57 protein-coding genes (2 of these 57 only partly in view) are annotated in these 54,651 nt (G+C 62.2%); 17 read left to right on the forward strand and 40 right to left on the reverse strand.

What is annotated here, in order from left to right; translation table 11 throughout:
- Positions 1 to 189: the 5' portion of a flagellar basal body rod protein FlgB gene (gene flgB / locus ACK4FJ_RS01435; protein ID WP_409762919.1), read on the reverse strand. It extends 228 nt beyond the left edge of the window; the window shows 189 of its 417 coding nt (coding positions 1-189); it begins with the start codon at positions 187 to 189; its stop codon lies beyond the left edge, outside the window.
- Positions 190 to 342: 153 nt separating this feature from the next.
- Here flgB and ACK4FJ_RS01440 point away from each other — a divergent pair, with 153 nt between their 5' ends.
- The 3 genes from ACK4FJ_RS01440 to fliP all read left to right on the forward strand — a co-directional run bounded on the left by ACK4FJ_RS01440 (position 343) and on the right by fliP (position 1,845).
- Positions 343 to 648, forward strand: a complete 306-nt coding sequence (locus tag ACK4FJ_RS01440) for an EscU/YscU/HrcU family type III secretion system export apparatus switch protein (protein WP_409762922.1) — start codon at positions 343 to 345, stop codon at positions 646 to 648.
- Between the two features lie 80 nt (positions 649 to 728).
- On the forward strand, positions 729 to 1,088 hold the full coding sequence (locus ACK4FJ_RS01445; RefSeq protein ID WP_409762925.1) for a hypothetical protein: 360 nt from the start codon (positions 729 to 731) through the stop codon (positions 1,086 to 1,088).
- On the forward strand, positions 1,081 to 1,845 hold the full coding sequence (gene fliP / locus ACK4FJ_RS01450) for a flagellar type III secretion system pore protein FliP (protein WP_409762928.1): 765 nt from the start codon (positions 1,081 to 1,083) through the stop codon (positions 1,843 to 1,845). Before ACK4FJ_RS01445 ends, fliP begins: the two co-directional genes overlap by 8 nt.
- 27 nt (positions 1,846 to 1,872) lie before the next feature.
- Here fliP and ACK4FJ_RS01455 read toward each other — a convergent pair whose 3' ends face one another.
- The 7 genes from ACK4FJ_RS01455 to ACK4FJ_RS01485 form a co-directional block, all read right to left on the reverse strand.
- Complete coding sequence (locus ACK4FJ_RS01455; protein ID WP_409762931.1) at positions 1,873 to 5,112, reverse strand: hypothetical protein; 3,240 nt, start codon at positions 5,110 to 5,112, stop codon at positions 1,873 to 1,875.
- A 207-nt stretch (positions 5,113 to 5,319) separates the two neighbouring features.
- On the reverse strand, positions 5,320 to 5,703 hold the full coding sequence (locus ACK4FJ_RS01460) for a response regulator (protein WP_409762934.1): 384 nt from the start codon (positions 5,701 to 5,703) through the stop codon (positions 5,320 to 5,322).
- Positions 5,704 to 5,735: 32 nt separating this feature from the next.
- On the reverse strand, positions 5,736 to 7,178 hold the full coding sequence (locus ACK4FJ_RS01465) for a DUF1217 domain-containing protein (protein ID WP_409762937.1): 1,443 nt from the start codon (positions 7,176 to 7,178) through the stop codon (positions 5,736 to 5,738).
- Positions 7,179 to 7,332: 154 nt separating this feature from the next.
- The gene (locus ACK4FJ_RS01470) at positions 7,333 to 8,247 is read right to left on the reverse strand and encodes a MotE family protein (RefSeq protein ID WP_409762940.1); all 915 of its coding nucleotides are present in this window, start codon (positions 8,245 to 8,247) and stop codon (positions 7,333 to 7,335) included.
- Positions 8,244 to 8,777 (reverse strand): DUF6468 domain-containing protein, encoded by a 534-nt coding sequence (locus ACK4FJ_RS01475; RefSeq protein WP_409762943.1) that lies wholly within the window; start codon positions 8,775 to 8,777, stop codon positions 8,244 to 8,246. The genes ACK4FJ_RS01470 and ACK4FJ_RS01475 overlap by 4 nt, the downstream gene beginning before the upstream one ends.
- Positions 8,774 to 9,799: a flagellar motor switch protein FliM gene (fliM, locus tag ACK4FJ_RS01480; RefSeq protein WP_409762946.1), complete on the reverse strand. Its 1,026-nt coding sequence runs from the start codon at positions 9,797 to 9,799 to the stop codon at positions 8,774 to 8,776. Before fliM ends, ACK4FJ_RS01475 begins: the two co-directional genes overlap by 4 nt.
- Before the next feature lie 15 nt (positions 9,800 to 9,814).
- On the reverse strand, positions 9,815 to 10,309 hold the full coding sequence (locus ACK4FJ_RS01485; protein ID WP_409762949.1) for a flagellar basal body-associated FliL family protein: 495 nt from the start codon (positions 10,307 to 10,309) through the stop codon (positions 9,815 to 9,817).
- A 234-nt stretch (positions 10,310 to 10,543) separates the two neighbouring features.
- Here ACK4FJ_RS01485 and flgF point away from each other — a divergent pair, with 234 nt between their 5' ends.
- From flgF to flgH, 4 genes are read left to right on the forward strand one after another with little or no spacing between them, the layout of a single operon-like run.
- A complete protein-coding gene (flgF, locus tag ACK4FJ_RS01490) occupies positions 10,544 to 11,269 on the forward strand; it encodes a flagellar basal-body rod protein FlgF (protein WP_409762952.1) in 726 nt (241 codons plus the stop codon).
- A 25-nt stretch (positions 11,270 to 11,294) separates the two neighbouring features.
- Complete coding sequence (flgG, locus tag ACK4FJ_RS01495; protein WP_409762955.1) at positions 11,295 to 12,080, forward strand: flagellar basal-body rod protein FlgG; 786 nt, start codon at positions 11,295 to 11,297, stop codon at positions 12,078 to 12,080.
- Between the two features lie 29 nt (positions 12,081 to 12,109).
- Positions 12,110 to 12,883: a flagellar basal body P-ring formation chaperone FlgA gene (flgA, locus tag ACK4FJ_RS01500; protein WP_409762958.1), complete on the forward strand. Its 774-nt coding sequence runs from the start codon at positions 12,110 to 12,112 to the stop codon at positions 12,881 to 12,883.
- A gap of 28 nt (positions 12,884 to 12,911) precedes the next feature.
- Entirely contained in the window at positions 12,912 to 13,688 is a 777-nt protein-coding gene (gene flgH / locus ACK4FJ_RS01505) for a flagellar basal body L-ring protein FlgH (protein ID WP_409762961.1), read from the forward strand.
- 149 nt (positions 13,689 to 13,837) lie between these two features.
- On the opposite strand, the gene dksA is transcribed toward flgH, so the two are convergent.
- Positions 13,838 to 14,257: an RNA polymerase-binding protein DksA gene (dksA, locus tag ACK4FJ_RS01510; RefSeq protein ID WP_409762964.1), complete on the reverse strand. Its 420-nt coding sequence runs from the start codon at positions 14,255 to 14,257 to the stop codon at positions 13,838 to 13,840.
- A 158-nt stretch (positions 14,258 to 14,415) separates the two neighbouring features.
- Complete coding sequence (locus ACK4FJ_RS01515) at positions 14,416 to 14,847, reverse strand: flagellar assembly protein FliX (RefSeq protein ID WP_409762967.1); 432 nt, start codon at positions 14,845 to 14,847, stop codon at positions 14,416 to 14,418.
- Between the two features lie 194 nt (positions 14,848 to 15,041).
- On the opposite strand from ACK4FJ_RS01515, the gene ACK4FJ_RS01520 reads away from it, so the two are divergent.
- From ACK4FJ_RS01520 to ACK4FJ_RS01530, 3 genes are read left to right on the forward strand one after another with little or no spacing between them, the layout of a single operon-like run.
- Positions 15,042 to 16,376 (forward strand): flagellar basal body P-ring protein FlgI, encoded by a 1,335-nt coding sequence (locus ACK4FJ_RS01520; protein ID WP_409762970.1) that lies wholly within the window; start codon positions 15,042 to 15,044, stop codon positions 16,374 to 16,376.
- Complete coding sequence (locus tag ACK4FJ_RS01525; RefSeq protein ID WP_409762973.1) at positions 16,376 to 16,705, forward strand: rod-binding protein; 330 nt, start codon at positions 16,376 to 16,378, stop codon at positions 16,703 to 16,705. Before ACK4FJ_RS01520 ends, ACK4FJ_RS01525 begins: the two co-directional genes overlap by 1 nt.
- On the forward strand, positions 16,702 to 17,256 hold the full coding sequence (locus ACK4FJ_RS01530) for a hypothetical protein (RefSeq protein ID WP_409762976.1): 555 nt from the start codon (positions 16,702 to 16,704) through the stop codon (positions 17,254 to 17,256). Before ACK4FJ_RS01525 ends, ACK4FJ_RS01530 begins: the two co-directional genes overlap by 4 nt.
- An 82-nt stretch (positions 17,257 to 17,338) precedes the next feature.
- On the opposite strand, the gene ACK4FJ_RS01535 is transcribed toward ACK4FJ_RS01530, so the two are convergent.
- The 9 genes from ACK4FJ_RS01535 to ccoN form a co-directional block, all read right to left on the reverse strand.
- Positions 17,339 to 17,536 carry a hypothetical protein gene (locus ACK4FJ_RS01535; RefSeq protein WP_409762979.1) on the reverse strand — a complete coding sequence of 66 codons (198 nt, stop codon included), beginning with the start codon at positions 17,534 to 17,536 and terminating at the stop codon, positions 17,339 to 17,341.
- A complete protein-coding gene (ccoS, locus tag ACK4FJ_RS01540; protein WP_409762982.1) occupies positions 17,533 to 17,703 on the reverse strand; it encodes a cbb3-type cytochrome oxidase assembly protein CcoS in 171 nt (56 codons plus the stop codon). Before ccoS ends, ACK4FJ_RS01535 begins: the two co-directional genes overlap by 4 nt.
- Positions 17,700 to 20,093, reverse strand: coding sequence for a heavy metal translocating P-type ATPase (locus tag ACK4FJ_RS01545; protein ID WP_409762985.1), 2,394 nt, complete (start codon positions 20,091 to 20,093; stop codon positions 17,700 to 17,702). Before ACK4FJ_RS01545 ends, ccoS begins: the two co-directional genes overlap by 4 nt.
- 7 nt (positions 20,094 to 20,100) lie before the next feature.
- Positions 20,101 to 20,586, reverse strand: a complete 486-nt coding sequence (locus ACK4FJ_RS01550; RefSeq protein WP_409762988.1) for a FixH family protein — start codon at positions 20,584 to 20,586, stop codon at positions 20,101 to 20,103.
- A 40-nt stretch (positions 20,587 to 20,626) separates the two neighbouring features.
- Complete coding sequence (gene ccoG, locus ACK4FJ_RS01555; RefSeq protein ID WP_409764860.1) at positions 20,627 to 22,090, reverse strand: cytochrome c oxidase accessory protein CcoG; 1,464 nt, start codon at positions 22,088 to 22,090, stop codon at positions 20,627 to 20,629.
- A 167-nt stretch (positions 22,091 to 22,257) separates the two neighbouring features.
- A complete protein-coding gene (gene ccoP / locus ACK4FJ_RS01560; protein ID WP_409762991.1) occupies positions 22,258 to 23,121 on the reverse strand; it encodes a cytochrome-c oxidase, cbb3-type subunit III in 864 nt (287 codons plus the stop codon).
- A gap of 4 nt (positions 23,122 to 23,125) precedes the next feature.
- On the reverse strand, positions 23,126 to 23,299 hold the full coding sequence (locus ACK4FJ_RS01565; RefSeq protein ID WP_409762994.1) for a cbb3-type cytochrome oxidase subunit 3: 174 nt from the start codon (positions 23,297 to 23,299) through the stop codon (positions 23,126 to 23,128).
- Between the two features lie 10 nt (positions 23,300 to 23,309).
- On the reverse strand, positions 23,310 to 24,035 hold the full coding sequence (ccoO, locus tag ACK4FJ_RS01570) for a cytochrome-c oxidase, cbb3-type subunit II (RefSeq protein ID WP_409762997.1): 726 nt from the start codon (positions 24,033 to 24,035) through the stop codon (positions 23,310 to 23,312).
- Positions 24,036 to 24,047: 12 nt separating this feature from the next.
- Positions 24,048 to 25,538, reverse strand: a complete 1,491-nt coding sequence (gene ccoN, locus ACK4FJ_RS01575; protein WP_409763000.1) for a cytochrome-c oxidase, cbb3-type subunit I — start codon at positions 25,536 to 25,538, stop codon at positions 24,048 to 24,050.
- Positions 25,539 to 25,724: 186 nt separating this feature from the next.
- Here ccoN and ACK4FJ_RS01580 point away from each other — a divergent pair, with 186 nt between their 5' ends.
- The gene (locus ACK4FJ_RS01580) at positions 25,725 to 26,495 is read left to right on the forward strand and encodes a DUF2189 domain-containing protein (protein WP_409763003.1); all 771 of its coding nucleotides are present in this window, start codon (positions 25,725 to 25,727) and stop codon (positions 26,493 to 26,495) included.
- Between the two features lie 13 nt (positions 26,496 to 26,508).
- On the opposite strand, the gene ACK4FJ_RS01585 is transcribed toward ACK4FJ_RS01580, so the two are convergent.
- Positions 26,509 to 27,381: a sulfite exporter TauE/SafE family protein gene (locus tag ACK4FJ_RS01585; RefSeq protein ID WP_409763006.1), complete on the reverse strand. Its 873-nt coding sequence runs from the start codon at positions 27,379 to 27,381 to the stop codon at positions 26,509 to 26,511.
- Between the two features lie 81 nt (positions 27,382 to 27,462).
- On the opposite strand from ACK4FJ_RS01585, the gene ACK4FJ_RS01590 reads away from it, so the two are divergent.
- Together ACK4FJ_RS01590 and ACK4FJ_RS01595 are read left to right on the forward strand one after the other, a co-directional pair.
- The gene (locus ACK4FJ_RS01590; protein ID WP_409763009.1) at positions 27,463 to 27,924 is read left to right on the forward strand and encodes a hemerythrin domain-containing protein; all 462 of its coding nucleotides are present in this window, start codon (positions 27,463 to 27,465) and stop codon (positions 27,922 to 27,924) included.
- Positions 27,925 to 27,993: 69 nt separating this feature from the next.
- Positions 27,994 to 28,743, forward strand: a complete 750-nt coding sequence (locus tag ACK4FJ_RS01595) for a Crp/Fnr family transcriptional regulator (RefSeq protein WP_409763012.1) — start codon at positions 27,994 to 27,996, stop codon at positions 28,741 to 28,743.
- 16 nt (positions 28,744 to 28,759) lie between these two features.
- On the opposite strand, the gene ACK4FJ_RS01600 is transcribed toward ACK4FJ_RS01595, so the two are convergent.
- From ACK4FJ_RS01600 to ACK4FJ_RS01625, 6 genes are all read right to left on the reverse strand, one after another.
- Positions 28,760 to 29,467 (reverse strand): ABC transporter ATP-binding protein, encoded by a 708-nt coding sequence (locus ACK4FJ_RS01600; RefSeq protein ID WP_409763015.1) that lies wholly within the window; start codon positions 29,465 to 29,467, stop codon positions 28,760 to 28,762.
- On the reverse strand, positions 29,460 to 31,160 hold the full coding sequence (locus tag ACK4FJ_RS01605) for an ABC transporter permease subunit (protein ID WP_409763018.1): 1,701 nt from the start codon (positions 31,158 to 31,160) through the stop codon (positions 29,460 to 29,462). Before ACK4FJ_RS01605 ends, ACK4FJ_RS01600 begins: the two co-directional genes overlap by 8 nt.
- Before the next feature lie 67 nt (positions 31,161 to 31,227).
- Positions 31,228 to 32,085, reverse strand: coding sequence for a branched-chain amino acid ABC transporter permease (locus ACK4FJ_RS01610; RefSeq protein ID WP_409763021.1), 858 nt, complete (start codon positions 32,083 to 32,085; stop codon positions 31,228 to 31,230).
- Between the two features lie 27 nt (positions 32,086 to 32,112).
- Entirely contained in the window at positions 32,113 to 33,315 is a 1,203-nt protein-coding gene (locus ACK4FJ_RS01615; RefSeq protein WP_409763024.1) for an amino acid ABC transporter substrate-binding protein, read from the reverse strand.
- Between the two features lie 34 nt (positions 33,316 to 33,349).
- Entirely contained in the window at positions 33,350 to 34,204 is an 855-nt protein-coding gene (locus tag ACK4FJ_RS01620; protein ID WP_409763027.1) for a fumarylacetoacetate hydrolase family protein, read from the reverse strand.
- Between the two features lie 33 nt (positions 34,205 to 34,237).
- A complete protein-coding gene (locus ACK4FJ_RS01625) occupies positions 34,238 to 35,200 on the reverse strand; it encodes a VOC family protein (protein ID WP_409763029.1) in 963 nt (320 codons plus the stop codon).
- A gap of 110 nt (positions 35,201 to 35,310) precedes the next feature.
- Here ACK4FJ_RS01625 and ACK4FJ_RS01630 point away from each other — a divergent pair, with 110 nt between their 5' ends.
- Positions 35,311 to 36,024: a GntR family transcriptional regulator gene (locus ACK4FJ_RS01630; RefSeq protein WP_409763032.1), complete on the forward strand. Its 714-nt coding sequence runs from the start codon at positions 35,311 to 35,313 to the stop codon at positions 36,022 to 36,024.
- Between the two features lie 16 nt (positions 36,025 to 36,040).
- Positions 36,041 to 36,628, forward strand: a complete 588-nt coding sequence (locus tag ACK4FJ_RS01635; protein ID WP_409763035.1) for a malonic semialdehyde reductase — start codon at positions 36,041 to 36,043, stop codon at positions 36,626 to 36,628.
- A 6-nt stretch (positions 36,629 to 36,634) separates the two neighbouring features.
- Here ACK4FJ_RS01635 and ACK4FJ_RS01640 read toward each other — a convergent pair whose 3' ends face one another.
- The 8 genes from ACK4FJ_RS01640 to ACK4FJ_RS01675 all read right to left on the reverse strand — a co-directional run bounded on the left by ACK4FJ_RS01640 (position 36,635) and on the right by ACK4FJ_RS01675 (position 45,506).
- Complete coding sequence (locus ACK4FJ_RS01640; RefSeq protein WP_409763038.1) at positions 36,635 to 37,423, reverse strand: SDR family NAD(P)-dependent oxidoreductase; 789 nt, start codon at positions 37,421 to 37,423, stop codon at positions 36,635 to 36,637.
- A gap of 198 nt (positions 37,424 to 37,621) precedes the next feature.
- Positions 37,622 to 38,635 carry an ABC transporter substrate-binding protein gene (locus ACK4FJ_RS01645; RefSeq protein WP_409763042.1) on the reverse strand — a complete coding sequence of 338 codons (1,014 nt, stop codon included), beginning with the start codon at positions 38,633 to 38,635 and terminating at the stop codon, positions 37,622 to 37,624.
- Between the two features lie 39 nt (positions 38,636 to 38,674).
- On the reverse strand, positions 38,675 to 39,787 hold the full coding sequence (locus ACK4FJ_RS01650) for an ABC transporter permease (protein WP_409763045.1): 1,113 nt from the start codon (positions 39,785 to 39,787) through the stop codon (positions 38,675 to 38,677).
- Positions 39,784 to 40,668 carry an ABC transporter permease gene (locus ACK4FJ_RS01655; RefSeq protein WP_409763048.1) on the reverse strand — a complete coding sequence of 295 codons (885 nt, stop codon included), beginning with the start codon at positions 40,666 to 40,668 and terminating at the stop codon, positions 39,784 to 39,786. Before ACK4FJ_RS01655 ends, ACK4FJ_RS01650 begins: the two co-directional genes overlap by 4 nt.
- A 19-nt stretch (positions 40,669 to 40,687) precedes the next feature.
- Positions 40,688 to 41,488, reverse strand: a complete 801-nt coding sequence (locus ACK4FJ_RS01660; RefSeq protein WP_409764861.1) for an ABC transporter ATP-binding protein — start codon at positions 41,486 to 41,488, stop codon at positions 40,688 to 40,690.
- Positions 41,489 to 41,555: 67 nt separating this feature from the next.
- Complete coding sequence (locus ACK4FJ_RS01665) at positions 41,556 to 42,791, reverse strand: Zn-dependent hydrolase (RefSeq protein ID WP_409763051.1); 1,236 nt, start codon at positions 42,789 to 42,791, stop codon at positions 41,556 to 41,558.
- Positions 42,792 to 42,818: 27 nt separating this feature from the next.
- Positions 42,819 to 44,096, reverse strand: coding sequence for an NAD-dependent dihydropyrimidine dehydrogenase subunit PreA (preA, locus tag ACK4FJ_RS01670; RefSeq protein WP_409763054.1), 1,278 nt, complete (start codon positions 44,094 to 44,096; stop codon positions 42,819 to 42,821).
- A 12-nt stretch (positions 44,097 to 44,108) separates the two neighbouring features.
- Positions 44,109 to 45,506, reverse strand: a complete 1,398-nt coding sequence (locus tag ACK4FJ_RS01675) for an NAD(P)-dependent oxidoreductase (RefSeq protein WP_409763057.1) — start codon at positions 45,504 to 45,506, stop codon at positions 44,109 to 44,111.
- Positions 45,507 to 45,740: 234 nt separating this feature from the next.
- On the opposite strand from ACK4FJ_RS01675, the gene ACK4FJ_RS01680 reads away from it, so the two are divergent.
- Both ACK4FJ_RS01680 and hydA read left to right on the forward strand, forming a co-directional pair.
- On the forward strand, positions 45,741 to 46,490 hold the full coding sequence (locus ACK4FJ_RS01680; protein WP_409763060.1) for a TetR/AcrR family transcriptional regulator: 750 nt from the start codon (positions 45,741 to 45,743) through the stop codon (positions 46,488 to 46,490).
- Positions 46,491 to 46,626: 136 nt separating this feature from the next.
- Positions 46,627 to 48,078, forward strand: coding sequence for a dihydropyrimidinase (gene hydA / locus ACK4FJ_RS01685; RefSeq protein WP_409763063.1), 1,452 nt, complete (start codon positions 46,627 to 46,629; stop codon positions 48,076 to 48,078).
- A gap of 213 nt (positions 48,079 to 48,291) precedes the next feature.
- Here hydA and ACK4FJ_RS01690 read toward each other — a convergent pair whose 3' ends face one another.
- The 6 genes in view from ACK4FJ_RS01690 to ACK4FJ_RS01715 are tightly spaced (at most 2 nt apart) and all read right to left on the reverse strand, a layout consistent with a single transcriptional unit that may run on beyond the window.
- Positions 48,292 to 48,858, reverse strand: coding sequence for a tautomerase family protein (locus ACK4FJ_RS01690; RefSeq protein ID WP_409763066.1), 567 nt, complete (start codon positions 48,856 to 48,858; stop codon positions 48,292 to 48,294).
- A gap of 2 nt (positions 48,859 to 48,860) precedes the next feature.
- On the reverse strand, positions 48,861 to 50,267 hold the full coding sequence (locus tag ACK4FJ_RS01695; RefSeq protein WP_409763069.1) for an FAD-dependent oxidoreductase: 1,407 nt from the start codon (positions 50,265 to 50,267) through the stop codon (positions 48,861 to 48,863).
- Positions 50,264 to 50,875, reverse strand: coding sequence for a cysteine hydrolase family protein (locus ACK4FJ_RS01700; protein ID WP_409763072.1), 612 nt, complete (start codon positions 50,873 to 50,875; stop codon positions 50,264 to 50,266). The genes ACK4FJ_RS01695 and ACK4FJ_RS01700 overlap by 4 nt, the downstream gene beginning before the upstream one ends.
- A complete protein-coding gene (locus tag ACK4FJ_RS01705; RefSeq protein ID WP_409763075.1) occupies positions 50,872 to 52,944 on the reverse strand; it encodes a hydantoinase/oxoprolinase family protein in 2,073 nt (690 codons plus the stop codon). Before ACK4FJ_RS01705 ends, ACK4FJ_RS01700 begins: the two co-directional genes overlap by 4 nt.
- Complete coding sequence (locus tag ACK4FJ_RS01710) at positions 52,941 to 54,626, reverse strand: hydantoinase B/oxoprolinase family protein (protein ID WP_409763078.1); 1,686 nt, start codon at positions 54,624 to 54,626, stop codon at positions 52,941 to 52,943. Before ACK4FJ_RS01710 ends, ACK4FJ_RS01705 begins: the two co-directional genes overlap by 4 nt.
- Positions 54,623 to 54,651, reverse strand: the final stretch of a protein-coding gene (locus ACK4FJ_RS01715) for an oxaloacetate decarboxylase (RefSeq protein WP_409763081.1). 853 nt of this gene lie beyond the right edge of the window; only the last 29 of its 882 coding nucleotides appear in the window; its start codon lies beyond the right edge, outside the window; its stop codon occupies positions 54,623 to 54,625. Before ACK4FJ_RS01715 ends, ACK4FJ_RS01710 begins: the two co-directional genes overlap by 4 nt.

Raw genomic sequence — 54,651 nt, forward strand, 5'->3', positions numbered from 1 at the left:
GGCGCTGGCGGCCATGCCGAGCTGGCTGTTGCGGACCAATTCGCTGAAGCCTACCTGCTTGAGATCCTTGGGCTTGTAGCCCGGGGTATCAGCATTGGCGATATTCTCGGCCAGCACGCGCTGACGCTCGCCCAGCCAGTCCATGCGCCGGGTGATCGCCTTCAGCAGGCTGATGCGGTCGAGATCCATGCCATATCCTTCATCGACGCCGGCCGGAACGGGTTCCGGGCCTGGCCGGGGCGGGCCTTTGCCACTGGCTGGCAGACTGGCCCCCAGCCGTAAAGATTCGGTTAACCCGGGGCCGTGGTAGGATGCCGCGAACCCGCAGCCCCATACCCGGACATGGCCCAGCCCCCCTCCTCCCCACCGCCCGACAAACGAGCCCCGCGCAGCAAGGCGGTCGCCCTGGGATACGACCCCAAACGCGATGAAGCGCCCCGGGTGGTGGCTTCCGGCCAGGGCCATATCGCCGATCAGATCGTCCGCATCGCCTTAGATCACGGTGTTACCGTGCGGCAGGATTCCGACCTGGTGGAAATCCTGTCCAAGCTGGATATCGATGCCCTGATCCCGGTGGAAGCCTTCGCCGCGGTTGCCGAAATCCTCAGTTACATATACCGCAGCCAGGGCAAATCCCTGTCAGAATGACCGGCCAGAGCGGCATACCCGTATCGGCTTGACCCGACTCGGGAGCGGCAACCAAAGTAACGCGCAATCAGGGAACTGGCATGGACAGCATCGATTTCACCCAAGTGGCGATCGCCTTCGGCGGCCTGCTGATTCTGCTGGCTTTGTTCTATTACGGCGCCCGCGCCCTTTCCGGCAGCGCCCGTTTCGGCAAATGGCGGCCCGGCCAGCGTATCGGTGTGGTCGACAGCATGCCGGTGGACGGCGCACGCCGGCTGGTCCTGGTCCGCCGGGACGACACCGAGCACCTGCTGCTGCTCAGCAGCCATGGCGATGTCGTGATCGAAACAGGCATTCCGGCGATCCGGCCGGAGGATAACACCGAAAGCACGGAAACCGGCGGGGGTGGATGGCCGACCCTGCGCGTACCAGGCCGGCAGAGGCAAGACCGCGATGCATAAACGCTGGATACTCAAGAGTGCCGTGTTCGGCCTGGCCGTAACCCTGGCAGGCTTTTTCCTGCTGATGCCCTCTGCATTGATGGCCCAGTCGGTATCCATCGACCTGGGCGAAGGCGGAACCCTGACCGGCCGGGTGATCCAGCTGATCGCCCTGACTACCGTGCTGGCGCTGGCGCCATCGATCCTGGTGGTCATCACCAGCTTCGTGCGCATCGTCGTGGTGCTGTCGTTGTTGCGTAGCGCGCTGGGCACGCAGTCGACGCCGCCCAACACGGTCATGATCAGCCTGGCGCTGTTCCTCACCTTTTTCATCATGCAGCCTGTGCTGGAGCGTGCCTATGCGGACGGCATCCAGCCCCTGATGGAAGAGCAGATCGACGAGCGTGTGGCGTTCGACCGTGCCATCGCGCCATTCCATGAATTCATGCGCAGCCAGGTTCGCGAGAAGGACCTGGCACTTTTCAGCGGTTTTGCCCGTTTGCCGCCACCCGAGAATCCGGAGGCGATTTCCCTGCGCGTGCTGGTGCCGGCCTTCATGATCAGCGAATTGAAGCGCGCCTTCGAGATCGGCTTCCTGCTGTTCATCCCCTTCATCGTTGTGGACCTTGTGGTGGCTTCGGTGCTGATGTCGATGGGCATGATGATGCTGCCGCCGGTGATGATCTCCCTGCCCTTCAAGCTGATTTTCTTTGTGCTGGTGGACGGCTGGAACCTGGTCTGTGCCGCTCTGGTCGAGAGCTTCCTCGGCACCCGTTAGGCGGCACCCGAAGCCGGTTGCTCGCGCTCAGTTGATAGCGCTGAGACCACCTTTGGCGACCCGGTCGCGATAGCGACTCATGAAGGCTTCATACTGACCGATCTGTGCGATGGTCGCCGCCAGCTCGCGGGGATCGCCCGCGGCGCGTGTCACCGTACTGGCCACAGCCGCGAAGGCCGGCGCATCCGGCGTATCCTTGAATTTTGCCTCATATTTGCTGCGCAGGTCGTTCAGCGCGGCAATGTCGTTGACGAGTGAATAGGCAACGCCGAGCTGTAGCACTTGCTTGCGTTCGTCGGGGCTCAGGGGTGCCGGGTCAGCGTGACGGTTACCAAGCCCGAGGCTGACCACGCGGGCGAAGGCGATCCAGTCCTTAGCACGCCAATGCAGGTCTGCCCGCAGGCTCCGCGCTTCCGGGCTCTGGTCCTGCCCCAGAAGGTTCAGTGCCTCGGGGAAACGATCCAGATCGCCCAGAGCCCGCGCCTCCAGCAGGCGGCGTTCCTGCACCACCGCCGGCGACAGGTTTGGCATCAAGGTATTCTGCAGCGACTTCAGGGCAGCTTCAGGATTGCGGTCAAGCAGATAGACAACCGCCAGGCGCGCGCCGGCCTTAGAACGATCCTCGCCACGCAGTCGATAAGTGATCTGGTGTTCGAGCAGTTCTGCCGCGCGGTTGAGGAGGTCGACCGAAACCAAACGATCAGCCAGCTTGCCAATGATCTCGTCGCCTTCCGGTCCGACCGGGGTGAGCTCGCGATAATCGTAATACAGGGCCAGCGCGGTTAACGGCGGCAGGGCCTGGGCGCCGCCATCGAGGAACAGTTTGGCGAATTCGTCGCTCATCTGTTTGGTCAGCAGTGGCACTTCGGGTGATTTCGGAAAATACTTCACGATCTGGCGGAAGGTCGTGATGCCGCCGCGCAGATCGCCGGTGGAGAATTGCAACTCGCCCAGACGGCGCAGCAGATTGAATTCATATGGACCGCCGCGCCAGGCGAACCGCAACTGATCCATGCGCTCGATTGCCTGCGGCACATCGATCAGCTTCCGGGTCAGCATCATGTCGGTCTTGGCGAATTCGGCCAGTGCCCGCGCCCGACGATCACCGCTGCCAGAAGCCTGGTCGAAGTGGCGGATAGCCTCTTCCGGCTTATTGGTGGCGTCGGCCAGCAAACCACGCACATAATTGCCTTCGGCAGCCTGGCCGCGCGTCAGGATGTCCCAGTCCAATGCCTGCAGCTCCGCCGTTGCCGCCGCAATGTCTCCGCCGGCCAGCCAAGCCCGCGCCATGGTCAGGCGGAGATTGGCGCGCAGGTCGGGCGGGAATTTCGCCACGGCCGCGCCAGACAGGGAGAAGGCCCGTCGCGCCGCCGGCCAATCGTCCCGCTCGGCCGCCAGCATACCGCGATAAGCCAGCACATCGGGGTCATCGTCGAATACCTTGGAATCGAGGTCGTTGGCAGCATCCGCCAAACGGCCAAGCCGCAGATACGCAATCCCGCGCAATGCGCGATAGAGCTTATCGCGTTCCAGTTCAGGCTGTTCGGCGCGCGCCTTCGCCAGCACGCCAAGCGCCTCGGGCTGCATGTCATTGGCCGCATAGAATTGCGCCAGCGCTAAACGTTGCTGCTGACGCTGGCCGGGTGGGCTGAGCCCGATGCGGCGCAGGAGATTTTCCTCCTGCTCGGCATAGGTATTGCCCTCGACCTTGCGCCATTCACCGAATTGCAGGATGTCGAGCGTGCCGCTTTTGGGATCAGCACCTCGCGGCGCCGACAGGGACAGGCCATTGGGAGACGCGATCTCGATACCGCGCGGATAACGCCGGATATCCAAGTTGTCGGCATGCGTCTCAATGGCGAAGCCCTGGAAACTGGGCAGCACACTAAGTTCGATGAAGTCACGGCGGCTGGATACGCCGCCGTTGGCGCCGGCATAGGGCACGACGGTAAGCATATCGCCGGTATCGGGATCGGGGATCGCCAGTTGCGGCGAAGGATCATTCGCCGCGAAGAACAGCCGCGCACCGCCATCGGCGTCCAACTGGCGACGCACATCGATTTCCTGCGGCCGGTTGCGCGGCGAGTCCGCGTCCTCGACCAGCACGCCGGGCGCAGTTTCCTTCGGCACCAGCTGTTCGGGCTGAATGGTATTGATGCCGATCTGCCAACCGGTGTTCCGGCGGGTGAAATTCGCAGTGGTGCCGGCGGGCACGGCAAGGCGCAAGACGGTAACACCCGGGACGGGCAGTTGCTCCACGCCATTGATCGCGCCGCTCCAGTCGCGCGTGGTTATCGGGCGCAGATCGACATTGGCAGCGCGATCGAACACCAGCCACAGATTGCCATTGCGCAGAAAGGCCGCCGCCGCGACCGGGCGCGTCCAGGGGAAATTCAGCAAAGGCCCGGTGCGGCTGGAATCCACGCCGGGCACCAGAGGTACGCCTGTGATCGGCCCCGTCGGCGGTGCCGGCATGAAGGCGCCCAATGGCGCAGTCTGCACGGCTGCAACCGGCGCGGCAGCAGGAACGCCCGCGGCGGGAGGCGGTACGGCCGCGGCGGGAGCCGGGGCCGGAGTCTGGGCCGAAGTCGGGGCCTGGGCGGCAGGAGGTGGCGGTGCCACAGTCGTCGCAGGGGCTTTGGGGGTAACGGGCGCGCCAGCGGCTGCGGCTGTCTGGGCTGGTTTTGCCTCGGCAGCCTTTGGTTCAGTTTTTCCCGCCGCAGGTTTGGTTTCGACGGGTTTGGTCTCGGCCGCCTTGGTTTCCGTGGGCTTTGGCGCCGGCCCCGCTTCGGCCGACGCCGATTTGGGTTCGGCGGATGGCGTGATATCGATCACCACCTTCGCGCCATTGCGCCAGGATTTGATGCTCGCCCCTTCCGGGATGGCAAAGCTGACCACGCCGCCATCGCCCTGGGCGCGCCAGGCGAGGTTTTTCACACTACGTGGCGGGAACTGCGGCAAACGACCAAGATCCACCGGCTGCGGGCTGGCGAAGCGGATCGTGGCCTGCTCGCCCTCGGTCGCCACATCGAATTCCACGCGCTGCGGCCAATCGAAAACCAGTCGCGTATAGGTCGGATGTTCGCCAGCGCGCAGGCGGACGGTCGAACCCTCAGCCTGTGCTGGCGCAGCTTGCGCGGGACGGGGCGGCGATGCGGCGGCGGGCTGTGGTGGAGCTGCGGCAGGGCGTCCGATCGGAGGCGTATTGGCCTGCGGTTCGGTCTGCGCCAGAAGAGCCGACGAGAAAAGACCCAGGGCGCCGGCCATTGCAAGGCCGGCAACACCGCTGCGAGCCGAACTGCGCCGGTTCGCCAGAGGTCGCCTGTCGTGCCCTTCTGCCATGCTCCCTGTCTGCGTCGATCTACTTTCGGCGGGGGAATCAGGCCCGCGCTTCGCAATTATAGAAGCGTGGCAGGATAAGGCGATACTGTTAACAGATTGTTCTTTCGACCAGATTGGCAGCAGGGCGAATGATCAGGCCGGGCCAAGAATGCCGGCAAGCCGGGCTTTCAGGGTTGCAGCATCAAATGGCTTGAGGATGAACCCGTCCACCCCCAGACGGCCCGCCTCGGCCACGGAGTCACGGCGGTTTTCCGCCGTGACCAGGATAAACGGGATCCTAGCGTAGTCCGGATCCGCCCGTACGGCCCTGAAGAATGCCAGCCCGTCCATCGGCGCCATGTTCCAGTCCGACAGGATCAGGCGGTAGGGCCGCCGGCGCAGCATGGTCAGAGCGGTGACCGGGTCCCCAACCGTATCGACCTCAGGGAACCCGATATCCCGCAGTTGCCGGGCAATGATCGCCAACATGGTGCGGTGATCGTCGACCACCAGTATCGGGAATTCTTCAGCCGCCATAGGGCAGCCATAGCCGAAAACCGGCGCGCAGCCTAGCCGAGCAGATTCAGCAGATAACTCTGCCCGCCGCCGCTCTCGGCACCCTTGAAGGTCAGGTAACGAGTAATCACCTTGTCGATTTCATTCTGATCGTTCTTGAGCGATTTGACGTCGACCCGCTTCTCAAGCGCTGTTACCTGACTGTCCACTTCCTGGTAGGCCAACTCCTGAGGAAGGTTATTGGCGACAGTGATAACCTCACGCAGGACGCCATCGCCCAGCAGTTGCACCGTCAAGTCAACATCCTTGATGCGCCGCGAAAACTCGATCGCCGCGCGCACGCCAGGCGCCTGCTCATCGAGATACTGCTCGTATTTCACGCGCTCGTATTTCCGCCCCAGATCCAGCGCTGTCGACCCGAGTTTCAGCTTATCTTCCTGGAAAATGAAAAACCCCAGATCCTCCGTCATCTTCTTAAAGCGGGGATCCTGAAACCGGTTCGCCAGCGAGTCGACATCCGTGAGATCGCTTTCCAGAATCTTGCGAATTTTGCCGGGATACTTGGCTTCGCTCTCAAGATCGTAGGCAGACAGGACGAATTTCAGCAGGCGCTGATTGTTGAAGAAATCATCCAGCGACTCAATCTGGGTGATGTTCTCCTTGAAATAGGTGATTTCCGATTGCACATCGCTGCGCTGGCGGAAATTCTGGAATTCCGGGCCGTCGAATTCGTAATAGTTGATCGATTTCGTGGTCGTCGGTGCTGCCTCTTCCTCAAGCAGGCCGCGCTTATGATTGGCCGAATAAACGCTAGCGTCTCGCGCCCCTATATCCGGCCCGAAGATCAGCTTTCCATCGTCAGCAGGATTGGTAGAACCTGATGTCACCAATGCCGTGCCGTCGACATCGATCTGCAGTTTGCGCAAACGGGCCAGACCGGGATCAAGCGGCGTAACGTGAGTGCCGTCATTGACGACCTTCCCGTCGGCGTCCAGGCCTACGGTATTGCCATCGGCATCCAAAAGCGTGCCAGTCGCGCCAAAACCATATTTTCTCGCCAGCTCCAGATCCTTCAGCGTTCCCTGACGCGCCACCGAGCCCGGATCGTCCAGATCACTGGTCAGGATATCGCGCAATCTTTGAGGATTGAACCTGAACATGTCGCCATAGCCATTGGCCTCGGCCAGCACCCGTATGAAACGGTCGTCATTGATCAACTCGCTGACGGTCGTGGCCGTGGCCGCGCGGCCCTGGTAATACGCAGCGTCGTTCTGGACCCGCGCGTTTTCTTCCTTGATCTGGCTATTCCGCAGCCTGATAGCGGCATTGTTGAATTCGCGCGCAGTCTTCTTCGCCTGTTCCGCTGCCGCGTCCGGCTTGCTCTTCTCTTCGTTTTCGGCGGCAAGCTTCTGCAGCTTACGATACATCGCAGTCGGCGACATTGTCGCTGAGGATGTACCAGCCCCGCTGTAGAGAATGCTCAGATCAATCGACATCCTTGCTCGCCTCCTGCGGCAGTGATGATCGGCGCAGCCCCTTACTGGGATCGCGCTTGAATTCAGTGGCGTAATTCTATCACGGCGGCCGGATACGGCAAGGCAGGGTTTTCCCTGTCAAGTCAATGGATTAACCCATAATTAACCGTGATTTTCAGCCACCTGTTCCTGCTGGACGGGATGGTGCAGCCGGCGCCGCACCGGGTGCGGTGGCTGCCGCCGGGGCCGTGGGGGCCGGCTGAATCTGAGTTTCCGCGCCGGCGCGCAGGCTGGGCGGAATCTGTTTCCGGGTGGCGAGCCGTACGGTGATGTCCTGCGCCGTAGCCGGGCTCATGTCGGCCAGCACCGCTGCCAGCTTGGCCTCCTTCATCCGCTCGACCACGCCAAGCAGAACATTGGCATCAAGCTTCTCAAAGATGCGAGCGGCATCTTTGGGCTTCATGTTTTCATAAACCTTCACCAGTCCCTGCAGGTTCTGCTCTTCCTGCTTGTCGTATTGCTGGACAATCTGCTTGATGCTGCCTTCCAGCTTCTTGAGTTCGGCGATGCGCTCATCGATGCGCTTCTCGGCTGCTGCCAGCAGGCTTTCACGCAGATCGATCTCGCGGGCTCGCTGCTCAAGCTGGTCGCGGCGCTGCGCCAGATTGGCCAGCAGTTCAATCTCAGCACGCGTGAAAGTCGTCGGGTCGCGGTCGGCAAGTGACTGCACCGTAGAAGATGGCGCCGCAGTCGGGGCCGCGGGAGTGGCGGGCATCGCGGATGCTGCAGGTGCCGGCGATTGGGGCTGCGCCGGAGCTTGGGCCGGAACTTGGGCCGGAGCTTGGGCCGTCTGGGCCGCGGCAGGTGGAGGCGTCAATTGCGTCGGCTGGCCGGCACGCTGGGCCGTGCCCTGCTGCTGCGCGCCAGCGGGCGTGACAAACAGTTCCGCCCTGCCCTGCCACAACGAGCCGATCTTCAGGCCCAGCAGCAGCGCCACGGCCAGAATGGTGAGCGGCAGGATGCGCACACGCGAGGCGAGGCGGGATTTCCCGCTCTGCGTCGTTGCCGCCTGTTGCCGTATCGCCGTCACCGTGCCTGCCTCAGGGCCATGAGCAATTCTCGCTCGGCCTCGGAGCGGGGCTCAATCCTGAAATCCCGATTGCCGGAAGACGTGGCGGCCGCCCGCTTGGCCGGGAATGGAGTCACCGGCTGAGGCCGTTCGGCGGCTGGGCGTTCCTGGCCTCGGTCTTGCGGGCGCTCCTGGCCGCGCGGGACAGCCGCATCCTGCCGGGCCGCCCGGTTGCCGCTGGCTTCACCAGCCAAGCGATCCGCCAGTCGATCGGCTGTCTCGATCATGAAACCAAGCTCGTCGCGCAGAATTTTGGCCTGCTTCATCCGCTCCTCATGCGCGGCATCGGCGCCGGCGGAAGCGGTCTTCAGTTCCGTCATGCCCTGCCGGGCTTTGGTCAGAGCCTTGTCGAATTCGCCGATCAGCCGGCGCATTTCATCCTGGTTGGCCCGTAGGTTGCCCAGGCGCCGGTTCAGCACCAGCGATATGGTAAAGGTGATGACAAGTAGAACCGCAACGACGATTTCGACAATCAGGGTTACCGTCATCATGCACCTCCCAGACTCTTCAGAGTCCGATCGATCTTGACCGCGATATTGTTGCCCATGCGGCCCATGCGACCTTCCACCATGGGAATGCCGCCACAGCGCATCATGATCACGGATTCAGGGGTGGCGTTGAACATGATGGTCTTGCCGACCTCGAGATTCATCACCTGGCCAAGCGTCATCACCTGCTCGTCAAGGACTGCCTCGATTTCAACATCGGTCGACCATAGTTCGGTGGCAAGGTGGTTTTCCCAGATCGAGTCACGGCCGAACTTTTCGCCCATGAACATCTGGAGCAGCAGCTCGCGCACCGGCTCCAGGGTCGCATAGGGCAGCATCAACTCAAGACGGCCGCCGCGATCCTCCATGTCGACGCGCAGGCGGGCAAGGATTGCCGCGTTGGCCGGACGGGCGATGGTAGCGAAACGTGGGTTGGTCTCGATGCGGTCGTACGAGAAATTGACCGGCGCCAGCGGCTCGAAGGCGGCGCGCATATCGTCGAGCACCACGTTGACCATGCGCTCGACCAGATTGCGTTCGATCGTGGTATAGGGACGGCCCTCGATACGCATCGCCGCCGTGCCGCGGCGACCGCCCAGCAGCACGTCGACGATGGAATAGATCAGCGAGCTGTCGACCGTGAGCAAGCCGTAGTTATCCCATTCCACCGCGCGGAACACGCTGAGGATGGCGGGTAGCGGGATCGAGTTCAGGTAATCGCCGAAGCGGATCGAGGTGATGTTGTCGAGCGAGACCTCGACGTTGTCGGAAGTGAAATTGCGCAGAGATGTGGTCATCAGACGCACGAGGCGGTCGAATACCACCTCCAGCATCGGCAGACGTTCATAGGAAACCAGCGCGCTGTTGATGATCGCGCGTATGCCGGCCTTATCCGCATCCTCTTCGACGCTGGCGTCGAAGCCAAGCAGGCTGTCGATTTCATCCTGATTCAGGATGCGCGTGGAACCGCCGGCATCATCGTCGCCGGCCCAGGCAGCGCCGCCGTCTTCCGGGTTATCCACCATGACCGCCTCGTTTCGTCACTGGATCAACATCTCCTTGAACAGGACATCATTGATCTTGATCGGTGCCACCGCCTGGTTTACGCGGATCAGCAATTCTTCCTTCAACCGGTACAGGCCGGCCGACCCCACCAGATCATCCGGCCGCAATTCGCGCAGATAGATCTGGAAGTTGTCGGTGACGCGCGGCAACAGTTCGTTCAGCTTTGGCGTGGCCAGCGGGTCGTTGTGTTCCAGCGCCACCTTCAGCTTGAGATAGGACGCCTGCCGGCCGGTGGAATTGAGGTTTACCAGAATATCCGGCAGATCGTAGAAAACCGTCACTTTAGGCAACTCGGGCTTTACTTCTGCCTCTTCGCTCTGGCCGGCGAACAGGAAGAAATAGGCTGCGCCACCACCGCCCAACACAAGCAGCAGCACGACAGCGGCGGCGATGATGACTATCGCCCGCTTGCCCTTCTTCTTCTTGCCTTCGAGCTCTTCGCCCTCTTGGCCTTCGGTCTCGTCACTCATGCAGGCGAATCCCTGACCTCTGCCGGTCCACTCTAGGCTGCCATTGGTAAGCCCCCACAGTTAACACTTTGTCACCGCCCGGCAGAAATTGCCGGGTCAACCGGAAGGCACCCCGGCCAAAACGCCCCTTTCGGGCAAATTAACCAATTTTTTTATTGATTTTCCGGGTAAAATTTAACTGGCACAAGCCCTGCAGAGTAAGGCCCAGCAACGGCTAACCGCGAGTTTGGTGCCATGGAAAACGCAACCTATATCGGCCTGTCCCGCCTCTCGAGCATGCGGCGCGAGATGGATGTGCTGGCCAACAACCTGGCGAACATGAATTCGAACGCCTACAAGGGCGAGCGTGTGCTGTTCGAGGAATACCTTAAAGGTCCGAACGACGCAAAAAAAGTCAGCTTCGTCAATGACTTCGCCATACTGCGTGATAATCGCATCGGCAATCTGGAGCAGACCGGCAACACCTACGACGTGGCCATCACCGGCAGCGGCTACCTCACCATCGATACCCCGCAGGGTCGCCGCTTCACCCGCGACGGTCACCTTCGACTGGATAACGACCGCCGCCTCGTCACCGCAGGCGGCCACCCCGTGCTCGACAGCCGCGGCCGCGACATCGTGATACCGCAGGATGCCCAGGAAATTCCGACTATCGCCGCCGACGGCACCATTTCGGTAGGCCAGCAGCAGGTCGCGAAGATCGACCTGGTCACCTTCGAGAACGAGCAGGAACTGCGCAAGACGTCGCAGGGCCTTTATGCCACCACCCAGGAGCCGCAGGTGGCCCCCGCCAGCAGCACGCTGGCGCAGGGCATGCTGGAGGCTTCCAACGTTGAACCGATCGTCGAGATGACGGCGATGATGGAATTGCTGCGGCAGTATCAGGGCACACAGAGCCTGATGGATGCCGAGCATGAGCGTATGCGCACCGCAATCCAGCGGCTTGGGCGCACCGCGTAAGAATTAGAGAGCAGGAGAACCGACCATGCGTTCGCTCAGCACCGGTGCCACCGGCATGATGGCCCAGCAGCTCAATGTCGAGGTGATCTCGAACAATATCGCCAACATGAGCACGACGGCGTTTAAGCGCCAGCGTGCGGAATTCCAGGACCTGCTGTACCAGAATATGCGCCGCCCCGGCGCCTCGTCTTCCGATGCCAACACCATCGTGCCGTCGGGCATCCAGATCGGCGTGGGCGTGCGTACGGCCGGCGTCTACCGCATCCACGAACAGGGCAACCTGACCCTCACCGGCAATACCTACGATCTCGCGATCAGCGGCAAGGGCTACTTCCAGGTGACCCTGCCCTCGGGCGAAACCGCCTATACCCGCGCGGGTTCGTTCCAGATCAATGCTCAGGGCCAGATGGTCACGGTCGACGGCTACCTGCTCAATCCGGCCATCACCGTCCCGCAGGGAACCCTGTCGGTGAGCATCGATGCCACCGGCATCGTCGAGGCCCGCATTGCCGGCCAGGTCAACGCGCAGCAGCTCGGTCAGATCCAGCTCGCCACCTTCATCAACGAAGCGGGTCTGGAAGCGACTGGCGACAACCTGTTCCTGGAGACCGCGGCATCCGGTCAGCCCACTGTAGGCAATCCGAATGCCGTTGGTTTCGGCACCCTGCGCCAGGGTTATGTCGAGACCTCGAACGTGAACCCGGTGCAGGAAATCACCAATCTGATCACCGCGCAGCGCGCCTATGAAATGAATTCGAAGACCATCACGGCTTCGGACGAAATGCTGCAGGCGGCGACCCGTCTGCGCTGATGACCTGACACGCCCAACGGAGATCCGCCATGGCCCCGCTTCGCACCATCCTCCTCGCCGGTCTCGCCACCGCCGCCCTCACCCTGCCAGTTGCGGTTATGCATCCGGCTGCGGCGCAAACCCAGATCGCCTCGATGGGCGGTGGTGCAGGCCGGATTATCGGCGAACGCGAGGTGGCCCGCCGGATCGCCGAACTGGTACAGCAGCGAAACGGCGGCCAGCCTGTGGAAATCCATTTCCACGGCATGGACAACATCATCGAAGTGCCAGCCGCCGGTCAGGCTGTGCTGCAGGTAGAAAGCTTTTCCTTCGACTCGCGCAGCGGCCGTTTCCTCGCATCCCTGACCACGCCGGGCCGCAGCGAGGGCGTTCGGTTCACCGGCCGCGCCCAGGCCGTGGAATCCCTGCCCGTGCTGAAGAACCGCGTGGCGGCCGGCGAAACCATCACAAAGTCCGATATCGAATGGGTGAAGGTTCCTGCGGGCCGCTATGGCGGCGGCTACATCGACCGGGTAGAAGACCTGATCGGCCAGACCCCGCGTCGGCCGCTCGCCGCCGGCCGACCGCTGCGCAGCGCCGATATCGGCAAGCCGGAAGTCATCACCAAGAATGGCTTGGTCACCATGGTGGCCCAGGCCCCAGGCCTCACCATCACCACCACCGGCCGCGCCATCGAGGCCGGCAGCCTGGGTGATGTGATCCAGGTGATGAACCTGCAGAGCAAAAAGACCGTGCAGGCGACCGTGATCGGCATGAACCAGGTTCAGGTCATCACCGCTCCCAGCATCGTCGTCACCAACTGAAGATCGCCGAGCAAAGAGGATAATCGCCATGCTCCGCCTGACCTCCACCCCCTTCACCGGCCTGCTACGCCTCGTCGCTGTCGCCGGGCTTGCTGTCACCATGGGTGCCTGCGCCAATATCGGCCGCTTGGCCGATGTCGGCGGTGCACCGCCGTTGAGCAAGATCGGCAATCCGTCGGAAGCGCGTGACTATCGTGCCGTCAGCCTGCCGATGCCGGCGCCGGAAGTGACGCCGCGCCATGCCAATTCGCTGTGGCGGCCGGGTGCGCGGCAGTTCTTCAAGGATCCGCGCGCCACCAAGGTGGGCGACATCCTGACCGTCAATATCAACATCCAGGAACGCGCCCAGATTCAGAACAACTCCTCGACCTCGCGCAACAACAAAGAATCCGCCGGCCTGCCAAACTTCCTCGGCCTCGAAGCCGCGGGCGGCGCGATCGAACGCATCTTCAATGGTGCCGACGTGGACAACCTAGTGGGTATGAACTCGACATCGGGCGTCCAGGGCCAGGGCCAGATCAATCGTCAGGAGCAGATCACGCTCAGCGTCGCGGCTCTGGTTACCCAGATCCTGCCGAACGGCAACATGGTGGTACAGGGTCGCCAGGAAATACGCGTGAACAACGAAATCCGCGAATTGCTGATCAAGGGCATCGTCCGGCCGGAAGACATCACGGCGACCAATACGATCGTGCACACCCAGATGGCCGAAGCCCGCATCTCGTATGGCGGTCGCGGTCAGCTGACCGACGTGCAGCAGGGTCGCTGGGGTCAGCAGATCTTCGACATCATCTCCCCGTTCTAAACGGAGGTGCATGCCCCGCCCGCGACGTGGGCGCGCCAGAAAGTGCGTCAGGATCACAGGAGGCGATCCGCGGCAAAATGCCAGGGGCGTAAAACGCAAAAGGCCGGTCAGAAGACCGGCCTTTTCGTCATTTAGTAGACAGCTATGTCCTATATGTCGTCGCGATGGGTGCGCTCACGGCGTTCGTGACGCTCCTGGGCCTCGATCGACAAGGTAGCAATCGGACGGGCTTCGAGGCGTTTAAGCGAGATCGGTTCTCCGGTTTCCTCGCAATAGCCATATGACCCATCCTCGATCCGCTTCAGCGCCGCATCGATCTTGGAGATCAACTTGCGCTGGCGATCACGGGTGCGGAGTTCCAAGGCACGATCCGTCTCGGTCGAGGCGCGATCGGCGATATCCGGCTCCTGGGTTGTGTCCTCCTGCAGGTGTTGCAGGGTTTGATTCGATTCCCGCAGAATTTCTTCCTTCCAGGCCAGCAGCTTGCGGCGGAAGTATTCCTTCATGCGCGGGTTCATGAAGGCCTCACTCTCGGTCGGCCGATAATTCGCCTTCAATTGGATACCCATGTACGAGACCCTCCAGGCGCCGCGGCGACTCCGGGACCCCCGGCCGCGGCGCGCGGGAGTATATGAATCGGCCCGGCCCGGAGCAAGGCCAGAGAACCTGTTGGAAGCCTTTGATTTTTTGAAAAAATCGTGAAACGTCCGGTGCCGGAGCACCCGATTCAGAGGCCCAGCTTGGCCAACTCGACTTCGCAGCGAAGCTCGATTTCAGCCACCACTTCGGCCAGTTGCGGGTCCTCAATGGCCATTTTTTCGTTGCGCAGCGCCTGGGCCAGGGCCTGCAACCGGGCCGCCGGCATCCGGCCCTCCAGCAGCCCGTGGCGGATTTCGTCGAGTTTTTCCAACAACGTGGAGCCACGGCGGAAGGCCCGCTGCCGGTTCTGCCGACCACCGCCCTGCTCATCAACCGCCTGGATCGCCAGCATGGCATCCAGGGCGGCCACAGGCGCGGTCTGGGCAACCTGGCCGGTCGGCTTCTCGGCGCCTTTTAGCAGGCTGGCGAAATTGGCGCCGCCAGCGCCGCCGCTGCTGGTCGTACGTTTCGGGGCCCCCGGGGCGATGCCGCCTGGACCTTTGACTTTGTTTATGCTCATGGGATTTGCGATCCGTTACGTGCTGCATGGTGCCTGATAAGACTGACCGGGTAAAGCCGGCATTTTTTGCCGCATCAGCATCCCCGTGGCAATCAAAATCCTTTTATTTCAATAGATTAACCATTGGCATGGCCTTCGCATACTTCATGGCGAGAAACGGCCTTCAGGGCCGCAAGTGTGAAGGAAGATGCGAAATGTCCAGCTTCGCCCATGATCGGTTCCAGACCCTGCTGCGTCGCCTGGCCCAGGCGGCCCTGACCTGTGGCCTGCTGCTGGCCGTACTGACAGGCACGGCCCAGGCCGGCTCCCGCATCAAGGACATCGCCGACTTCGAAGGTATCCGCGACAACATGCTGGTCGGTTATGGCCTGGTGGTCGGCCTGGACGGCACCGGCGACAGCCTGACCAACGCACCCTTCACCCGCCAGAGCCTGCAAGCCATGCTGGAACGCTTCGGCGTCAACATCCGCGATGCCGGCACCTTCCGCACCCAGAATCTTGCCGCCGTGATGGTGACGGCCTCCCTGCCCCCCTTCGCCCGGCATGGCAGCCGCATCGATGTGAACGTATCGACCATGGGCGATGCCAAGAGCCTGCAGGGCGGTACCCTGCTGGTTACACCGCTTCTCGGCGCCGATGGCGAGGTTTACGGCGTGGCCCAGGGCGCCATCGCGATCAGTGGTTTCCGCGCCCAGGGCGCCGCCGCCCAGATCACCCGCGGCGTGCCGACATCCGGCCGCATCGCCAACGGCGCCATCGTGGAGCGCGAGGTCGGATTCGAACTGGCCTCGTTGCCTGTCCTGCGGCTGGCCCTGAAGAATCCGGATCTGACCACCGCACGTCGCATCAGCCAGGCGGTCTCCACGCTGGCCGGCGTGCCGACCGCGCGCGCGCTGGATCCCAGCACGGTGCATATCGACATCCCCGAGCGTTTCCGCCGTGACATCATCGGTTTCATGACCGAGGTCGAGCAGTTGCAGGTGGAAACCGACCAGATGGCGCGCGTGATCATCGACGAGCGTTCCGGCACCATCGTGATGGGCCCGAATGTGCGCATCGACACCGTCGCCATCGCACAGGGTTCGCTCACCGTGCGCATCACCGAAACGCCTCAGGTCTCGCAGCCGAACCCGTTCGCGCCGGGCCCGGTCGGCGTGGCCGGCATCGCCGGCACCTCGCCCACGACCGGCACCGTGCAGGTTCCGCGCATCGGTCCCGACGGCCAGCCCGTGAAGGATGCGTCAGGCAACTTCGTCTTCGACACCATCACCCAGGCCGTGCCCGGCACCGGCACGCCCACCGTACCCGGCCAGATCGGCGGCGGCGCACAGACCGTGGTGGTGCCGCGCACCGAAATCGAGGTCGATGAACAGGCCGACCGCCGCCTGGGCATTCTGCGCCGTGGTGTGTCGCTGCAGGAATTGGTCGATGGCCTGAATGCCCTGGGTGTCGGTCCGCGCGACATGATCACCATCCTGCAGGCGATCAAGGCCGCTGGCGCCCTACAGGCTGAAATCCAGGTGATGTGATGACCGCCCTCGTTTCATCGCCCGCCATCCATTCCTACGCCATCGACCAGGCGCGCAGCGAACGCCTGTCTGCCCAAGCCGGGCAGCGTAAGACCGGCGATGCGGCCAAGACAGCGCAGGATTTCGAGGCCTTCTTCCTCACCCAGTTCTTCGAGTTCATGTCGAAGGACCTGAAGACCGACGGACTGATGGGTGGCGGCCAGGCCGAGGCCACATGGCGTTCATTCCTGAACGACCAGTATGGCCGCGAAATGGCCCGCGGTCGCGGCATCGGCATCGCGGACATGGTCTATGACCAGATGCTGAAAATGCAGGAGGCGCAATCATGAATAAGCAGCAGCCCGCTAACCATCGCATGCAGGGCATGCCCGCCCGTGGGGCGCAGCGCATGGGCATCGAGGCAGCCCCACGCCCGGCCGACAATTGCGGCGTGGGTGCCGTGCCACCCACCGTGACGGAACTTAGCGACCTGGTGATCCAGCTCAAAGACATCATGCAGCAGGAAACGGTGATGCTGGAGCGACACGATTACGCTGACCTGCCCCGCACGACCGAACAGAAGCGCATCATAGCAGGCCTACTGCGCGATAAGCAGAAAGTGCTGAAGCAACATCCGGATGCCCTGCATGGTGCGCCGGAAAAGGACCGGGATAAACTCAAATCCCTTTTGAGCGAGATGCGCGAGATCGGCAAGCGCAACGAGATTGTCGTGCGCACGGCGCGCGATGCCAACAAGATGCTGCTTGATGCCGTGATCCGCGGCGCCACCAAGCAGAGCCAGCTTGGTTCAGGTTATGGCAGTACCGGTGCGATGACCGCGCTGACAGCGAATTACGGTGCGCGCCAGCCAGTGTCGCTGTTCAACAACGAGGTCTGTTGAGCAGGCATTTCCCCCCGCCAGTACCCCCTCGCCCCGCCGGTCATGCCGTGCGGGGCGCTTCTTTTTAATGGCGAGGGCCGGATCAAGCTTCGTCTTCTTCGTGGCTGCGGTTGATCGCCCAGAAATCATAAAACACGGCGAACGCTGCCAGCGCCAGGCCGAAAGCCTGCATGCCGCCATCCCGCGCCCCTGCTGCCAGCACGATGCCCAATAGGCCCAGCACGGTCACCAGCGCGGCAATCACCCAATAGCCCATCACGGTCATGATTTTCTCGTTCATTCCTTGCTCCTTTCACGCAATTCAGCATCGGCATCGTCGAACAGCACACGCCGTCCGGCGCCTTCCAGATCGTCCATCTGGCCGGATTTCAGCGCCCAGAGGAAAGCAAACATGCCCAGCAGGCCCAGGCCCAGCGCAGCCGGGATCAGAAACAGCAGGATCGTCATGCCACCTCCCTGCGCCGGCGCAGATCAAGCCGCAACGCATTCCCTACCACTAGGATAGACGAACTCGACATGGCAATAGCCGCGATCAGCGGCGTGACCATGCCGGCAATCGCCAGCGGTACGGCGAACATATTGTAGATTAAAGCCAGCGCCAGATTCTGCTGGGCCAGGCTGCGGCTGCGGCGCGCCACCGCCAGGAATTCCGGCACCGCGGCGAGTTTCTCGCCCTGGAAGACTGCATCGGCGGCATTCTGCGCGATATCGAGGCCTGACGAGGGCGAGAGCGAAGCATCGGCCTCGGCCAGCGCCACGGCATCGTTCAGCCCATCGCCCACCATCAACACATACCGCCCCTGCTGTTTCAGGGCCGCGATGGCCGCCGCTTTGCCGCGCGGATCGATACCGGCCTTCCAGTCGGGAATGCCAAGCTGATCCGCCACGGCAGACACAGCCGCGGCGTGATCGCCAGACAGGATTGCTAATCGGTAGCCCTTCCGGCGCAAAGCATCGACCACCACAGCGGCATCGCTGCGCAGAGTGTCGCGGAAACGGAACCGGCTCGCCGCATGACCGGGTCGAACCATCCACAATTCCGAATAGCCGTCGGCAGGCAGGACAGTGACTCCGGCAAAGCGGGCATTGCCAAGGCGGATTTCGCCTTCGGCCGTCTGCAGCCGCAGACCCTGCCCGGGCAATTCCTCGACCCCATCGGCCGGGATGGCATCGCTACAGGCTTTCAGCAGAGCCTTGCAGAGCGGATGCCGGCTACGTGTTGCGAGCGTGGCGGCAAGGCGCAGGCTTTCGACGTCCCCAATGTCTTCTTCCAGCACACTCGGCTGGCCAAGTGTTAGCGTACCGGTCTTGTCGAACACGATGGTGTCGATGGGCGCAGCCCGCTCCAGCGCCGTGGCGGATTTGAGCAGGATACCCCGACGCATCAGCCGGCTGCTGGCCACCACCTGTACCACCGGTACGGCAAGTGCCAGTGCACAGGGGCAGGTGATGATCAGCACGGCGGCAGCGATCAGCATGGCGCTGCGCCAGTCGGCATCGCCGATGAAAACCCAGCCCAGGAAACTCAACAAAGCCGTAACGTGCACCACTGGCGCATACCAGCGTGCCACCCGTTCGGCCAGGCGCACGTAACGATCCCGGCCTTGTTCGGCAGCTTCCATCAAGCGGGCGATCTCACCCAGCAAAGTGGCGCTGCCCACGGCGGTCACGCGCAGGGTCAGCGGTGCTTCCAGGTTGATCGCGCCGGCGAAGACATGGGTGCCGGCCTCGGCCGGCTGAGGCAGGGTTTCACCGTTGATCAGACTGGCATCCAGCGCCGAGCGACCTTCGACCACCATTCCATCCACCGGCACCCGTTCGCCGGCGGCAACCAGAACACGGTCGTCCACCGCAACGAGATGGGCGGGGCGCTGCATGATACCGGTTTTGGTCAGCACCGAGACCGGCTTGGCGGTCCAGGCCACCAGTCTTTGCGCGGTGCGGCGGGCGAAGCCGCGCGCCCGCAGATCGAGATAGCGGCCCACCAGCAGGAAGAACAGCAGAGTGACGGCGGCATCGAAATAGGCGTGCGGCCCGGAGCGCAGCATCTCGGCCAAGCTGACGGCCACCGCCAGCATGACACCGATGGTGATCGGCACATCCATATTGGTGCGACCCTGACGCAGAACGGCGAAAGCCGAGCGATAGAAAGGCCGGCCAGCATAAGCGATGGCCGGAATGGCGATCAGGGCGGAAATCGCGTGGAACAGGTCGCGGGTGGCGAAGCCCATTTCGCCGACATGCCCCGACCACACCGACACCGACAACAGCATGATATTGGCGGCGGCGAACCCAGCCACTGCCATGGCCCGCAGCAGATCGCGTTCTTCGGCGCTGCCGATCTTTTCGGCCGCATCGGAGGTGAGTCCCAGGCAGCGGTAGCCCAGACGCGTGACGATGCCGGCCAGATCGTTGACCCGCCCTGCCGCGCCTTTCCAGGTCAGGGTCAGGCGGCGGGTGCTTGCTGATAGCCTTGCCTGCTGCACGCCTGGCTGCGCCCGCAGAGCCTGTTCGATCAGCCACAGGCAGGCGGCGCAATGCATGCCTTCAACCAGGAATTCGACACGGCAGGCGCCATCGTTTCCGCTCTGGACGAATTCCTGCCAATCCGCGGCTTCAGCATCGGCCGGCGTTGGCGCGACCGCGTCGCGCAAGGCGTAATAGCGTTCCAGCCCCAGCCCCTTGATCAGGGCATGGGCACCGGCACAGCCACTGCAGCAGAAAGCCGGCTTGCCATCCTCAACCTTGCCCACAACCGGCGCGCCGCAATGGGCGCATAGCGCCGCGGCATTCGCCTGCGGAAGGGCTGCGTCGGACGACAATGCCACCAGCGCCATTGGCTGCTCAGCGGATCAGCAACCGTTCGGCGCCCGAGAATTCCTCGCCGCCACGACGCGCGGAAAGATGCAGGTCCCAGGCCCCCTGCTTGGGCAGTTGCACCTGGCTGCGGTACCGACCGGCGCCAACCGCCTCGAAACCAATGCGCACCGGCGCCATGTTCTCGACCGGGCGCTGCAATTCGCCTTCCAGCGCGAGCCCATCCAACGGCGCCTTGCCGGCATCCGTCCAGCGGACTTCGATGGTGACCGTATCGCCAGCCGGCACCGCCGATACTGCATACTGCCAGCCCAGGCGGGTCTGGGCATCGATCTGCGCCTTGGTCTGGTTATAGGCAAGCCCCTTCTTGTAGGGATGCTCGACGACCAGCCCGCTGAATGTGTCGGTGGCATAGATAATCAGCGTCGTGTTAACAGCGATCACGACGGCAAAGCCGCCCACGAACAGCCAGGGAATCCAGCGCCCGCGCGGTGAAGATGGTTTCTGTGCCATGGCAATGGCCATTATAGCGACTCCGTGCGACCTGGAAGCATCAATTCGGGGCGTTAAAGGTGGATTTGTAGCCGGTCAGCCGTTGCCCCTGCTCGTCCACGACATGGAAGCGCAGGGTGGTCGAGGATTCCTTGATCACCGGGCGGGGCGCCTTCACAAAGACCCGGTATTCACCCACATTGTCGGGCTGCACCAGCAACGGCAGCCGGGTGGCCGGCTCGTCGCCTTCGCCAGCCATGAACATGGTGGCTTGCGGTATGCCCTCGATGGTCAGGTAAAGCCTGTGCTCATCGCGCGTCTTGTTGAGCAGTTTGACGGTATAACCGTTCCGCAGAGAACCGTCGGACAGGGTGACATAAAGCGGCGCACGGTCGTGCAGTACGTTCATCTCCCAGCTCGAGCGGGTAAGCAGTGTGCCGGCCATGATCGCTACCACCAGTGCCAGCATGGCTGCGTAGATCACGGTGCGGGTGCGCAACAGTTTGAGGATGGCAGGCAGTTTGTTGGCGCGGCGATCGAGGTTGGCGATCGACACGAAATCGATCAGCCGCTGGGGCCGACCCACCTTGGTCATGATCTCGTCGCAGGCATCAATGCACAGGCCGCAGCCGATGCATTCGAGCTGCATGCCGTCGCGGATGTCGATGCCGGTGGGGCAGACATTCACGCAGGCCCGGCAATCGACGCAGTCGCCACGCCCTTCCCAGCTTTCACCCGCCTTGTGCTTGCCACGGGTCTCACCGCGCCAGCCCTGATAGGTCACCGCCAGGGTATGCTCGTCCTGCATCGCGGCCTGGAAGCGCGGCCAGGGGCACATATAGGTGCAGACCTGCTCGCGCGCCCAACCGGCCAGCAGATAGGTGGTGCCGGTGAACAGGCCAAAGAAGAAGTACGTGCCGCCCGAAGCTTCGCCGGTGAATATTTCACGCGTCACCGTCGGCGCATCCTGGAAATACATGATCCAAGCGCCGCCGGTGGCTGCGGCGATCACCAGCCAGACCGTATGCTTGGCGACCTTGCGCCAGGCCTTGTTCAGGCTCAGAGGTTGCTGGTCCAGCTTGATGCGGGCATTGCGGTCGCCTTCGATCCAGCGCTCGACCAGCATGTACAGGTCGGTCCAGACCGTCTGCGGGCAGGTATAGCCGCACCAGACGCGACCGAACAAAGCGGTGGCCAGGAACAGGGCGACGGCGCCCAGGATCAGCAGGCCGGTGAGGTAGTATACTTCCTGCGGCCAGATTTCGATCCAGAAGAAATAACCGCGCCGCCCGGCCATATCCAGCAAGAGGGCCTGATCGGGAGCATTCGGGCCGCGATCCCAGCGGATCCAGGGTGCGATATAGTAGACCGCTAGGCAGGCGATCAGGATCGCCCATTTGATATTGCGGAAGCGGCCGGAAACGGCTCGTGGATAGACCTTGACGTGATCGGAATAAAGCGAAGGGGCAAGCAGCCCCAGCATCGCATCGGCGCGATTCTTAGTCTCAGGGGCCATCTGGTTCATGTCGGTCACTCGCACCCTCATGCGCTGCTGGTCTTAATCCCGGATCTCCCCCCGATCCCTTTTTCCGGAATTTAGTGCGCCGCCTACTGACTTAATCTGTGGCGTTTAGGCGCAGCGGCAATCTGCCGCTGCGCCGTGCCATCTTGTGTGATCCTTGCGCCTGCCGGTTACTCGCCGCCGCCTAGGGCATGGACATACAGCGCCAGCATCTTGATCGTGGCGTCGTCCAGACGTCCGGCCCAAGCCGGCATCACGCCGGCACGGGCATAGGCAATCGACTGCACCACGGCAGCCTTGTCGCCGCCATACAGCCAGATCTTGTCGGTCAGGTTGGGGGCGCCAACCTCACGCATGCCCTTGCCCTGCTCGCCATGGCAGGACGCACATTGCTCGGCGAACAGTTGCGCGCCTTCGGCATTCGGTTTGTCGAGGCCCGACAGCGAGAGCACATGCTGGGCCACTGCCTGAACCTGCGGCATGGTCAGCAAGCCATCGGCCAGAAAGCGCGGCATCTGCGATACCCGGGTATCGTCATCATTGGTCGAGCGGATGCCGTGCTGGAGGGTAAGCTGGATGTCCTCCAGCTTGCCACCCCACAGCCAGTCGTCGTCAGCCAGACTGGGGTAGCCTTTGGCGCCGGTACCGCCGGACTGGTGACAGGGCGCGCAGTTCTCGGCGAACAGCACACGACCACCGGCCAGGGCGAAGCGGTTCAGGTCGGTATCGGCCTTGACCGCGGTGATGTCCAGCTTGGCGATCTGGTCCCGGTACTGGGCCTGGGCCGTGCTGGCTTCCTGCAGGCGCTTGGAGACGTCGTCACGTTGGGTGTAGCCCAGCACGCCACCGAAATGGCTGCGCAGATACGGAACCGACGGGTAGAGCACCATCCACACCACCGAGAACAGCACGGTGGCATAGAAGACATACAGCCACCACTTCGGCAGGGGCGAATTCAGCTCCTTGATGCCGTCCCACTCATGGCCCGTGGTTTCAACGCCGGTGACAGAGTCTTTTTCGATCTTGGTGGGCATCAGATCACTCCTTCTCGATGCCGTTATGCGGGGCGCCGTCGCGCAGCGGGATTTGCCCGCGGCTTTCCCAGTCCTTGCGCCTGGACGGCCACATCACCCAGGTGATGATGGCGGCGAACAGCAGGAAGAACCACAGCGTCCATAACGATTTCAGATGCGGATAGATGGCCTCTAGCATGACGGCCTCCTCACTGGCGGAGGCTGCCAGGCTGCACCTTGTCGAATTCGACAAGGGTGCCAAGCATCTGTAGATAAGCGACCAGGGCATCCATTTCGGTGATCTTGGCCGGGTTGCCGTCGAAGTCCCCCAGACGGGCCTTCGGGTAACGGCCAGCCACGGCGTCGGTATCGGCATCCGGCATGGTCTGCGCCTCCAGATCCGCCTTCGCGTTCTGGATCATATCGTCGCTATACGGCACGCCGGTCACCCGTAGTGCCTTCAGATGGTCCGCGATGTCGGCATACTGCAACGGCTTGTCGGCCAGGAAGGCGTATGGCGGCATGATCGACTCCGCGACAACGGCCCGCGGGTCCTTCAGATGCTCGACATGCCATTCGTTGGAGTATTTCCCGCCCACACGGGCCAGGTCCGGACCGGTACGCTTCGAGCCCCACTGGAACGGATGGTCATACATGCTTTCCGCCGCAAGGCTGTAATGGCCGTAACGCTCGACCTCATCGCGCAGGGGGCGAATCTGCTGACTGTGGCAGACATAGCAGCCCTCGCGGATATAGATGTTACGGCCGGCCAGTTCGAGCGGCGAATAGGGTCGCATGCCCTGGACGCGTTCAATCGTGGTCTCGATGGTGAAGAGCGGCACGATCTCGACCAAGCCGCCGATGGCGACCGTGATCAGGGTAAGCACCACCAGCAGGATCGAGTTCTTCTCGACGACTTCGTGACGATAGGCCATGTCCGGCTCTCCTTACTCTGCCGCCGCCGACTGGGCGGGCGCGCGGACGATCGGCGTTTCATCGCGGACATCGCCGCGGGCCGTACGCCACAGGTTGTAGACCATGATCAGGGCGCCGGTCAGGAACAGCAGGCCGCCGGTAGCACGGATCACATAGAAGGGATGCATCGCCTGCACCGTCTCGACGAAGGAATACTGCAGGAAGCCGAGATTGTCGTAGGCGCGCCACATCAGGCCCTGCATGATGCCCGAGACCCACATCGCACTGATGTAGAGCAGGATGCCGATGGTGGCGATCCAGAAGTGGTAGGACACCAGGCGGGTCGAATACAGGCCGGCCCGCTTCCACAGCACCGGCACGAGGTAGTAGAGCGCGCCAAAGGTGATGAAGGCGTTCCAGCCCAGCGCACCCGAATGCACGTGACCGATGGTCCAGTCGGTGTAATGGCTGAGACCGTTCACCTGCCGGATCGACATCACCGGGCCTTCGAAGGTCGACATGCCGTAGAAAGCGACGGCCGTGACCGAGAAACGCAGGGCCGGATCAGTACGCAGCTTGTCCCACGCACCTGACAGGGTCATCAGACCGTTGATCATGCCGCCCCAGGACGGCATCCACAGCATCACCGAGAAGACCATGCCCAGCGTCGAGGCCCAGTCGGGCAGCGCGGTGTAGTGCAGATGGTGCGGGCCGGCCCAGATATAGAGGAAGATCAACGACCAGAAGTGCACGATCGACAGGCGGTAGGAATAAACCGGGCGGTTCGCCTGTTTGGGGATGAAGTAGTACATCATCGCCAGGAAGCCGGCGGTGAGGAAGAAGCCCACCGCATTATGGCCGTACCACCACTGGATCAGCGCGTCCTGCACACCCGAGAACAGGGCGTAGCTCTTGGCGCCGAAGAACGATACCGGGATCGCCAGGTTATTGACGATATGCAGCATCGCGATGGTGACGATGAAGGCGACGAAAAACCAGTTCGCCACATAGATATGCGGCTCCTCACGCTTCATCAGCGTGCCAACGAAAGCCACGAGATAGACCACCCAGACCAGGGTAAGCCAGAGATCGACAAACCATTCCGGTTCGGCATATTCCTTGCTCTGGGTAATGCCGAAAATATAACCCAGTGCCGCCAGCACGATGAAAAGCTGGTAGCCGAAGAACAGGAACCAGGCGACTGCGGGGCCACCGAACAGGCGGGCGCGGCAGGTGCGCTGGACAATATAGAGCGAGGTACCCAGCAGCGCGTTGCCGCCGAAGGCGAAGATCGCCGCCGAAGTGTGCAGCGGCCGCAGCCGGCCGAAGGTGGTCCATTCCAGGCCCAGGTTAAGGACCGGATAGGCCAGTTGGAGGGCGATATAGACACCGGCGGCAAAGGCCGCGACGCCCCAGAAGATCGTCGCGATCACAAACGCCCGGACGGCATCCTCTACATAGGCCTCGGAGCGTGCTCCGGTGACCGAAGTGGCGCCCGTTTGGGCTGCAGCTATGGCTGTCATGGATTCCTCGCAATTACAGCTGGCGATTCGGGGTCCCCCCGCCAGCGTCGGGATAGTCGGCCGGACTGATTAAACCGGCATTGACTCATGTCAATCAGACCCCCTCCCCACCGAACGAAATCAAGGCTATACTGCGGCGCAGTGACGCAGGAGGCAATCAAACAATAAGTCTCCAGGAGGAAGCCCATGATCAGCGTAAGCGAACCGATGCCCGTCAATCCGCCCGGTCTGGTCCGACAGGTCCCACATGACCGTCCCTGGTACTGGCTTATCCAGGGCTGGCGCGACATGACCCGCTCCCCCCAGGTCAGCCTGTCCTATGGTGCAGGCCTGGTGATCATCAGCTATCTGCTGGTGTTCGGCCTGTGGGAAGCCGATCTGGCTTATCTGGTCCTGCCCATGACCGGCGGCTTTTTTCTGATTGCTCCGCTGATTGCTATCGGACTCTATGATACCAGCCGCCGCCTGCAGCTGGGCGAATCAGTCAGCCTCTCGACCGCGCTGCTGAGCTGGCGCCGGCCTCTGCAGATCGCCAGCTTCGGTGTTGTGCTGCTGCTGCTGCATTTCGCCTGGACCCGCGTTGCCCTCCTCTGGTTCGCGCTGTATTTTCACAGCGGAACTCCTCCGCTGGATGCCGTGCCTTTCTACCTGATCGAGGCGCAGAACCTGCCGTTTCTGGTGATCGGCACGTTGATCGGCGGGGCTTTCGCCACCGTCGTGTTCGCGGTGTCGGTGGTTTCCCTGCCGATGCTGCTGGATCGCGATGTCGACGTCATCACCGCGATGGTGGTGAGCGTGCGCGCCGTCCTGCGAAACCCGAAGGCCATGGCCCTGTGGGCCGGGCTGATCGTGCTGTTCACCGCCGTCGGACTGGCAACATTCTTCGTCGGGCTGGGCCTGCTGTTCCCGCTGGTGGCGCATGCCACCTGGCATGCCTACCGCGATATGGTGGTCTAAACCGGGGCGCGATCTAAGCGGCGAACCAGCGCCAGGCCATCAGTCCGGCCAGCAGAGCATTGAACAGCAGTACCGGCACCAGCCACAGGCGCAGTTGCCGGCGCAGTTTCTGGCCTGCCGCAGCGCCCAGCATGCCGATCGCCAACAGCGCAGGCATGGTGCCGACGGCGAAGGCTGCCATCCCGGCTGCCCCAACGCGCCAATCGCCGCTGGCGCCCGCCATTAGCAGCGCGGTGTAGATCAGGCCGCAAGGCAGGAAACCCAGTCCAAGCCCGAGCATATAGCCGGTCAGCCCCACTGGCCGGCTGAACAGAGGGGAAAACAGCCGCTGCCATCCGGCGAACAGCCCGCCGCTCCCGACAAAGGCCGCCCGCGGCGCCCACTGAAAAACCGCCATCGCCAGGAACAGCAGCGCCATCAGGGACAAGGCAAATCCCGGTAACCGGCTGAAACTGGAAATCCCCTGCAGCCCGCCGCTCAGCCCGCCGGCCATGCCTCCCAGCACGGCGTAGGTCGTGCCACGGCCAAGATGATAGGGCAGCAACGCCACCCCCTGCAGGCGGGTCAGGCGGGTCGTGGCAGCCAGATCGGTGGCGGCCAGCCTGTTGCCGACCTGGGCCAGCACAAACGGGCCGCACATTCCGGCGCAATGAGTGAAGCCGCCAACCAACCCCAGCAGCAACAGGCCCATCGGCAAACCGTAGGAAAAAACGCCGGGAGCGGCATCGCCATGCACAATGGCACTGCAGGCAGAGAGAAATGCGGACCAGTCAATCATGCGCGGACTATAACCTTGAAGCGTCGACGGGGGTTGATCCGGATCAATGCAACTCGCGTCCTGCGTCCCTAGCTTGGCGACATGGACGCAACCCGCAATATCCAGCAACTCCGGCCGGCACCGTCGCCTGCGATGCTGCAGATATTAATCGCCCTGCAGAATGATAGCGAGACGATATCTCCGCTGGAGATGCTGGTCGGCCAGCGGCTCAACCTGACCGCTTTCTGCGCCGTGCTGAATGCCCTGCCGAATGTTGCGCCATCAATGGTGCGCGCCCTGGCGCCGGGAATCGCCGCTTTTCTGCGCGAAGATTACCCGGCCATGCTGGCCGAAGAAGAAAACGGCCTGCTGCCCGCCCTGCGCCGCCGACTGCTGCTCGGCGACGATCTCGACCAGGTCATCGATCAATTGATCGATGAACATCAAAGGGATCGCCTGCAGGCTATAAGCCTCGCAAACCGCTGCGAAGAGGTGGCAAACGGGGTCGACGACGACGATCTGCTCACGCTCTGCGCCGGCCTGCGCTCGTTTGCCGAGCACCAGCGTCGCCATCTGGCCTGGGAAGATGCGACAATTTTACCTCTGGCGCAGGTCCGTCTGACGGCGGATGATCTGGCCCGGTGGCACAGGGCCATGCACCGCCGCAACTAAGTACTTCTGCGTATACCGGCGGATATGCGCGGCACCTTACAATAGGCGCCAGTCTGAGGGTGTGTTTCCATGGGCAATGTCCATAGTCTGCCACTGCCGTCCAACCGGCAGGTTCCAAATGCAAAAACCAGCGACCCCTGCGTGAACTGCACGGCGCGCAGCCTGACCATCTGCGCACCGCTGACCCTGCAGGAACAGTGCGATGTCGCGGCATTGTCCACCGGCATGACGCTGAAGCCGCGGCAGATCATTTTCCATGAAGGCGACGAGGCGACCCACGTTTTCAATATCACCAGCGGCAGCGTCGCGTTGTCCAAGTCGATGGCCGACGGCCGCCGCCAGATCACCGGGTTCCTCAGCGCCGGCGATTTCCTCGGCTTCGGCGCGGGTTCGGAATATTCCTTAAGCGCCGAGACGCTGACCGAGGTGCATGCCTGCCGGTTCACCAAACGGAATTTCCAGCAACTGCTGGAGCGCATTCCGACGCTGGAACATCGTCTGCTGTCGCTGGCGGAAATCGAACTGGAGACGGCGCAGAACCAGATCCTGCTGCTGGGCCGCAAGACGGCGATGGAACGCATCGCCTCTTTCCTGCTGCTGCAGATGGAACGGGCGGAAAACCGTGGCATGACCACCTCCCCCCTGCTGCTGCCCATGACCCGCGCCGAGGTCGGCGATTACCTGGGCCTGACGATCGAGACGGTCAGCCGCTGCTTCACCAAGCTGCGCAAGGCCAATATCATCAGCCTGCTCAGCGCGGATCGTGTCTGCATCAATCTCCCCGACAAGCTGGCCGAACTGGCCTCGCCAAGCAGCTGAGCCTCAGCGCAGCTCCTCATTCCAGGCCCAGATAGGCTTTGCGGATTTCCGGCCGTTGCATCAGATCGTGCGCCGGCCCATCCATGACGATCCGGCCCTCTTCCAGCACATAGGCCCGGGTCGCGATATCCATGGCCATGCTGACATTCTGCTCAACCAGCAGGACCGACAGGCCATCGGCATTGATGCGGCGGATCGCATCGAACATGTCCATCACGATAGAAGGCGCGAGGCCAAGCGAGGGTTCGTCGAGCAGCAGCAGCTTGGGCCGCGCCATCAATGCGCGGCCGATGGCCACCATTTGCTGCTGACCGCCCGATAGCGAACCGGCCGGCATGGACAACTTCTGCCGCACAGCAGGGAACAGGTCGCAGACCTGTTCCAGCGTCTCGCGGCGCCGCGCCCTGGCCATAGGCAGATAACTGCCCAGTTCCAGGTTCTCCAGCACCGTCATTTCGGTGAACAGACGCCGGCTCTCCGGCACGATGGCGATGCCCGCTTCGCAGAATTTATGAGGCGCCAGGCGCGTCACGTCCATTCCGTGGAAATCGATGCTGCCACCGGCGGCACGGCTGAGACCGGCAATGGTGTTGATCAGGGTCGTCTTGCCGGCGCCGTTCGGCCCCACCACACAGACCAGTTCCCCGGTATCGACCCGGATACTGACATCCCACAGGGCTGGCGCCGCACCATAGGCGACCTTCAGGTTGCGCACCTCAAGCATGGGCTTTTCCGAGATAGGCGGCCTTCACGGCCTCTTCGTTCATCACAGCCGTCGCATCGCCCTGGGCAATAAGGGCACCGTGGTTCAGCACGACGATCCGGTCGGTCAGCGCCATCACCGCGCGCATCACATGCTCGACGAACACGATGGTCGTGCCACGGTCGCGGATGCGCTGGATCATCTCGATGGCTTCGTTGATCTCGCTGGGCGTAAGACCGGACAAGACCTCGTCTAGCAGCAGCAGTCTGGGCCGAGCCGCCAAGGCGCGCGCAAGCTCGAGGAATTTCCGTTGATGCAGATTCAGGTCGTCAGGCAGCGCATGGGCACGATGGGACAAACCGGCAAATTCGATGAAACTCTGTGCCTCACGCATCGCTTCAGGCCGGCTCATTCCCTGCCCACCGAACATGCCGACCATGGCGACGTTTTCCAGCACAGTCATGTGGCTGAAAGGGCGTGGAATCTGGTAGGTACGGGCGATGCCAGCCTGGGCAAAGCGATGTGCGTCAAGCCGGGCAAGGCTGCGCCCCTCAAACAGGATTTCCCCGGCCGTGGGCTTATAGTGGCCGCTGACCACATTGATGAAGGTGGATTTTCCGGAGCCGTTCGGGCCGATCAGGCCGAGAATCTCCCCTTTGTAGACCTCCAGCGTCACGTCATTGAGTGCCTTCACGCCGCTAAACGCCTTCGACAAGCCCCGCACCTGCAGCAGCGGCTCGCGCGCAACAAGGCGTCGGACCGGAAGATGCGTCACTGGTGTTGCCGAGGCCGCATGAGCCTGCGCATTGGCGGTCGCCTCGGCAGCGGCGCGAGCACGCTTGTTATGCCGCCAGCCCGACACCAGTCCCAGAACACCAGCCGGCATGAACAGGATCACGACCACCAGGATGAAACCGACCGCAGCCCGGCCCAGTATGGCGGTATCACCCGACGTGAAGAAATACAGCAGACAGGTGATCAGCACGGCACCGACCGCTGGGCCGATCCAGTGCCGGCTGCCGCCCAGGATGCTCATCAGCACCACGCTGAGCGGCACGGTGATCGAGAAGGTTTCCGACACGGTGACGTAGGAAACGAAAACGGCATGAATGCCGCCAGCCAGGCCGGCCAGACCGCAGGAGATAGCCAGGGCATACAGCTTGAAGCGATAGGTCGGCACACCCATCACCTCGGCCACGTCCTCGTCGTCATGTATGGCAAACAGACCGGTGCCGAATCTGGAGGCGTAGATCCAGTAGGATATGAAAACCGCCAGGATGCAGGCGATCAGCCCCATCATGTAAATCGATGATGACTGCGATGGTCCAAGGGTCGGAACTTCGACCCCGATCAGGTAGATACCCGGCCCTCCGTCGATCGGTGTGTTCAGGATAATCGTTGCCAGCACGAAGGTGACCGCAAGCGTCAGTAAGGCAAACAGCTCGCCGCGTACACTGGCCACCCGGAATACCACAGCCCCCAAAGCCACGCCCAATGCCGCAGCCACCAAAACTGCCGCCGGAATGGTGGCCAGAAACGGCCAACCGATGCTGCCGGCCAGATAGGCGGTGGCATAGATGCCGGCGCCAAAGAATGCGCCATGGCCAAAGGAAAAATAGCCGGTATAGCCGGACAGGATGTTCCAGGAGACGGCCAGGATCACCCAATGAAACAGCAGGTAGAGGAATGACTCGTAAAAAGTAGGCGCACCCATCCAGGGCAGGAACGCCAGAACGATACCTGTTCCGAGGATTCCAAAAGCAATTTTACGATTCACGATCTTAGGCCTTCCCCGGGCGGAACAGGAGCATGAGGATCAGCAGTGAGAAGGATACGATGGGCGCCCAGGAGGGCGAGAACAGCACCATCGCGATCGCCTCGCTCACACCGATGATGATGCCGGCCACCAGCGGGCCCAGCGCACTACCCAAGCCTCCGAGCATCACGGCGGCGAAAACCACGCCCACCCAGGAGAAAATCTGGGTCGGCGTCAGGGTGAAGGTCAGCGCAAAGCACACGCCCGCTACCGATGCCAATGCCACGCAGGCACCGGACAGCAACAGGGACAGCAGGCGTTGGTTGATGCCGAAAGCGGCCGCTATCGGGCCGTCTTCCGCCATCGCCCGCATCGCCTTGCCCAGATCGGTGAACCGCATGGCTGCCCAGAATGCAGCGGCGAAGAAGATCGCGAGCAGCAAAGTGAGGAATTCCGGCAGTGGCACGAACAGGCCGACAACCTTGAATTTCTCCTCGCCATAACTGGATTGCAGTTTGCGGAAATCGGCCGTCCAGATGTACTGGATCAGGCTTTCGATCATCACCGTGAGCCCGAACGTGACGAGCAGGGAATTGAATGGCGAAATGTGGAATTTCGACAATACCCACTGCATCGCCATGCCGACACCGAAGAATGCCGGCGGCAGGACCAGCAGCATCAGCAGGGGATCAACACCCCAGACCGATGCCGCATGGTAACTGATATAGGCAGACAGAAAAACGAAGCCGAAATGCGCCAGGTTGATTTGCCGCAGCAATCCCCATGATAAGCCCAAGCCCAGACCGATCATCCCGTACATCCCGCCAATGAAGAAACCGGACAGGATGGACTGCGACAAAAGGTTCAGGCTTGGGAGCATCATTTCAATGGCCTCGTCTGATCCGGCGGGTTACTGGGTCCGGATGGTGGTGCCCGGTGCGGCCCATTCCTTCGGCCACACCGTCACCCACTTGCCGTCCTGCACCTGCTTCATGCGCATCAGGTCGTCGCCGAAATTGTTGCCCCGATCAAATCGCAGCGTACCCTGGATGGTCTTGACCTGGCTCTTCTTCAGCCAGTCGGCCATCTTGCGATCATCGAAGCTGTTGGTGGCCTTGACCGCGGCCTCAAGGATCTGCCAGGCCGAGAACGATGCGGCCGCCTGGGTCTCGACGCTGGTGTAAGGTAGGCCCGCCGCCTTGGCCCGTTCGTTGAAAGTCTTCACAAACTGCGCCGCCACCGGGTCGTTGGTATAAGGCGGGTGCTCTTCGAAGATGGTCAGCGACAGCGCGTTCTTGCCTTCCGGGGACGCGGCCAGTGGGCCTGGCGCCGGATAGAGATGCACATGCAGCGGCGGCTCGTAATCGATCTTCTTCATGGCCTCGAGCAGCATGTTGCCTTCCAGGCCAATGTCGCCGATCCAGACCACGTCCGGCTTGGCATCCTTCACCCGAGCCGCAATGGGACCAAAATCGCGATTGCCGAATTCCCATTCGAGGAACAGGATTTCCTGCAGACCGCGCTTTTTCGCCACTTCCCGGGCCCCCAGCGACAAGAAGTGCAGCGACGGGAACTTGCTGGTGACGATGGCGATGGTTTTCGGCGGTTTGGGCAGCGAGGCCAGACCATCGAATACGGTGGCCGGCACCGTGGCGCCCGGATCGGCACCCAGCGACCAGGCTGGGAAATGCATGTCGTATTTGGCCAGCGACGGGATGCCCATCGTATGATGGATCAGTACCTTGTTGTAGCGTTGCGCCACGCCCATTGCCGACAGGATCGCACCGGTCGCGTATGGCCCCATGAGCAGGTCGACCTTGTCGGCGGTGACGAGTTGTTCATAGAGGGTGCGCGCCACTTCCGGCTTGGACTGGTCGTCCTTGACGATCCACTCCACCTTGCGCCCGAGCAGACCGCCGCGCTTGTTCAGGTCTTCGACATAGATTTCGCCGGTGAGTTTATGCACCAGCGCGGTAGCCGAGAGCGGGCCGGTCAGGGCCAGCGTGCTGCCGATACGCACGGGATTGGACTGCGACTGGGCCGGACCTGCAATCAGGCCAAGGCTGCCGGCCGCGATCGCTGCCAGGGCAGCGACGCGTTTCAAGCTTATCATGTGGTTCCTCCCTCAGCTGGTTCTTTTCGACGCGTTACTCGTTCCTGATGGTGTTGCGCAGCACGCCCACCTTTTCGACCTCCACTTCGATCACATCGCCCTGTTTCATGAATATCTGCGGCTTGCGGGCGAACCCCACCCCGGCTGGCGTGCCCGAAATGATCATATCGCCCGGCTGCAGGGCGAAAATCTCCGAACAGGTACTGACCAGGGTCGGCACGTCGAAGATCATGTCCTTGGTGTTGGCATCCTGCATGACCTGGCCGTTCAGCTTCGCCCGGATCTGTAGACCCACCGCGCCCGGCGGCAATTCGTCGGCCGTTACGAGTTCCGGCCCGAAGGACGCCGTGGCGTCAAAATTCTTGCCGATCATCCACTGGTGCGACTTGAACTGGTAATCGCGGACCGACCCATCGTTGAACAGCGAGTAGCCGACAACATGATCAAGCGCCTTGTCCTTGGCTATATAACGACCGGCTTTGCCAATGATCACGGCCAGCTCGGCTTCGTAATCGAACTGATCCGACACCTTCGGCTTGATCAGCGGTTCGTTATGGGCAACCCAGGACGACGGGAAACGGTGGAACAGCACCGGATATTTCGGGGCGTCCTTGTAGGGGCTCTCGGCCGCATGATCGATGTAATTCAGACCGACCGCGATCGCCTTTGATGGATTCAGTACCGGCGGCAGCAGCGTGGCCTGCGCAAAAGGCGTGGTTTCGCCGCCTTTTGCTAGGGCTTCTCGCGCCCTGGCCAGGCCAGCGGCCCCCATCGCTAGCAAGGCGTCGACGCTGTCAGGCAGGCCTGCCGCAGTCAGATCGACGATCATGTCGCCGTTGCGGGCACCCAGGGCACGTTTGCCCACCTTCACGTAATTCAGCAATCGCATAGGGAGACTGTCCTCTTGCAGTTATGGCAAATTTCAGCCGGCCTTGCGGACGGCGGTTTCATGGTTGGTGACAAAATCTTCGGGTGCGGCAGGCCCCCAGAGATAAAATGAATCCTCCGGGGGATGGTCCTGGGCCGGCCAGTCGGTATCGACGCCGACAAAGTCGATATCGTAGGAATATTCCGTGAAACTGCCCCACGGATCGCGCTGGTAATAGAAATAGTTTGAACCCAGCACGTGACGGCCGACGCCCCAGCCGTATTTGTAGCCCTTGTTCAGCATCTGCTCCATGCCAAGGCCGACCTCATCGACACCACGGACGACCCAGCTGGTGTGATGCAGGCCCGGGCCATCCGATTTGGCAAAGGCAAGCAGGTGATGATCGCTGGAATGCACGCCATGCATGAAGGCGATCCCTTCGCCGGACTGATCCGACAGCCGCATGCCGAGGGCTTCGCTGTAGAATTTCAGCGAACGCGGCACATCCGAGCAGAACAGAAGGGCATGGGTGAGCCGCACCGGCTTCACCGGCTGCATCGCACGACGATTGATGCCAATATCGATGCCGATGGGGTTTTTCATGTTGAGCGGGCCAAAAGCCGTACCCTTCGCATTGGGCGACGACTTCTCGGCCACAACGATCTGTAGGGTGATGCCATCGGGATCGCGCAGCCAGAAGCCCTGCTCGTCCACCAATGGATGCGGATCGACCGGTTTCACACCCATCTTGTCGAGATGCCGGCGCAGCGGCTCGTAATCCTCCGCATATACACCCAAGGCCAGATATTCGAGCTTCTTCGGTTTACCGCTTTCGTAGATCGACCCCCAGCGATGGGGATGGCCGAAGGTATAGAGGTCGAGCCGGTTCCCGACCTGGCGGACATCGAGCCCGAAGTCGGTGAAATAGGTCTTGGCGACACCGAGGTCGGGCACGCTGAAGACGAAACGGTCAAGGGAATGGATCGCGGTCACGCCGGACCGCTTTGGCTCGGTCATCTCTGGTTTCCTCCGCTTTGCCCCGATCCGGCTCCGGCCTTGTCAGGGTTCAAACTTTTTTGTATTTTTGTCTTACACATAGATTTAACCTCTAGCAATATATTTTTCGCATGAAAATAATCCACAGCCCTGACACCCCCGTTTCTGAGGCCCTGCCGCCGGAGGCCAATACGGGTACCAAGTCCCATCGCGCCTATACGCAGATCCGCGCCGATATCCTGACCTGCCGGCTCATGCCCGGAACGAAGCTGAATATCGCCGCCCTTGCCAGCGAACTCGATGTCAGCCTCGGCGCGGTCCGCGAGGCGCTTTCGATGCTGCAATCGGAAGCCCTGGTCGTATCGGAACCGCAGCGTGGTTATACGGTCAGCCCCGTTTCACCGAAGGAACTGGCCGATATCACCGAGGCGCGCATCGCCATCGAAACGCTTTGCCTGCGCACGTCGATCGAACGCGGCGACCTCGCCTGGGAAAGCCGGCTGGTCGCCGCCTGGCATCGCCTGTCCCGCCTGAGCCAGTCGGAAGCCGGCAGGGAACAGCATCTAAGCGACGTATGGTCGAAGGCGCATGCCGACTTCCATGCCGAGCTGGTCGGCGCCTGCGGCAACGACTGGCTGCTGCGCATGCGCGCGATGCTGTACGAACAGAGCGAGCGCTACCGCCGCATGTCGGTGCCATTGCAGACCGAAAAACGCGATGTGCCGGCGGAGCACAAGGCGATATTCGACGCGGTGATGGACCGCGATATTCCGCGTGCGGTGGCAGCACTGGAAAATCACCTGCGCAAGACTGCCACCATTGTCCGCACTTCCGTAGCCCTCTAGCATCAGAAGCAATGTCATGACCCGGATCGCAGCCGACGCCCTGAAGCAGATTTTCCTCGATGCCCGCACCCAGAATGGCTGGCTGGACAAACCGATTTCCGACGACCTGCTGCGCGAACTCTACGACATCCTGAAGATGGGGCCGACCTCGATGAATACCCAGCCGATGCGGCTGGTATTCCTGCGCACGCAGCAGGCGAAGCAGCGCCTGGCTCCCGCCCTGTCACCCACGAACCTCGACAAGACCATGGCCGCGCCCGTGACTGCTATCGTCGCACGCGACACCAAATTCTATGAATACATGCCCAAGATCTGGCACAAGCCGGAAGCGCGCGAGACCTTTGCCAATAATGCACCACTGGCCCAGGCCACCGCACAGCGCAATGCCACCTTGCAAGGCGCTTACCTGATCATCGCTGCCCGCGCGCTGGGTCTAGATTGCGGTCCGATGAGCGGCTTCGATGCCGCAAAAGTAAATGCCGAATTCTTCCCCGATGGCCGCTGCCAGGCCGATTTCCTGTGCAACCTGGGTTACGGCGATCCATCGAAACTGTTCGGCCGCCAGCCGCGGCACGCCTTCGAGCGCGCCTGCCTGCTTCTGTAATCGACCTTAGCTATTTTTCCGTTGCCCGCGCAGGGTCGGCAGGCCGATGCCGGTGGAGTCGAAACCACCATCGACGGCGATCACCTGGCCGGTGATGTAGCCGGACTGGTCACCGCACAGGAAGCAGATCGCATTGGCCAGCTCGGCCTCAAGGCCATAGCGGTTGAGCGGGATATGGTCGTGATAATCGGCGCGGATTTCCGGCGTGTGTACCGCCTTGGCCATCGCCGTGTCGACCGGACCGGGTGCAATGGCATTCACACGAATGCCATATTCGCCCAGCTCCGCCGCCTGCTGCTTGGTGAGATGCGCCAGCCCTGCCTTGCTGGTGCCGTAGGCAACCCGCAAGGTCGAGGCGCGCAGTCCGGAAATCGAAGTAATGTTCACGATTGCCCCGCCACCCTGGTCGCGCATCAGCGGTGCCACGGCCTGGGTCATCAGGAACGGCCCGGTGAGATTGACAGCCATCACCCTGCTCCAGTCTTCCAGCGTCACCTCCAGGATCGGCTTGAAAATGGCGATGCCGGCATTATTGACCAGCGCGTCGATGCGGCCGAAGCGTGCCTGTGTCTGGCGCACCGCCGCCGCGACTTTGATCGGATCGGAAACATCGGCCTCCAGCACCAGGACACGTCCGGCCTGATCAAGCCCCGTCACTGCTTCGCGCAGGGTGTCGCCCAGGATATCGAGCATGGCGACGCGCCAGCCCTGATCAAGGAATTTCGTCGCGGTCGCCAGGCCCAGGCCACGGGCCGCACCGGTCACCAGCGCGACCTTGTCCTTGTGACTGCTCATCGTCTGCTCGCTCCCTAATTCTGCTTATGCTGCCGAGCCTAGCCTGCCGGATGGGCGGCAAGCCAGAGCCGGGAGGCCTTTTTCATAAGGCTTAAACGCTGATGCCGGGCTGCCTTTACAGTCAGGGCTGAAAAACAAACGGCGACGCAGAGCCTGCGTCGCCGCTTCCAGTAATAGCGGCGCCTGCGCGCCGAAAGATTACTTGGCGTATTTCTTCGACGCCTCGTAGATGGCATGTGTCCAGGCGCCTTCCGGCTTCTTGGTGATGACCGGATCGGACTTGACCGACAGCAGGATGTTGACGGTGCGGTCGAAATCGGCCGGATCGAGATAACCGGTGCCTGCCTTCGAGCCTTCGACCAGCTTGGCGATTTCGCCCATCATGCGCTTCTGGTGCTTTTCCGTCTGCGCGCCAGTCGTGTCGTTGTCCAGCACGATCATCGCCGCAGCATCCGAGTTCTTCACCGCCCAATCCCAACCCCGGTTCGAAGCCGCGACAAAACGGGCCAGGCGATCGGCATAGGCTGCATCGCCCAGCTTGGCGCCATTGGCATAGATACCATCTTCCATCGTGCCGACGCCCTGCTCGCTGTATTTGAAGACCACGAGGTCGGCAGGCTTGAAGCCGGCATCGATGACCTGCCAATACTCGTTATAGGTCATGGTCGAGATGCAGGCCGCCTGTTTCTGGATGATCGGATCGACATTGAAGCCCTGCTTCAGCACCTTCACGCCCTTCGGGCTGCCATCGGTGGGAATGCCCAGCTTGGCCATCCAGGTCAGGAACGGATATTCGTTGCCATAGAACCAGACACCCAGGGTCTGACCGGGGAATTTATCCGGCGAGGTCACGCCACTGGCCTTCGAGCAGGTCAGCATCATGCCCGACTTCTGGAAAGTCTGCGATACATTGACCAGCGGCACACCCTTTTCGCGGCTGGCCAGCGCCGACGGCATCCAGTCGATAATGGCATCGGCGCCACCGGCAGCCATCACCTGCGGCGGAGCGATATCCGGCCCGCCCGGCTTCACGGTCACATCGAGATTGACGTCTTTGTAAAAGCCCTTGTCCTTGGCGACGTAATAGCCGGCGAACTGCGCCTGCGTCACCCACTTGAGCTGGATGGTGAACTTGTCGGCCGCCTGCGCCGAAACGGCGGCGGCCAGGAAGGCCGCGCCGAGGGCGAGACCCAGAATTGCACGCTGTTTCATCTTATTCTCCTCTCCTGTTGGAAGCACGATGCTTTACGCTTACGACGTCTTACGGAATGAGGGATGCCAGAAGGTGAGCCAGCGCTCGATCAGGGCGATCAGGCCATAACTGAGCGAGCCGGCCAGCGCCGCGACAGCGATGGTGGCCCAGACGGTAGGAATGTTCATGCGGCCCACCTCGGTGGAGATGCGGAAACCCATGCCCATGATCGGCGTGCCGAAGAACTCGGCCACAATGGCACCGATCAGAGCCAGCGTCGCGTTCACCTTCAGCGCGTTGAACACGAACGGCAGGGCAGCCGGCAGACGGGCGGCCAGCAAGGTCTGCAGGTAGCTGGCGGCATAGGTGGTCATCAGGTCGCGCTCGATGCGGCCGAGCGCATTCAGTCCGGCGATGGTGTTCACCAGCATCGGAAAGAAGGTCATGATCACGACCACAGCGGCTTTGGACTGCCAGTCAAAGCCGAACCACATCACCATGATGGGCGCCACGCCGATGATCGGCAATGCGCTGACCAGGTTTCCAACCGGCAGCAGGCCGCGTTGCAGGAATGGCACACGATCGACCAGAACGCCTACCAGGAAACCGGCTGCAGAACCCATGATGAAACCGGGGATCACGGCGCGGATAAAGGTCTGCACGAAATCGATGCCCAGCGTGGGCAGGTTGACCATGATGGCATGGCCGATGGCACTGGGCGGCGGCAACAGCACGGCCGGCACCGCAAAGCCGACCACGACCATTTCCCACAAATATAACAGCCAAATCCCGAGCAGCAGCGGCGCCGAGATCGCACCCAGCAGGCCCGGCCGCATCGTCACCACGACGCTGACGCGATCCAGCATGCGCCAGACCAGCAGGCCAAGACCAAGCAGCGCCAGCCACAAGCCGCCAGCCTCGGCGCCCTTAGCTCCAGCCCCCATAACGGCATACAGCGCCACGGCGCCGAGGAAGCAGCCTGCCACCAGGAGCGTCGCGGCAATGGTGGTACCAAGCGGGCGCGAGAAAACGACCCCACCACCAACCAATGCCAGCAGCCAGCCGGTCAGAGCCACGGGTTGAGCCAGCCAGCTGGTGGCTCCGAGAGGCAGAAGCAATGCTGCCAGGCCGCAGAACAATGCGATTGCCAATACGCCGCCACGCCTGATCATGCCACACCGCCAAAGCGACGATTGAGTCCACGTTGGATACCACCGATCAGGCCAACGCAACCGCCAGCCAATATCGAGGCCATGATCAAAGCCGACCATATCTGCACCGTCTGACCGTAGTAGGAGCCAGCCAGCAGGCGCGCTCCCAGCCCGGCCTGGGCACCGGTGGGCAGTTCACCGACGATAGCGCCGACCACGGCCAGAGAGATCGCGACCTTCAGACCGGCAAACAGGAAGGGCAGCGAAGCCGGCAGCCGCAGATAACGCAGGGTCTGGGTCGTGGAAGCCGAGTAGGTGCGCATCAGATCCAACTGGATCGGCTCGGGCGAAGTCAGTCCCTTCACCATGCTGATGGTGACCGGGAAGAAGCACAGATAAGCCGAGATGATCGCCTTCGGCAGCAGGCCGACGAGGCCGAGCGATCCCAGCACCACAACGATCATCGGCGCGATGGCCAGGATGGGCACGGTCTGGGACGCAATGATCCAGGGCATCAGCGCGCGCTGCAGGCTGGTAACATGCACGATCATGATCGCCAACCCGACACCGAGCAGCGTACCGAGGGCAAAGCCTAGCAGGGCCGATTCCAGCGTGACCCAGGCGTGATAAACCAGACTGCGCCGCGAGGTGATCGCAGTCTGCAGCACGCTGCGATCCAACTCCCGCAACACCTGATGTGGCGCCGGGAGGATCGGGCGCTCCATGGTCATGGTATCGCCGATCAGTTCGCTCCAGGTCCAGCCGCTGCGTCCTGCGCGCTCATACTGGTCCTGGACCAGCGGCGCATTCAGTTTGACGGCGCCCGCATACCAAACCACCAGGATAAACAACAGAACCGTGGCAACCGGTAAGGCCGCGCCCTTGGCAAGGCGCCCAAGCATGGTTCGGGCGGATTGCCGATCAGACATGCTGGTCGTCGTAACTGTGCCCGGCCCGCAGGCCCTCGCGGACGCGATGGGCGATAGCGGCAAATTCGGGCGTTTCTCGGATATCCAGCTTGCGATCCCGCGGCAGATTGCTGTCGATGACGTCGATGATTCGGCCAGGGCGCGGACTCATCACCACAATCTTGGTCGAGAGGAACACCGCCTCAGGGATGGAGTGAGTGACGAACAGCAAAGTCTTGCCGGTGCGACGCCACAGATCGAGCAACTGCTCGTTCAGGTGGTCACGAATGATCTCGTCCAGCGCACCGAAGGGCTCGTCCATCAGCAGCAGCTCTGGATCGACCGACAGGGCGCGCGCAATCGAGACGCGCTGCTGCATACCACCGGAAAGCTGCCAGGGGAATTTCTTCTCGAAACCGGTGAGGTTGACCAGATCGAGCACGCGCTTTGCTCGGGCCAGGCGTTCTGCTTTGGGCAAACCGATGATTTCAAGTGGCAGCGTGATATTGCGTAGGACACTGCGCCAGGGATACAAGGCCGGCGCCTGGAAGACATAGCCATAGGCGCGATCCAGACGGGCCGTCTGCGGGCTGACGCCATTGACCCGCACCTGGCCACTTGTGACCTGCTGCAGGTCGGCGATCACGCGCAGCAGGGTGGTCTTGCCGCACCCCGATGGACCGATGAAGGAAACGAATTCGCCGCGCGGAATGGTGAGGTTAACATCTGCCAGCGCATAGACCGGCGTATCGGCCGCCTGGAACACCAGATTGACACCGGCGATATCCACCGCCGGCATGGCACTGCCTTTCATCGTCTCGACCGATGCTGTCACGTCACGCTCTTCCAATGCCGCAGCCATCGTTACACATATCCACCATTCAGGCTGCGTGTCTCAGCATGGCACGCAGCAAGACATTGCAGCCGGCAGCGAGGTCTTCCGGCAGGGCGGATTCCACTTCATTATGGCTGATACCGTCGGCGCAGGGCACAAAAACCATGCCGGTGGGCGCCACGCGGCTGATATAGCCGGCATCGTGGCCGGCACCTGAAACGATGTCGCGGTGGGCATATCCCGATTCCTCGGCCGCCTTCCGCACGGCGGCGACGCAATCCTTGTCGTAATGGATCGCGGGCGAATTCCAGATTTCCTTGCACTCATAGGTCAAGCCCAGTGCCGCGCAGATTTCGGCACAGGCATCGTGCAGGGACTTTGTCATCCTAGCGAGATCGTCTTCCTGGGGATGGCGCAGATCGACCGTGAAAAATACCGACCCGGGGATGGTATTGCGTGAATTGGGGCTCACCTTAACCAACCCGACCGTCGACACGCCCGGTTTGTTATCCAGGGCGATCTGGTTTACGCGGTCGACAATGCGCGCGCAGCCCAGCATGGCATCCTTACGGCGCGGCATCGGCGTGGTGCCGGCATGGCTTTCCGCACCGGTGATCGTCACCTCGAACCAGCGCATACCCTGGATGCCCTGCACGACACCGATGGTCTTTTTCTCGGCCTCCAGGATGGGGCCCTGCTCGATATGGGCCTCAAAGAAGGCCTTGAACTTGCGGCCGCCGACCGGCAGGTCGCCGAAATAGCCGATGCGCTTGAGTTCCTCGCCGATGGTCTTGCCGTCCAGATCGGCACGGCTGTGACCGTATTCTTCTGTGAATACGCCAGCAAACACGCCAGAAGCGATCATGGCCGGGGCGAAACGCGAGCCTTCCTCATTGGTCCAGACCGACACCTCGACCGGTGCCTCGGTCTCGAACTTATGATCGTTGAGCGTGCGGATGACCTCCAGACCGGCCAGCACGCCATAAACGCCGTCGAACTTGCCGCCAGTCGGCTGGGTGTCAAGATGGCTGCCGGTCACCACTGGGGGCAGGTCGTTGTTCTTGCCGGGCCGGCGCGCAAAGATATTGCCCATGCGGTCGACACTGATGCTGCAGCCGGCTTCTTTGCACCAGCGCACGAACAGGTCGCGTCCCTGCTTATCCAGGTCACTCAGCGCCAGACGCGCGCAGCCGCCCTTGGGGGTGGCGCCGATCTTGGCCATCTCCATCAGGCTTTCCCAGAGACGGTCCTGATTGACCTTGATGTTATGCTCATTCGCCATTGCTTGCTCCTGACTTTTTAGCGCGGCCTATTCGGCCGCCGCCCGCATCGGGTTGTTTGGATGCTGCGTCCAGTTCTGGTACACGCTGCCGTCATCAACCCGTCTCATGGTGATGCAGTTCTCGACCGGGCAGACATGCATGCAAAGATTACAGCCAACGCATTCGTCATCGATCACCGCATAGCGGCGACTGCCATCGAGCCGTTCAGCGGTGATGGCTTGATGTGAAGTGTCCTCGCAGGCGATATGGCAGAGGCCGCATTTGATGCATTTATCCTGATCGATCTGGGCGACGATCTGGTAGGACAGGTTGAGGCTCTTCCAGTCGGTGACATTGGCGGTGGCCAGGCTGCGGAAGTCATCGACCTCGGCATATCCTTTGCCATCCATCCAGCGCGCCAGCCCATCGGCCATGTCGTCGACAATGCGGAAACCGTAATGCATGGCAGCCGTGCAGACCTGCACGCTGCCAGCACCCAGTGCCATGAATTCGGCGGCATCGCGCCAGGTCTCGATTCCCCCGATCCCGGAAATCGGGATGTTCCTGCATTCCGGATCGCGGGCGATCTGCGCCACCATGTTGAGCGCGATGGGCTTCACGGCCGGGCCGCAATAACCGCCCGAAGTGCCTTTGCCATCCACTGTCGGCGTTGGCGCCATCTGGTCAAGGTCGACACTGACGATGGAATTGATGGTGTTGATCAGGCTGACGGCATCGGCGCCGCCGCGCACCGCCGCCCGCGCCGGACCCAGTATATTGGTGATGTTGGGTGTGAGTTTCACAATCACCGGCATGCGGCTGTACTGCTTGCACCAGCGTGTCACCATCTCCACATAATCGGGAACCTGACCCACCGCCGCGCCCATGCCGCGTTCCGGCATGCCATGCGGGCAACCGAAATTCAGTTCCACGCCATCGGCGCCGGTTTCCTCCACACGCCGGAGAATGGCTTTCCAAGCCTCTTCCTCACAGGGCACCATCAGCGACACGATCAGGGCTCGATCTGGCCAGTCGCGCTTCACCTGCTTGATTTCCTGCAGGTTGATCTCCAGCGGCCGGTCGGTGATCAACTCGATATTGTTGAGCCCGGCCACTCTGTTGCCCTTGTAGGAATAAGCACCATACCGCGACGAAACGTTCACGATGGGCGAGCCGTCCTCGCCAAGCGTCTTCCATACCACGCCGCCCCAGCCGGCCTGGAAGGCCCGTACGACGTTATAGGCCTTGTCCGTGGGCGGCGCAGAGGCGAGCCAGAAGGGATTGGGCGACTTGATGCCGGCAAAATGGGTGATCAGGCTGGCCATGACGCATCTCCCTCAGGCTGCCGCACGCTGGATCAGCGCACGATGTATTGCATCCGCCGCCACCTTGCCCGCTTGCACCGCAGCGACCGTGAGATCTTGGCCGCCAGCCACGCAGTCGCCGCCTGCCCAGACCTTGTCGAGCGACGTCCGACCCTCGGCATCGGCAGCGATCCGCCCATGCTTCAGCTCCAACAGGTCGCGGCTTTCCTCGCGCAGCGGGTCGGCGACAAAGATCTGACCGATGGCCTTGAAGACCATATCCGCTTCCAGTGCGAATTGCTCGCCGGTGCCGATCAGCTTGCCGGCCTGATCCAGCGCAGTGCGTTCAAACACCGCACGAGATATGCGACCGCCCTCGCCTTCCAGCCGCAACGGCTGAGCCCAATGCCGGATCACGACGCCATTCTCCTTGGCGAATGCCTGTTCGTGATAGGTGGCGCTCATGGACTCGGCCCCGCGGCGATAGACCAGCGCGACCTCTTCGGCGCCCAGGCGCTTGATCTGCACGGCCATGTCAATGGCGGTATTGCCACCGCCGATCACCACCACACGGCGGCCGACTGGCAGTTCGGCGAAATCTTTTGTCTGCCGCAGATTTGCTATGTAGTCGACGGCGTTCATCACGCCGGCCAGTTGCTCCCCTTCGCAATCCAGTGCCTTGACGCCCGACAGGCCAAGACCGAGGAACACAGCATCAAAATCACGGCGCAGCGCACTTAAATCAATATCGCGACCCAGCTTTTTGCCTGTTTGCACGGCAATGCCGCCGATGCCGAGGATGAATTCAACTTCGTGGCCGGCATAACCATGCGGCACCTTGTATTCCGCCACGCCGTAGCTGTTCAGCCCGCCAAGTTTCTCCCTGGCCTCGAATACAGTTATGTCATGCCCCTGCATGGCCAGACGATGGGCGCAGGCCAAGCCGGCCGGACCGCCACCCACCACTGCGATCCGCTTGCCTGTCACAGCTGCACGAGAGAAGGGATGCTGGTTGGCCGGTGTGCCGTGATCAGTAGCATAACGCTGGAGCAGGCCGATCGGGATGGGCTTGCCTTCTTCCGCCATACGCACGCAGGAGTGTTCGCATAAAATCTCTGTCGGGCAGACCCTGGCGCAGGAACCACCAAAGATATTCTGCTCATAAATGCGCAAGGCCGCACCTGCCGTATTGCCGGTAGCAATCTTGCGGATAAAGCCTGGGATGTCGATCCCGGTTGGGCAGGCTTCGATGCAGGGCGCATCGTAGCAATAATAACACCGATTGGACTCGATCAGAGCCGCCTGCTGATCCAGCGCCGGCACGGCCGCCGAGAACCTGGACTCGTACTCCGCCGCCGACAGGCGGCCGGAACGAATATCAGGCCCAGCGACATTCGCACTAGCCGATTTCATACTGGTATCACCCGCCATGACCTGCTCCCCCATAGGCCTGCGTCGATCATGACATCCTACCGATCCCTCATCGGCAGGATGCCTCGCAAGAAAGATGCCGCGACGCCCTGATCGCCGCTCGGCCTGTCTTGCCTTTGTAACGAGGCTAGGATTTTCTTGACCAAATGGTCAAGTCTGGAGTTGATGATGCGGGGCTAGCCGCATTCCCGCTTTGACAGCGGCAATGTAATCCGCATAAGGAATCTGCATCGGTTGTATGCACTTGCCCGCCTGTTGGGCAGAACGACATGGGAAGGGTCAATGGCGGGCAAGAGAATCCGAAGCATCAGAAAAGACAATCTAGCTGAGGAAGCGAACAGCGGCGGCCATGCCAATGGCCAGGCTGGCGCAATCCGTCGACGCAACGTGGACAAAATCCTGAAGGCAGCGGAATCCGTGTTTGCGAAGAAAGGCTTCGCTGGCGCCAGCACCGCCGAAATCGCCAAAAAGGCTGGCGTGCCGAAGGCCAACCTGCACTATTATTTCCGTACCAAGCAGGAGCTTTACGCCAGCGTACTGGATGCCATCCTTGAGGTCTGGCTCGACGCGCTGCAGGAAATCCAGCCGGATGCCGATCCTGCTACGGCGCTTGGCAATTACATCACCCGCAAGATGGCGGCCTCGCAGCACTCGCCCGAGCCTTCCCGGCTGTGGGCGATCGAGGTGATTGGCGGCGGGCGCCACGTTCAGCCCTTTCTGCGCAACCGCTTGCGTCGTCTGGTAAAAGAGAAAAGCGCGGTAATTGAAGGCTGGATCGCCGAGGGCAAGATCAAGCCGGTCGATCCCGCCCATCTGCTGTTCATGATCTGGGCGATGACGCAGACTTATGCCGACTTCGCCGCCCAAATCGCTGCAGTACTCGACAAGAAAAACTTGGATCACAGGGTTTTCGCAGCAGGCGGCGAAACGATCCGCAGCCTGATCCTTAACGGACTGGGCGCCAAGACGAAAAGCCGTCGCTGACACTGCTGCAAAACCATGCAGCCTGCCTGTGCTTTACCCGCACAGGCATATCCCTGGAATATCCACACGATTTTCTTGACCGTTCGGTCAGGTCATGAGTGAATACCACCATCAGCAGGGAAAACAGGGGGCTGACATGGCGATTCTGGTGCGCGGCGGAACGGTGGTAAATGCGGATTGCAGCCAGCGGGCGGATGTGCTGGTTGATGGCGGCACGATCAAGGCCGTCGGCCCTGATCTGGAAACGCCGGCCGGCGCCGAGGTCGTGGATGCCGGCGGCGCCTATGTGATGCCGGGCGGCATCGATCCGCATACCCATATGGAGTTGCCCTTCATGGGCACGACCGCATCAGAGGATTTTTTCTCCGGTACTACCGCGGCAATGGTGGGCGGCACCACCATGATCATCGACTTCGTCATTCCCGACCCGCAGGAAAACCTGTTGTCGGCTTTCCGGAAATGGCGGGGTTGGTCGGAGAAATCAGCATCCGACTACAGCTTCCATGTCGCCGTCACATGGTGGGATGAAAGCGTACATCGCGACATGGGCACGCTGGTGCAGGAGCACGGCGTGAACAGCTTCAAGCACTTCATGGCCTACAAGAACGCCATTATGTGCGAAGACGAAGTGCTGGTGAACAGCTTCTTGCGTGCTCGTGAACTCGGAGCGCTCTGCACCGTGCATGCCGAGAATGGTGAACTGGTATTCCATCTCCAGAAAGAGATTCTGAAGATGGGCATCACCGGCCCTGAGGGTCACCCACTATCGCGCCCACCGGAGGTCGAGGGAGAAGCCGCCAACCGGGCCATCCGCATCGCCCAGGTTCTGAACGTGCCGCTCTACATCGTGCATAACTCCTGCAAGGAATCGGTTGAAGCGATCATCCGCGCCCGCAACGAGGGGCAGCGGGTGTTCGGCGAGGCCCTGGCCGGCCATCTGCTGATCGACGACAGCGTCTATCGCAACCCCGATTTCGCCACGGCAGCTGCCTATGTGATGAGCCCGCCTTTCCGGTCGAAGGAGCATCAGGCAGCGTTGTGGCGCGCGCTGCAGGCCGGCCACCTGCAGACAACGGCAACCGACCATTGCTGCTTCTGCGCCGATCAGAAGGCAGCCGGACGCAACGACTTCACCAAGATCCCGAACGGCACCGGCGGCGTCGAAGACCGCATGCATGTGCTGTGGCATCATGGCGTGAACAAAGGCCGCCTGACACCGAACGAATTCGTTGCCGTCACCTCGGCCAATGCGGCCAAGATATTCAACCTCTATCCGCACAAGGGCGTGATCCAGGCTGGGGCTGACGCCGATCTTGTGGTATGGGACCCCAAGAAGACCCGGCGCATTTCGGCCAAAACCCACCATCAGAAGGTGGACTTCAACATCTTCGAGGGCATGGAGGTGGAGGGTATCAATACCGTGACGATTTCACAGGGTCGAATTGTCTACAAGGATGGCGACGTGCGCAGCGTTAAGGGCGCCGGCCGCTACATCAATCGCCCGGCCTTCGCTCCCTACTATGCCGCCTTGAACCGCAAGGCCGAACTGGAACAGCCCAAACCGGTCCTGCGCAGCGCGGCAGAATAAATCTCGACTACTTACGAACTATTTTCCGGGTCGTTCAAAACACGACCCGGAAAACACAAAAAAACTAGCCGCTTTCGACTGAGTTGAAACGATCTGACACGGTATCCCGCTCAACAGAAGAGCCGCGAACCGGGTCAATTGTTCACACCTTTGCCTAACTAGTTCGCCAGTTTCTCACTGAGCAGATGAAACTGGCCTGCACAATTCTGTAATTTAACCACCATCCGACATACGCTCCGCAAGATCATTCCAAACCGCCTGATCCAGCAGATGCCCGCTCCGAACCGTGAACCGGTCGATGAACCGTATGCCGGCAAAAGCCGACCCGTCGGGCCAGATGCCTTCCAGCGTGCCGTAACAATAGACCACGGCATGATCCATGCCTGGCACGGTATCGAAGCGTTCATAAACCTTGCCGACCCTCTGATAGCGTGGTTTCGCCCAGGCGATCAGTTCATCCAGCGTTGTGAATCGTGCACCGCCCGGGAATACCATGGCAAAATCCGCGGCCAGAAAGGCATTGGCTGCCGCAAGGTCGCGGCGCTCCATGGCTGCCAGGAAGTCGCGCACGATCTGTTCGGGCGCCGGCGGCGGCGCTTTCGGGGATTTGCGCTGGTTGCCACGCCGATAGTTGGCGGCCTTGACCTCGTCGATCACGGCGGTGATGCCATCGGGCACCGCGCCCAGCACCGTGCGTGTCACCGCACTATAGCCTTCCAGCAGGCGGTCGCGTACCGCCTCATCATACCCTTCAATCAGAGTTACACGGATCACCGGCATGGTCAGGCTCCCTGTTTGACGAGCGCGGCTGCGGTCCGGCCGGCCCTGGCACCAAGCACCGTCGCTGCCAGCAGACCATTCCCCGACAGATAACCATCACGGCCACGCCCGGAAATGCCACAGGCGGCACCGCCGCCAGCCAGCAGATTGGGCAAAGGCCGGCCATCCGCGCGCAGCACGCGGGCGTCGATGTCGATGTCCAGGCCGCCCTGGGTATGGAACAGCGCCCCGGTCACCTTCACAGCATAAAACGGCGCGACCAGCGCGGGCCTGGACGTGAAGTCGCGGCCGAAGCGATCCTGCCGTTGTCCTGAAGCCAGTGCCTGCGTCTCGGCCAGCGTGGCGGCCAGTCTGTCCGTCGGCAGGCTGCAAAGCTCCGCCAGCGCTTCGATGCTGTCGGCCGATTTCACCGCGCCGCCCTTCAGCGCGTCGCGGTAATCCTCGAAATCGAGGCCCAGTTTATGCAGGCGCTCATCGAAGATGTTCCAGGCGACGCCGCCGGGCTGGGCGATCACACGCATGGCCTGCTCGGAATAGCCGTCATGTTCGCAGGAGAAGCGTTCACCATTGGCGTTGACCTGGAAACCGCCTTCCATCATCAGCGCCCAGGTGATCAGGATGGCATGCGGCATCGCCAGCGAGCCATGACCCTGATAGGCACCGAGATGATTCACGGCGGCACCCAACTGTTCGCCCCACAGCAGCGCGTCGCCGCGATTGCCGGTATGGCCGTAATACTGGGCTCCCTTCAGTTCCGGGATATGGCGCGCCACCAGGTCGGCATTGCCGCCGAATCCGGAACAGGCCAGGATCAGGGTTTTGCAGCCTATGCGTTCGGCCGACCCATCCGGCCGCTGCAGTTCCACGCCCCGCACGCGACCATCGGCATCGGCAAACAGCGTCGTGACCATGGTATCGCAGACGATATCGATGCCGGCTGCATTAGCCGCCGCCAGCAGGCCGGCAACCAGATCGGCGCCACTCCGCGAGATCGGCGCATGCATGCGCGCCCGGCTGTGGCCAGGATAGAGGAAGCCTTCCACCAGGGTCAGCGGCACATGATGGGTTTGAACCAGCCAGTCAATCGTGGGGCCTGATGCGGCGCAGATCGCTTCCACCATCGCCGGGTCATTTTCCCCATGGGCCTTGGCCTGGATGTCGGCCGCCATGATGGCCGGAGAATCTTCGATACCGCGCGCCTTCTGCAACGCCGTGCCTGCGGCCGGGATCATGCCCGACGACATGGCGGTGGAACCGCTGGGCGACGGATCGCGCTCCAGCACCAGCACCTCGGCGCCGGCATCGCGCGCCGCCAGCGCCGCCGTCAGGCCGCAGGCGCCGCCGCCGATCACCAGAACCGGGGTCTCCAGCGGAAAATCGATACCCGCGGCCGGCAGAACCCTGCTCATGCCGCTTTGATCAGCGCCGTTGCCTCGGCGCAGGTCAGCCTCGGCGCAATGGTGCCCAAGGAGGCAATGCTGGCCTCATGCGCCTCCTTCGAGAAGGCCGCACAGCCATCGGTCAGCAGCATGGCATGGAAATCGCGCACATGGGCATCGCGCAGGGTACTGGCGACACCGCCGTTGGTGACGATGCCGCCGACCAGCAATGTGTCGATCCCGACCTTGCGCAACACGAATTCAAGCCGCGTCATGTAGAAAGCGGAATAGGCCACCTTCTCGATCATGAAGTCGGCCGGCGCCAGTTCGTCGATCAGGTTGTGCCCCCAGGCACCAGGCTGAAAATCCCCTTTCCGCAAGAAGGGGCGAAGCTGCTTCAGATGCGGACTGATCAGCGGCTCGCCGCCCCGGCCCGGCACCAGGGTAAACTGGGTCGAGACGATCCAGCCGCCGGCTGCCCGCATCGCATCGGCCACTGATTTCATGCTGGCGATCAGCGCCGCCACACCGGGCAGGTTGGCTCCGCCACGGGCATAGGCGCCATCGGCATGCAGAAAATCGTTCTGCAGATCGACGATCAGTAAAGCGGTGTGCTTCAGATCCAGCCCGTTGCTCATGCAGCCTTCCGCTTCACGACCAGGTTGCCGAAATTGTCCACCTCGCCCACCAGATCGGGCTCGATCAGGATCGTGGTATCGGGCTGCTCCAGGATAGCCGGACCGGGGATTACAGCACCAAGCGGCAGTTCCAGCCGGCGATAGATGCCGGCCTCGTGCCAGGCGCCATCGAGCCAGACCTGACGCGTGGTGCGTTTGGCGGCTTCGACCGAGCCTTCTTTCGGCGGGGCCAGCAGGCCGAGGTCGAATTTCTTGCGCCGGCCGATGGCAGCAACACGCAGGTTGAGTACGCGGATGCCGATCTTTTCCAGCACACGACCGAATGCCGCCGCATAAGCAGCCTCAAAGGCAGCCTTGATGCCATCGCGGGTCAGCTTCGCCGGGGTGGCGAAATCACCCGACAACGGAACCGCTACGGTATGGGTCTGGCCCAGATACGACATATCGAGTTCGACCGTGATGCTCCGCCCCTCGAAGGCAATGCCGGCCTGATCGAGCAACCGCGTGCCTTCCGCTGCCGCCTCATTGATGGCCGCATCGAGGATGGCGGTATCTGTGTCGTCCAGGGTCTTATTCACCGTGCGCACAAAATCGTGCCGCATATCGGCGATCACGCAGCCCAAGGCCGAAGTCACGCCGGGGAAGCGCGGCACCAGTGCCGAGGCCAGACCGACTTCCTTGATCAGCGCGCCGACATGCAGCGAACCACCGCCACCAAACGGCATGGCAGCGAAGTCGCGCGGGTTATGACCGCGTTCGATGGAAACCAGTCGGATGGCACCGGCCATGCGCGAATTCGCCACCTTGATGATGGCTTCGGCCGCCGCCATCACGTCGAGCCCCAGCGGCTCGGCAATGTGCTTGCGGATGGCTTCCCTGGCCGCCTCGACATCCAGCCGCTTGAGCTTGCCGCCAATCGGCCGCTCGGCATCGATGCGGCCCATGACGACATTCGCATCGGTGACGGTCGGCCGGTCGTTGCCCAGGCCATAGGCCACTGGGCCCGGATCGGAACCGGCGCTTTCAGGGCCGATCTGCAGGATGCCGCCACGGTCGATCCAGGCGATCGACCCGCCGCCCGCGCCGATGGTGGTGATCTCGATCATCGGCGCGCGCACCACCATGCCGAAGTCGATGGCGGTCTGCGCACTCATGGCCGGCTCGCCACCAGCAATCAGCGAGACGTCGAAGCTGGTGCCGCCCATGTCGCAGGTCACCACATTGGGGAAACCTGCCGCCATGGCGATGTGCTGGCAAGCGATCACACCGGCGGCTGGACCAGAGAGCGCCGTGCGCACGGGGCGGCTGGCGGCGCTGTCCACGCTCATCACGCCACCATTGGACTGCACGATCAGCAGCTGGCCGCCGAAGCCGTCGCCCTGCAGGCGGTCTTCCAGCTTGCGCAGATAACTGCCCACCGGCGGCTGCAGATAGGCATTCAGCGCAGCCGTGGACGTGCGTTCGAATTCACGGATTTCGGGCAGGATGTCGGAAGATGCCGTGACATAGGCATTCGGCCAGACGTCTTTGAGCGCAGCCAATGCGACCCGCTCGTTTTCCGGATTGGCGTAGGCATTCACGAACACGATGGCGACCGCCTCGGCGCCACGGGCCAGCAGCTCCTGCGCCACGCGCTTCACCTCGGCCGGATCGACCGTCTGCCGGATGCTGCCATCGGCCAGCACGCGTTCACCCACTTCCAGGCGCAGGTCGCGCGGTACCACCGGCATGAACTGGCCCCACAGGCCCCAGGTGCTGGGCCGGTCGCGCCGGCGCATCTCCAGCACATCGCGGAAACCACGCGTGGTGATGATGCCCGTGCGCGCACCCTTGCGCTCCAGCAGCGCATTGGTGCCCACCGTGGTGCCATGCACGACCGTGGCGATCTGCTTCGGCTCGGCTTTGGATCGCAGGCCTTCGATGAATCCGGTGGCCTGGTCGCCGCGGGTGGACGGTACCTTGGCGATATCGATGCGGCCCCTGGCCTCGTCGAGAAAAAAGACGTCGGTGAAGGTGCCACCGACATCGACGCCAACGGCAAAACGCGGGATGGTGGTCTGGTCGGTCATTCCGCGGCCTCCTTGGCATTGCGGCCATAATCGCGGGCAACGCCCTCTTCGGTGACATAACCAAGCCGCAAATCCTCTGCGATGCGCTCGGGCTTGCGCTCGGATGGTGGGCCGTAGCCACCGCCGCCCGGCGTCTCAAGCCGGATGCGTTCGCCTTTCTTCAGCTTGGCATCGTGCAACTTCGACACCATGGCCGGCTCTGCAGCCTTGCCGTCCTTGGGATAGAAGAAGCGGTTGTGCTGCGCGGCATGGCCACCCAGAACACCGGCGGGGGCGTATTTGCCGCGCTCGCCGAACAGGAACAGATCGGCCTCCTCTTCCAGCAATTCGATCTCGTAGACCGCACCAAGGCCGCCGCGATTGCGGCCGGCGCCGCCGCTGTCGGCCCGCAGGCTCCATTCGGTGAACATCACCGGATAGGCCGCCTCAAGGATTTCCAGCGGCGGAATCGTCGCCATCGAGATCGGCGCATTGCCGTGATTCAGGCCATCGCCCTGCGGGTGGCCGCCATGGCCGCCGCCAAAGAAACTGAACATCACCCAGCGGCGACCATCCCTGCGATGGCCTGCCAGCGACAGCGCATTGATGGTGCCATAGGCGCAGCCATTCACGCGTTCGGGTGCAATCTGGGCGAAGGCCTGGAAGATCACGTCGATCACACGCAGGATCGTTTCGGTATAGCCACCCACCGGCTTGGGCGCTTTCACACTGATCAGGCTGGTTTCGGGAATGACGAACTTCACCGGCTCCAGCACGCCCGAGTTGGCCGGAACATCGGGGAAGATGTGCTTGATTGCCACGTAACAGGCGGCGATGGCGGTGGAGCGCGCGATATTCAGCGGTCCGGCGCAGGCCGGCGAAGTGCGCGAGAAATCCAGCGTCAGGGTCTCGCCCTCGATCACCACTTCCAGGCCGATACGCAGGGCCTCGTCGCGGATACCGTCATTGTCGAGGAAATCCTCGGCGGCATAGCGACCATCGGGCAGTTCGCGCAGCAGGCTGCGGAACTGGATCGCTGCGCGCTTTTTCAGTTCGGCCAGCGCCTCTGCCACCGTGCCATCGCCGTATTCGTCCAGCAGGGCATGCAGGCGTTTGGCACCGAGATCGAGTGCATTCACCTGGCCATTCATATCGCCATAGAGGCTGTCCGGCAGGCGGGTATTGGCGCGCAGGATATCCACCACATCCTGCCGCAACTGGCCGGCGGCATAAAGCTTCACCGGCGGAATCACCATGCCTTCCTGGAAGGCTTCGGTGGCGACCGGGTTGTAGTTGCCCGGCACGTTGCCGCCGACATCATGCCAGTGACCGACGGAGGCCAGGTAGCAGAAGACCCTGCCGTCGCGGAAAAACGGCCGCACCAGCTTGAAATCGCTCAGGTGCGTGCCGCCGTCGTAGGGATCGTTGAAGATATAGACGTCGCCGTCCTGCAGGTTGCCGTCCTTGGCCGCCTTGTCGATCACGGCCTTCACGGCGAAGGCCATGGCACCGACGAAGATCGGCAGGCCGGACTTGCCCTGCACCAGCGTTTCGCCGGTGGTCGCGTGATACAAGCCATGACTGGCGTCATGCGCCTCGGCAATGATCGGATTGAATGCCGAGCGGAACAGGGTGGCGTCCATTTCGTCGGCGACCTGTTCCAGCCGGCCTTTCAGCACGGCAAGGGTGATGGGATCGATCATGGCCGGTCCTCGTAACGGGAAGGAT

Source organism: Ferrovibrio sp., from assembly GCF_046297595.1.
Taxonomy (GTDB): Bacteria; Pseudomonadota; Alphaproteobacteria; order Ferrovibrionales; family Ferrovibrionaceae; genus Ferrovibrio.

What these genes read in the sequence shown, in the direction of transcription:
- ACK4FJ_RS01440 (WP_409762922.1), top strand. Translation starts at nt 343, where the DNA reads ATGGCCCAGCCCCCCTCCTCCCCACCGCCCGACAAACGAGCCCCGCGC.
- ACK4FJ_RS01445 (WP_409762925.1), top strand. Translation starts at nt 729, where the DNA reads ATGGACAGCATCGATTTCACCCAAGTGGCGATCGCCTTCGGCGGCCTG.
- fliP (WP_409762928.1), top strand. Translation starts at nt 1,081, where the DNA reads ATGCATAAACGCTGGATACTCAAGAGTGCCGTGTTCGGCCTGGCCGTA.
- ACK4FJ_RS01455 (WP_409762931.1), bottom strand. Translation starts at nt 5,112, where the DNA reads ATGGCCGGCGCCCTGGGTCTTTTCTCGTCGGCTCTTCTGGCGCAGACC.
- ACK4FJ_RS01460 (WP_409762934.1), bottom strand. Translation starts at nt 5,703, where the DNA reads ATGGCGGCTGAAGAATTCCCGATACTGGTGGTCGACGATCACCGCACC.
- ACK4FJ_RS01465 (WP_409762937.1), bottom strand. Translation starts at nt 7,178, where the DNA reads ATGTCGATTGATCTGAGCATTCTCTACAGCGGGGCTGGTACATCCTCA.
- ACK4FJ_RS01475 (WP_409762943.1), bottom strand. Translation starts at nt 8,777, where the DNA reads ATGATGACGGTAACCCTGATTGTCGAAATCGTCGTTGCGGTTCTACTT.
- fliM (WP_409762946.1), bottom strand. Translation starts at nt 9,799, where the DNA reads ATGGTGGATAACCCGGAAGACGGCGGCGCTGCCTGGGCCGGCGACGAT.
- ACK4FJ_RS01485 (WP_409762949.1), bottom strand. Translation starts at nt 10,309, where the DNA reads ATGAGTGACGAGACCGAAGGCCAAGAGGGCGAAGAGCTCGAAGGCAAG.
- flgF (WP_409762952.1), top strand. Translation starts at nt 10,544, where the DNA reads ATGGAAAACGCAACCTATATCGGCCTGTCCCGCCTCTCGAGCATGCGG.
- flgG (WP_409762955.1), top strand. Translation starts at nt 11,295, where the DNA reads ATGCGTTCGCTCAGCACCGGTGCCACCGGCATGATGGCCCAGCAGCTC.
- flgA (WP_409762958.1), top strand. Translation starts at nt 12,110, where the DNA reads ATGGCCCCGCTTCGCACCATCCTCCTCGCCGGTCTCGCCACCGCCGCC.
- flgH (WP_409762961.1), top strand. Translation starts at nt 12,912, where the DNA reads ATGCTCCGCCTGACCTCCACCCCCTTCACCGGCCTGCTACGCCTCGTC.
- dksA (WP_409762964.1), bottom strand. Translation starts at nt 14,257, where the DNA reads ATGGGTATCCAATTGAAGGCGAATTATCGGCCGACCGAGAGTGAGGCC.
- ACK4FJ_RS01515 (WP_409762967.1), bottom strand. Translation starts at nt 14,847, where the DNA reads ATGAGCATAAACAAAGTCAAAGGTCCAGGCGGCATCGCCCCGGGGGCC.
- ACK4FJ_RS01520 (WP_409762970.1), top strand. Translation starts at nt 15,042, where the DNA reads ATGTCCAGCTTCGCCCATGATCGGTTCCAGACCCTGCTGCGTCGCCTG.
- ACK4FJ_RS01525 (WP_409762973.1), top strand. Translation starts at nt 16,376, where the DNA reads ATGACCGCCCTCGTTTCATCGCCCGCCATCCATTCCTACGCCATCGAC.
- ACK4FJ_RS01530 (WP_409762976.1), top strand. Translation starts at nt 16,702, where the DNA reads ATGAATAAGCAGCAGCCCGCTAACCATCGCATGCAGGGCATGCCCGCC.
- ACK4FJ_RS01535 (WP_409762979.1), bottom strand. Translation starts at nt 17,536, where the DNA reads ATGAACGAGAAAATCATGACCGTGATGGGCTATTGGGTGATTGCCGCG.
- ccoS (WP_409762982.1), bottom strand. Translation starts at nt 17,703, where the DNA reads ATGACGATCCTGCTGTTTCTGATCCCGGCTGCGCTGGGCCTGGGCCTG.
- ACK4FJ_RS01545 (WP_409762985.1), bottom strand. Translation starts at nt 20,093, where the DNA reads ATGGCGCTGGTGGCATTGTCGTCCGACGCAGCCCTTCCGCAGGCGAAT.
- ACK4FJ_RS01550 (WP_409762988.1), bottom strand. Translation starts at nt 20,586, where the DNA reads ATGGCACAGAAACCATCTTCACCGCGCGGGCGCTGGATTCCCTGGCTG.
- ccoG (WP_409764860.1), bottom strand. Translation starts at nt 22,090, where the DNA reads ATGAACCAGATGGCCCCTGAGACTAAGAATCGCGCCGATGCGATGCTG.
- ccoP (WP_409762991.1), bottom strand. Translation starts at nt 23,121, where the DNA reads ATGCCCACCAAGATCGAAAAAGACTCTGTCACCGGCGTTGAAACCACG.
- ACK4FJ_RS01565 (WP_409762994.1), bottom strand. Translation starts at nt 23,299, where the DNA reads ATGCTAGAGGCCATCTATCCGCATCTGAAATCGTTATGGACGCTGTGG.
- ccoO (WP_409762997.1), bottom strand. Translation starts at nt 24,035, where the DNA reads ATGGCCTATCGTCACGAAGTCGTCGAGAAGAACTCGATCCTGCTGGTG.
- ccoN (WP_409763000.1), bottom strand. Translation starts at nt 25,538, where the DNA reads ATGACAGCCATAGCTGCAGCCCAAACGGGCGCCACTTCGGTCACCGGA.
- ACK4FJ_RS01580 (WP_409763003.1), top strand. Translation starts at nt 25,725, where the DNA reads ATGATCAGCGTAAGCGAACCGATGCCCGTCAATCCGCCCGGTCTGGTC.
- ACK4FJ_RS01590 (WP_409763009.1), top strand. Translation starts at nt 27,463, where the DNA reads ATGCTGGTCGGCCAGCGGCTCAACCTGACCGCTTTCTGCGCCGTGCTG.
- ACK4FJ_RS01595 (WP_409763012.1), top strand. Translation starts at nt 27,994, where the DNA reads ATGGGCAATGTCCATAGTCTGCCACTGCCGTCCAACCGGCAGGTTCCA.
- ACK4FJ_RS01600 (WP_409763015.1), bottom strand. Translation starts at nt 29,467, where the DNA reads ATGCTTGAGGTGCGCAACCTGAAGGTCGCCTATGGTGCGGCGCCAGCC.
- ACK4FJ_RS01605 (WP_409763018.1), bottom strand. Translation starts at nt 31,160, where the DNA reads ATGGGTGCGCCTACTTTTTACGAGTCATTCCTCTACCTGCTGTTTCAT.
- ACK4FJ_RS01610 (WP_409763021.1), bottom strand. Translation starts at nt 32,085, where the DNA reads ATGATGCTCCCAAGCCTGAACCTTTTGTCGCAGTCCATCCTGTCCGGT.
- ACK4FJ_RS01615 (WP_409763024.1), bottom strand. Translation starts at nt 33,315, where the DNA reads ATGATAAGCTTGAAACGCGTCGCTGCCCTGGCAGCGATCGCGGCCGGC.
- ACK4FJ_RS01620 (WP_409763027.1), bottom strand. Translation starts at nt 34,204, where the DNA reads ATGCGATTGCTGAATTACGTGAAGGTGGGCAAACGTGCCCTGGGTGCC.
- ACK4FJ_RS01625 (WP_409763029.1), bottom strand. Translation starts at nt 35,200, where the DNA reads ATGACCGAGCCAAAGCGGTCCGGCGTGACCGCGATCCATTCCCTTGAC.
- ACK4FJ_RS01630 (WP_409763032.1), top strand. Translation starts at nt 35,311, where the DNA reads ATGAAAATAATCCACAGCCCTGACACCCCCGTTTCTGAGGCCCTGCCG.
- ACK4FJ_RS01635 (WP_409763035.1), top strand. Translation starts at nt 36,041, where the DNA reads ATGACCCGGATCGCAGCCGACGCCCTGAAGCAGATTTTCCTCGATGCC.
- ACK4FJ_RS01640 (WP_409763038.1), bottom strand. Translation starts at nt 37,423, where the DNA reads ATGAGCAGTCACAAGGACAAGGTCGCGCTGGTGACCGGTGCGGCCCGT.
- ACK4FJ_RS01645 (WP_409763042.1), bottom strand. Translation starts at nt 38,635, where the DNA reads ATGAAACAGCGTGCAATTCTGGGTCTCGCCCTCGGCGCGGCCTTCCTG.
- ACK4FJ_RS01650 (WP_409763045.1), bottom strand. Translation starts at nt 39,787, where the DNA reads ATGATCAGGCGTGGCGGCGTATTGGCAATCGCATTGTTCTGCGGCCTG.
- ACK4FJ_RS01655 (WP_409763048.1), bottom strand. Translation starts at nt 40,668, where the DNA reads ATGCTTGGGCGCCTTGCCAAGGGCGCGGCCTTACCGGTTGCCACGGTT.
- ACK4FJ_RS01660 (WP_409764861.1), bottom strand. Translation starts at nt 41,488, where the DNA reads ATGAAAGGCAGTGCCATGCCGGCGGTGGATATCGCCGGTGTCAATCTG.
- ACK4FJ_RS01665 (WP_409763051.1), bottom strand. Translation starts at nt 42,791, where the DNA reads ATGGCGAATGAGCATAACATCAAGGTCAATCAGGACCGTCTCTGGGAA.
- preA (WP_409763054.1), bottom strand. Translation starts at nt 44,096, where the DNA reads ATGGCCAGCCTGATCACCCATTTTGCCGGCATCAAGTCGCCCAATCCC.
- ACK4FJ_RS01675 (WP_409763057.1), bottom strand. Translation starts at nt 45,506, where the DNA reads ATGGCGGGTGATACCAGTATGAAATCGGCTAGTGCGAATGTCGCTGGG.
- hydA (WP_409763063.1), top strand. Translation starts at nt 46,627, where the DNA reads ATGGCGATTCTGGTGCGCGGCGGAACGGTGGTAAATGCGGATTGCAGC.
- ACK4FJ_RS01690 (WP_409763066.1), bottom strand. Translation starts at nt 48,858, where the DNA reads ATGCCGGTGATCCGTGTAACTCTGATTGAAGGGTATGATGAGGCGGTA.
- ACK4FJ_RS01695 (WP_409763069.1), bottom strand. Translation starts at nt 50,267, where the DNA reads ATGAGCAGGGTTCTGCCGGCCGCGGGTATCGATTTTCCGCTGGAGACC.
- ACK4FJ_RS01700 (WP_409763072.1), bottom strand. Translation starts at nt 50,875, where the DNA reads ATGAGCAACGGGCTGGATCTGAAGCACACCGCTTTACTGATCGTCGAT.
- ACK4FJ_RS01705 (WP_409763075.1), bottom strand. Translation starts at nt 52,944, where the DNA reads ATGACCGACCAGACCACCATCCCGCGTTTTGCCGTTGGCGTCGATGTC.
- ACK4FJ_RS01710 (WP_409763078.1), bottom strand. Translation starts at nt 54,626, where the DNA reads ATGATCGATCCCATCACCCTTGCCGTGCTGAAAGGCCGGCTGGAACAG.